Annotated in this window: 46 protein-coding genes; 23 read left to right on the forward strand and 23 right to left on the reverse strand. The window is 66.8% G+C overall.

The annotated features are described in order from the left end of the window. Positions 1 to 125 precede the first annotated feature (125 nt). A complete protein-coding gene (locus tag U5775_RS34395; protein ID WP_322062594.1) occupies positions 126 to 878 on the reverse strand; it encodes an IclR family transcriptional regulator in 753 nt (250 codons plus the stop codon). Between the two features lie 39 nt (positions 879 to 917). Then, positions 918 to 2,084, reverse strand: coding sequence for an acyl-CoA dehydrogenase family protein (locus U5775_RS34400; RefSeq protein ID WP_322062595.1), 1,167 nt, complete (start codon positions 2,082 to 2,084; stop codon positions 918 to 920). 410 nt (positions 2,085 to 2,494) lie between these two features. Here U5775_RS34400 and U5775_RS34405 point away from each other — a divergent pair, with 410 nt between their 5' ends. After that, on the forward strand, positions 2,495 to 3,784 hold the full coding sequence (locus U5775_RS34405; RefSeq protein WP_322062596.1) for an MFS transporter: 1,290 nt from the start codon (positions 2,495 to 2,497) through the stop codon (positions 3,782 to 3,784). Between the two features lie 27 nt (positions 3,785 to 3,811). On the opposite strand, the gene U5775_RS34410 is transcribed toward U5775_RS34405, so the two are convergent. Beyond that, on the reverse strand, positions 3,812 to 4,867 hold the full coding sequence (locus tag U5775_RS34410) for a 2-dehydropantoate 2-reductase (protein WP_322062597.1): 1,056 nt from the start codon (positions 4,865 to 4,867) through the stop codon (positions 3,812 to 3,814). Positions 4,868 to 4,870: 3 nt separating this feature from the next. Next, complete coding sequence (locus U5775_RS34415; protein WP_322062598.1) at positions 4,871 to 5,641, reverse strand: class II aldolase/adducin family protein; 771 nt, start codon at positions 5,639 to 5,641, stop codon at positions 4,871 to 4,873. Positions 5,642 to 5,838: 197 nt separating this feature from the next. On the opposite strand from U5775_RS34415, the gene U5775_RS34420 reads away from it, so the two are divergent. Further along, positions 5,839 to 6,282: a MarR family winged helix-turn-helix transcriptional regulator gene (locus tag U5775_RS34420; RefSeq protein WP_322062599.1), complete on the forward strand. Its 444-nt coding sequence runs from the start codon at positions 5,839 to 5,841 to the stop codon at positions 6,280 to 6,282. 56 nt (positions 6,283 to 6,338) lie between these two features. On the opposite strand, the gene hpaI is transcribed toward U5775_RS34420, so the two are convergent. The 7 genes from hpaI to U5775_RS34455 are packed head-to-tail and all read right to left on the reverse strand — an operon-like array spanning position 6,339 to position 12,375. After that, positions 6,339 to 7,115, reverse strand: coding sequence for a 4-hydroxy-2-oxoheptanedioate aldolase (gene hpaI / locus U5775_RS34425; RefSeq protein ID WP_322062600.1), 777 nt, complete (start codon positions 7,113 to 7,115; stop codon positions 6,339 to 6,341). A gap of 53 nt (positions 7,116 to 7,168) precedes the next feature. Next, positions 7,169 to 7,972, reverse strand: coding sequence for a 2-oxo-hept-4-ene-1,7-dioate hydratase (gene hpaH / locus U5775_RS34430; protein WP_322062601.1), 804 nt, complete (start codon positions 7,970 to 7,972; stop codon positions 7,169 to 7,171). Between the two features lie 30 nt (positions 7,973 to 8,002). Then, positions 8,003 to 8,404 carry a 5-carboxymethyl-2-hydroxymuconate Delta-isomerase gene (locus U5775_RS34435; protein WP_322062602.1) on the reverse strand — a complete coding sequence of 134 codons (402 nt, stop codon included), beginning with the start codon at positions 8,402 to 8,404 and terminating at the stop codon, positions 8,003 to 8,005. A gap of 18 nt (positions 8,405 to 8,422) precedes the next feature. Beyond that, on the reverse strand, positions 8,423 to 9,286 hold the full coding sequence (gene hpaD, locus U5775_RS34440) for a 3,4-dihydroxyphenylacetate 2,3-dioxygenase (RefSeq protein ID WP_322062603.1): 864 nt from the start codon (positions 9,284 to 9,286) through the stop codon (positions 8,423 to 8,425). A gap of 40 nt (positions 9,287 to 9,326) precedes the next feature. Beyond that, entirely contained in the window at positions 9,327 to 10,784 is a 1,458-nt protein-coding gene (gene hpaE, locus U5775_RS34445) for a 5-carboxymethyl-2-hydroxymuconate semialdehyde dehydrogenase (RefSeq protein WP_322062604.1), read from the reverse strand. Between the two features lie 11 nt (positions 10,785 to 10,795). Further along, positions 10,796 to 11,593, reverse strand: a complete 798-nt coding sequence (locus U5775_RS34450; RefSeq protein ID WP_322062605.1) for a fumarylacetoacetate hydrolase family protein — start codon at positions 11,591 to 11,593, stop codon at positions 10,796 to 10,798. After that, positions 11,590 to 12,375, reverse strand: a complete 786-nt coding sequence (locus U5775_RS34455) for a fumarylacetoacetate hydrolase family protein (protein ID WP_322062606.1) — start codon at positions 12,373 to 12,375, stop codon at positions 11,590 to 11,592. Before U5775_RS34455 ends, U5775_RS34450 begins: the two co-directional genes overlap by 4 nt. 216 nt (positions 12,376 to 12,591) lie before the next feature. On the opposite strand from U5775_RS34455, the gene hpaR reads away from it, so the two are divergent. Further along, positions 12,592 to 12,987, forward strand: coding sequence for a homoprotocatechuate degradation operon regulator HpaR (hpaR, locus tag U5775_RS34460; RefSeq protein ID WP_134754852.1), 396 nt, complete (start codon positions 12,592 to 12,594; stop codon positions 12,985 to 12,987). Positions 12,988 to 13,061: 74 nt separating this feature from the next. Here the strand turns inward: hpaR and U5775_RS34465 are convergent, their stop codons facing one another. Then, the gene (locus tag U5775_RS34465) at positions 13,062 to 13,373 is read right to left on the reverse strand and encodes a thioredoxin family protein (RefSeq protein WP_322062607.1); all 312 of its coding nucleotides are present in this window, start codon (positions 13,371 to 13,373) and stop codon (positions 13,062 to 13,064) included. A 63-nt stretch (positions 13,374 to 13,436) separates the two neighbouring features. Continuing rightward, the gene (locus U5775_RS34470; protein WP_322062608.1) at positions 13,437 to 14,243 is read right to left on the reverse strand and encodes a class I SAM-dependent methyltransferase; all 807 of its coding nucleotides are present in this window, start codon (positions 14,241 to 14,243) and stop codon (positions 13,437 to 13,439) included. A 623-nt stretch (positions 14,244 to 14,866) separates the two neighbouring features. Between U5775_RS34470 and U5775_RS34475 the strand changes: the two genes are divergently transcribed. Beyond that, positions 14,867 to 15,142 carry a hypothetical protein gene (locus U5775_RS34475; RefSeq protein WP_322062609.1) on the forward strand — a complete coding sequence of 92 codons (276 nt, stop codon included), beginning with the start codon at positions 14,867 to 14,869 and terminating at the stop codon, positions 15,140 to 15,142. A 96-nt stretch (positions 15,143 to 15,238) separates the two neighbouring features. Here U5775_RS34475 and U5775_RS34480 read toward each other — a convergent pair whose 3' ends face one another. The 6 genes from U5775_RS34480 to U5775_RS34505 all read right to left on the reverse strand — a co-directional run bounded on the left by U5775_RS34480 (position 15,239) and on the right by U5775_RS34505 (position 23,041). Continuing rightward, positions 15,239 to 16,498: a winged helix-turn-helix domain-containing protein gene (locus tag U5775_RS34480; RefSeq protein ID WP_322062634.1), complete on the reverse strand. Its 1,260-nt coding sequence runs from the start codon at positions 16,496 to 16,498 to the stop codon at positions 15,239 to 15,241. 13 nt (positions 16,499 to 16,511) lie between these two features. After that, entirely contained in the window at positions 16,512 to 18,284 is a 1,773-nt protein-coding gene (locus tag U5775_RS34485; protein ID WP_322062610.1) for an FAD-dependent oxidoreductase, read from the reverse strand. Positions 18,285 to 18,362: 78 nt separating this feature from the next. Continuing rightward, positions 18,363 to 19,352, reverse strand: a complete 990-nt coding sequence (locus U5775_RS34490; RefSeq protein WP_322062611.1) for a DedA family protein/thiosulfate sulfurtransferase GlpE — start codon at positions 19,350 to 19,352, stop codon at positions 18,363 to 18,365. A gap of 241 nt (positions 19,353 to 19,593) precedes the next feature. Next, the gene (locus tag U5775_RS34495) at positions 19,594 to 19,839 is read right to left on the reverse strand and encodes a hypothetical protein (RefSeq protein WP_028218303.1); all 246 of its coding nucleotides are present in this window, start codon (positions 19,837 to 19,839) and stop codon (positions 19,594 to 19,596) included. Between the two features lie 514 nt (positions 19,840 to 20,353). After that, positions 20,354 to 22,015, reverse strand: coding sequence for a methyl-accepting chemotaxis protein (locus U5775_RS34500; protein ID WP_322062612.1), 1,662 nt, complete (start codon positions 22,013 to 22,015; stop codon positions 20,354 to 20,356). Positions 22,016 to 22,114: 99 nt separating this feature from the next. Continuing rightward, a complete protein-coding gene (locus U5775_RS34505; RefSeq protein ID WP_322062613.1) occupies positions 22,115 to 23,041 on the reverse strand; it encodes a LysR family transcriptional regulator in 927 nt (308 codons plus the stop codon). Positions 23,042 to 23,201: 160 nt separating this feature from the next. On the opposite strand from U5775_RS34505, the gene U5775_RS34510 reads away from it, so the two are divergent. Continuing rightward, positions 23,202 to 24,134, forward strand: a complete 933-nt coding sequence (locus U5775_RS34510; RefSeq protein WP_322062614.1) for a DMT family transporter — start codon at positions 23,202 to 23,204, stop codon at positions 24,132 to 24,134. Between the two features lie 17 nt (positions 24,135 to 24,151). Here U5775_RS34510 and cobF read toward each other — a convergent pair whose 3' ends face one another. Next, a complete protein-coding gene (gene cobF, locus U5775_RS34515; protein WP_322062615.1) occupies positions 24,152 to 24,922 on the reverse strand; it encodes a precorrin-6A synthase (deacetylating) in 771 nt (256 codons plus the stop codon). Between the two features lie 217 nt (positions 24,923 to 25,139). Between cobF and U5775_RS34520 the strand changes: the two genes are divergently transcribed. Further along, the gene (locus tag U5775_RS34520) at positions 25,140 to 25,727 is read left to right on the forward strand and encodes a LysE family translocator (protein ID WP_322062616.1); all 588 of its coding nucleotides are present in this window, start codon (positions 25,140 to 25,142) and stop codon (positions 25,725 to 25,727) included. Positions 25,728 to 25,792: 65 nt separating this feature from the next. On the opposite strand, the gene U5775_RS34525 is transcribed toward U5775_RS34520, so the two are convergent. Beyond that, positions 25,793 to 26,620 (reverse strand): AraC family transcriptional regulator, encoded by an 828-nt coding sequence (locus U5775_RS34525; protein WP_322062617.1) that lies wholly within the window; start codon positions 26,618 to 26,620, stop codon positions 25,793 to 25,795. 140 nt (positions 26,621 to 26,760) lie between these two features. Between U5775_RS34525 and U5775_RS34530 the strand changes: the two genes are divergently transcribed. The 5 genes from U5775_RS34530 (at position 26,761) to U5775_RS34550 (ending at position 31,521) form a co-directional block, all read left to right on the forward strand. Beyond that, positions 26,761 to 27,276 carry an N-acetyltransferase gene (locus tag U5775_RS34530; RefSeq protein WP_322062618.1) on the forward strand — a complete coding sequence of 172 codons (516 nt, stop codon included), beginning with the start codon at positions 26,761 to 26,763 and terminating at the stop codon, positions 27,274 to 27,276. Positions 27,277 to 27,447: 171 nt separating this feature from the next. Beyond that, positions 27,448 to 29,808, forward strand: a complete 2,361-nt coding sequence (locus tag U5775_RS34535; protein ID WP_322062619.1) for an ATP-binding protein — start codon at positions 27,448 to 27,450, stop codon at positions 29,806 to 29,808. Between the two features lie 11 nt (positions 29,809 to 29,819). Beyond that, positions 29,820 to 30,566 (forward strand): methyl-accepting chemotaxis protein, encoded by a 747-nt coding sequence (locus U5775_RS34540; RefSeq protein ID WP_322062620.1) that lies wholly within the window; start codon positions 29,820 to 29,822, stop codon positions 30,564 to 30,566. Beyond that, the gene (locus U5775_RS34545; protein ID WP_322062621.1) at positions 30,563 to 31,093 is read left to right on the forward strand and encodes a hypothetical protein; all 531 of its coding nucleotides are present in this window, start codon (positions 30,563 to 30,565) and stop codon (positions 31,091 to 31,093) included. Before U5775_RS34540 ends, U5775_RS34545 begins: the two co-directional genes overlap by 4 nt. A gap of 62 nt (positions 31,094 to 31,155) precedes the next feature. Then, positions 31,156 to 31,521, forward strand: a complete 366-nt coding sequence (locus U5775_RS34550) for a response regulator (protein ID WP_322062622.1) — start codon at positions 31,156 to 31,158, stop codon at positions 31,519 to 31,521. A 43-nt stretch (positions 31,522 to 31,564) separates the two neighbouring features. Here U5775_RS34550 and U5775_RS34555 read toward each other — a convergent pair whose 3' ends face one another. Further along, the gene (locus tag U5775_RS34555; RefSeq protein ID WP_322062623.1) at positions 31,565 to 33,880 is read right to left on the reverse strand and encodes an FdhF/YdeP family oxidoreductase; all 2,316 of its coding nucleotides are present in this window, start codon (positions 33,878 to 33,880) and stop codon (positions 31,565 to 31,567) included. Between the two features lie 190 nt (positions 33,881 to 34,070). On the opposite strand from U5775_RS34555, the gene U5775_RS34560 reads away from it, so the two are divergent. The 6 genes from U5775_RS34560 (at position 34,071) to U5775_RS34585 (ending at position 41,385) form a co-directional block, all read left to right on the forward strand. Further along, on the forward strand, positions 34,071 to 35,555 hold the full coding sequence (locus U5775_RS34560; RefSeq protein WP_322062635.1) for a PLP-dependent aminotransferase family protein: 1,485 nt from the start codon (positions 34,071 to 34,073) through the stop codon (positions 35,553 to 35,555). Positions 35,556 to 35,566: 11 nt separating this feature from the next. Then, positions 35,567 to 35,857, forward strand: coding sequence for a helix-turn-helix domain-containing protein (locus U5775_RS34565; RefSeq protein ID WP_322062624.1), 291 nt, complete (start codon positions 35,567 to 35,569; stop codon positions 35,855 to 35,857). A gap of 92 nt (positions 35,858 to 35,949) precedes the next feature. Then, positions 35,950 to 36,858 (forward strand): LysR family transcriptional regulator, encoded by a 909-nt coding sequence (locus U5775_RS34570; protein ID WP_322062625.1) that lies wholly within the window; start codon positions 35,950 to 35,952, stop codon positions 36,856 to 36,858. Between the two features lie 241 nt (positions 36,859 to 37,099). Beyond that, positions 37,100 to 38,194: an HlyD family secretion protein gene (locus U5775_RS34575; protein ID WP_322062626.1), complete on the forward strand. Its 1,095-nt coding sequence runs from the start codon at positions 37,100 to 37,102 to the stop codon at positions 38,192 to 38,194. Positions 38,195 to 38,327: 133 nt separating this feature from the next. Then, on the forward strand, positions 38,328 to 39,860 hold the full coding sequence (locus tag U5775_RS34580) for a DHA2 family efflux MFS transporter permease subunit (protein ID WP_322062636.1): 1,533 nt from the start codon (positions 38,328 to 38,330) through the stop codon (positions 39,858 to 39,860). A gap of 16 nt (positions 39,861 to 39,876) precedes the next feature. Next, positions 39,877 to 41,385, forward strand: a complete 1,509-nt coding sequence (locus U5775_RS34585) for an efflux transporter outer membrane subunit (RefSeq protein WP_322062627.1) — start codon at positions 39,877 to 39,879, stop codon at positions 41,383 to 41,385. A 71-nt stretch (positions 41,386 to 41,456) separates the two neighbouring features. On the opposite strand, the gene U5775_RS34590 is transcribed toward U5775_RS34585, so the two are convergent. Beyond that, positions 41,457 to 42,383 carry an AraC family transcriptional regulator gene (locus U5775_RS34590; protein ID WP_322062637.1) on the reverse strand — a complete coding sequence of 309 codons (927 nt, stop codon included), beginning with the start codon at positions 42,381 to 42,383 and terminating at the stop codon, positions 41,457 to 41,459. 158 nt (positions 42,384 to 42,541) lie between these two features. On the opposite strand from U5775_RS34590, the gene U5775_RS34595 reads away from it, so the two are divergent. From U5775_RS34595 to U5775_RS34620, 6 genes are all read left to right on the forward strand, one after another. Continuing rightward, entirely contained in the window at positions 42,542 to 43,078 is a 537-nt protein-coding gene (locus U5775_RS34595) for a carboxymuconolactone decarboxylase family protein (protein WP_322062628.1), read from the forward strand. Positions 43,079 to 43,235: 157 nt separating this feature from the next. Beyond that, the gene (locus tag U5775_RS34600) at positions 43,236 to 43,670 is read left to right on the forward strand and encodes a MarR family winged helix-turn-helix transcriptional regulator (protein WP_322062629.1); all 435 of its coding nucleotides are present in this window, start codon (positions 43,236 to 43,238) and stop codon (positions 43,668 to 43,670) included. A gap of 205 nt (positions 43,671 to 43,875) precedes the next feature. After that, a complete protein-coding gene (locus U5775_RS34605; protein WP_322062630.1) occupies positions 43,876 to 45,234 on the forward strand; it encodes a TAXI family TRAP transporter solute-binding subunit in 1,359 nt (452 codons plus the stop codon). A gap of 256 nt (positions 45,235 to 45,490) precedes the next feature. Further along, a complete protein-coding gene (locus tag U5775_RS34610; protein WP_322062631.1) occupies positions 45,491 to 46,924 on the forward strand; it encodes a DUF3300 domain-containing protein in 1,434 nt (477 codons plus the stop codon). Between the two features lie 20 nt (positions 46,925 to 46,944). Continuing rightward, positions 46,945 to 47,916: a DUF2950 domain-containing protein gene (locus tag U5775_RS34615; protein WP_322062632.1), complete on the forward strand. Its 972-nt coding sequence runs from the start codon at positions 46,945 to 46,947 to the stop codon at positions 47,914 to 47,916. A gap of 294 nt (positions 47,917 to 48,210) precedes the next feature. After that, positions 48,211 to 48,798 carry a YSC84-related protein gene (locus U5775_RS34620; protein ID WP_322062633.1) on the forward strand — a complete coding sequence of 196 codons (588 nt, stop codon included), beginning with the start codon at positions 48,211 to 48,213 and terminating at the stop codon, positions 48,796 to 48,798. The last annotated feature ends 79 nt before the right edge of the window (positions 48,799 to 48,877 follow it).

The following is a 48,877-nucleotide window of genomic DNA, read 5'->3' on the forward strand; positions in this document are numbered from 1 at the left end:
AGCGGTACATGCGATCTGAATAGCCGCACCAATCTCAAACGGGAATTAAATGAACGAATCGGACGCTATTATCGGGTGCCAGATCATTTAATCCCGCTTCTGCAAAATCCGCTTTCCAGCCCCATTCAATTAGCACCACTTTCCCGCCAGGCCGCCAGAATCTCCGCCTTCGTTTCCAGCAGCGTTCGAACATGCGCATCGAGATGCTGGCGGATGCGTTCGGTCGGGCCGCCTATCGAGAGCCCGTAAAGATCCCCACCAAAGTCGAGCGCAACCGCCACCGCGGAAAGCTCGGGCGCACTCTCGCCCAGATTCGCGCACCAACCGCGCGCCTTTGCTTCGGCGGCTTGCTCCACGAGCGTTTCGAGGCACGTCGCGGTTGCATCGGTATAGCGCTCGAATACGAGCTTCGCGCCGAGCAAGGCCTGCGCCTCGGGCGCGAGCTCACCAAAAATCGCCTTGCCAATGGAGTTCGCGTGCAATGGCCGTTGCGCGCCGGGCTCGCTCGCATAGCGCACCGCCTTCTCCGACTCGACGACGTCGAGATACACCACCGCCGTGCCATGAATCTTGCCGAGTACGACGGTTTCGCCGCTCGTGTCGCGCAACTCGACGAGGCGCGGATGCATCATCTCCACGACGGGGTCCACGGCGTCGATGGCTTGCGCGAGCAGTTGCAGACGCCGCGTGGGATAGTAGCCGCCGCGCTTGCGCACCTCGTAGAGATAGCCACGGCTCACGAGCGTGCGCGTGAGCGCGAGGCAGCTCGATGCGGGCACGTCCAGCAGGCGCGCCATTTCGACGAGCGGCAGGGGCCGCTGCTCGGCGGCAAAGAGTTCGAACACGTCGAGCGTGCGGGCAACGAGTTTGACGTCCATGAATGCGCTTGGAAGAAGAAAGGCGCGGCGTCTGGCCGCTCAATACGACTTCGGCAGCCCGAGCACTTTTTCTGCGATGAAGCAGAGAATCAGCTGCGGGCTCACGGGCGCGAGCCTCGGAATCATCGACTCGCGCAAATAGCGCTCAACGTGATACTCCTTCGCGTAGCCCATGCCGCCGAGCGTGGCGATGGCGGTCTGGCACGACTGGAACGCGGCTTCGGCGGCCAGGTACTTCGCGGCGTTGGCTTCCGCGCCGCAGGGCTCGCCCGCGTCGTAGAGCGTGGCGGCCTTCATCACCATGAGGTTCGCGGCTTCGAGCGCCATCCACGCCTGTGCGAGCGGATGCTGGATCGCCTGGTTCTGTCCGATCGGCCGCCCGAACACCACGCGCTCCTTTGCATAGTTCGTTGCGCGCGCAAGCGCTGCGTGGCCGAGCCCGACCGCTTCCGCCGCGATCAGGATGCGCTCCGGGTTGAGCCCGTGCAGCAGGTAGTGAAAGCCCTTGCCTTCCTCGCCGATGCGGTCTTCCACCGGCACGCGCAGGTTGTCGATGAAGAGCATGTTCGAGTCGACGGCCTTGCGCCCCATCTTCTCGATCTCGCGCACTTCCACGCGCGTGCGGTCGAGGTCCGTGTAGAAGAGGCTCAGGCCGTCGGTGGGCCTCTCCACGCGATCGAGCGGCGTGGTGCGCGCGATGATCAGCATCTTGTTGGCGACCTGGGCCGTCGAGATCCAGATCTTGCGGCCCGAGAGCACGTAGTGGTCGTCATCGCGCACGGCCTGCGTTTTCAGGTGCGTGGTGTCGAGGCCGGCGTCGGGTTCCGTGACGGCGAAGCAGGCCTTGTCGCGGCCCGCGATGAGCGGCGGCAGGAAGCGCTGTTTCTGCGCTTCGGAGCCGAACACCTGCACGGGGTTCAAGCCGAAGATGTTCATATGCACCGCCGACGCGCCCGAAAGCCCCGCGCCCGAGCCGCTGATCGTGCGCATCATGAGCGCGGCTTCCATCATGCCGAGCCCTGCGCCGCCATAGTCGGGCGACATGGCGATGCCGAGCCAGCCGGCCTCGGCCAGCGTGCGGTGCAACTCGTGCGGGAAACCGCCTTCGCGGTCGCGTTCGAGCCAGTAGGCGTCGTCGAAGCGCGCACAAATTTTCTCGATGGCTGCGACGATGGCTTGCTGGTCTTCAGTCAGAGTGAATTGCATCGCGAGCGTCCTGATGAGGCAGTGCCAGGTCGAGGGGCACGGTGGCTGCTGCGGCTTGATACGGACTGCCAATAATGTGCCGTCGATATGAGGCAAGCGAAGACGCTGGCCAATTCAGCCCATTTTCGAACGGTAAATATTGCAACTAACAGCCAATTCCACCGATCCACCACCATGCGGGCGTGCCGCAGGGCGACCAAAAAATTCCCGTGCAAGAATTTATATTCACACAGAAGAATTTCTGAGTCAACAATCGAATTTTCAATCGACTGCAGACCGACCACGCGCGCGCAGTGCTCCCAAACGGCCCAACCCAGCCCGGGTTTTGATCAGTGGCGCGGGATACGTCGCCGATGCTACCGTTGCACGAAACTTCAACCAGGCCGCGCAGCGGCCACCGGAGACTGCCCATGAATAGCGTTGGCATGACCGCAGAGCGCAAGGGCAAGCTGAGCCGCAAGCAGCTGATTTTCGCGGCCACGATCGGCAATGCGCTCGAGTTTTTCGACTTCACCGTCTACAGCTTCTTCGCGCTCGCGATCGGCAAGCTGTTCTTTCCCACCATGTCGAGCTATGGACAACTGCTCGCCTCGGTGGCGACCTTCGGCGTGGGCTTCGTGATGCGTCCGCTCGGCGGCGTCGTGATCGGCGCCTACGCGGATCGCGCGGGCCGCAAGCCCGCCATGACGCTCACCATTTTCATGATGGCGCTCGGCTGCGCGCTGATCGGCCTTGCGCCCACCTACGCGCAGATCGGCGTGGCGGCGCCCGTGATCATCGTGTTCGCACGGCTGTTGCAGGGCTTTTCGGCGGGCGGGGAGGTGGGCGCTTCCACCACGCTCCTGATCGAGGCGGGCACGCCGGCCAATCGCGGGCTGCTCGGCAGTTGCCAGTTCGCGAGCCAGGGCCTCGGCGTGTCGTTCGGCGCGTTGACGGCAGGACTCCTGACGACTTTTCTCGATCCCGCGAGTCTGCTCTCGTGGGGCTGGCGCGTGCCGTTCCTGATGGGCGTGGCGATTGCGCCGATCGGCATGTGGATACGCCGCCGTCTCGAGGAACAGGCGAGCACCGATGCGCGCCCCGTGCGCATGCCCCTGCTCGCGGTGCTGCGCGACCACTGGCGCCGCGCGCTGGTGGGCACGCTGCTCACGATGGGGTCGACGGTGATTGCTTATGTCGTCACGTTTTACATGCCCACCTATGCGATCCACGAGCTCAAGGTGCCCGCGCCCACGGCGCTGCTGGCGGGCCTCGTGTCCGGCGTGGTGACGTTCGTGGTCGCGCCGCTGGCGGGGCTGCTCTCCGACCGCATCAGCCGGCGTGCGCTGGTGTTCTGGCCGCGCGTGGCCGTGATGCTGCTGATCTGGCCGGCGTTCCAGTGGCTATCGAGCGGCCCCGACGCCGCGCGCCTGCTGATTACCGTGGGCGGCCTCAGTGTGCTGCTCGCCCTGCAGGCCGCGCCCGCCATCACGATGCTGCCCGAGATGTTCCCGCGCGCCGTTCGGGCGACGGGCATGGCGATCGTCTACAGCGTGGGCGTGGCGATCTTCGGCGGCTTCGCGCAGGCGATCGCCACGTGGCTCATCCGGGTCACGGGCGACCTGCATGCGCCCGCCTGGTACGTGATCGTCTGCGCGGCGCTCTCGTGCCTCTCGCTGCCGTTCATCCGCGACCTGACCGGCAAGCCGCTGGAGGATTGAGGGCGCTTTGCGTCTTGCGCTCCGGGCTCAGCGCACGAGGTTCGACGCCCCGGCGCGCCGCGCCGCCTCCAGATTCGCGTCGAGCTGGCGCGCGAGTCCATAGAGCATGCCGAGCGACGGCGCGGTCACGCCCGAGCGTTGCGCGAGCTCGTAGGGCGCGCCCAGCAGCGCTTCTACTTCGAGGGTGCGGCCTGCTTCCACGTCCTGCAGCATCGAGGTCTTGAACGCACCGAGCTTGCGCGTGATCGCGTTGCGCTCCTCGATGGTCATCGCCAGGCCGATGCCGAGCGCTTCGCCTATCGTGCGTGCCTCCGCCATGATCGCGTTGACGAGGCTCGCGGTGAGCGGGTCGTCGAGGATTACGTCGGCGCTCGAACGCGTGAGCGCGCTGATGGGGTTCATCGTCATGTTGCCCCAGAGCTTGGCCCATATTTCATGCTGGATCTGCCCGGTGGCCTGGACGTCGAAGCCGGCCTGCGCGAGCAGCGCGCACGCCTCTTTGGCGCGCGCCGTCGTGCGCTGCGAGGCGGCGCCCACGATGAGCAGATTGCCTTTGCCCTTGCGGATCACGCCGGGCGCCGCAATCGACGACGAGAGATGCACGACGCAGCCCGACGCCTGCGCGGGCGGCAGCGCAGCCGTTACCGCGCCGCCGGGGTCGACGGATTCGAGGTGCCGGTCGTCCCCCGCGGCCTGCTTGCCGCCGAAGCCGGCGAGAAACCACCAGGGCACGCCGTTCATCGCCGAGACGATGTGCGTGTGCGGCCCGACGAGCGGCGCCAGCGAGGCCGCCGCCTGCACGAGCGCCTGGCCCTTGAGGCAGACGAACACGATGTCTTGCGCGCCGAGCTCGGCGGCGTTGTCGGTGGCGTTCACGCGCGCCGTGTAGCGCACGCCTTGTTCGGGGTCTTCGAGTATCGTGAGGCCGTCGCGGCGGATGGCTTCGAGATGCGCGCCGCGCGCGAGCACGCTGACGTTCAGGCCGAGATTCGCGCCGAGGTTCATGCGTGCGAGCCGCGCCGCAATGAGGCCGCCGATCGCGCCGGCGCCGACCACCGTGATACTGCGCTGCGAGGAATCCACTGCTTACTCCTTGTATGAAGGGTCGATGCGCTCCACGCGCCGGATCAGCGCGGCCAGCACGTTCTCGCCGGCGCCGTGCGCGGGAGAGAATTGCAGCGCGTCGCGCGTGGAGCGCGCGGTGATGGCCGCATCGATGGGAATGGCCTGGCCGCGCATGGAGTCGGTCACGCACTGGATCTCGCAGGCGCGATTGAGCGTCCAGAGCAGCACGAATGCGTGCGCGAGGCTCGTGCCGTGCGCGAGCAATCCATGATTGCGCAGGATGAGCAGGCGCCGGTCGCCCATCGACTTCAAGAGGCGCGGCTGTTCTTCGTCGTGCACGGTGATGCCTTCGAAGTCATGGTACGCCACCATGTCGTGCAGTTGCGCCGAATAGAAGTTCGTATACGCGAGGCCGCTTTCCATGCACGCGACCGCGAGGCCCGCCGTGGTGTGCGTATGCATCACGCAATGCGCGTCTTCCACGTGGGCGTGAATCGCGCTGTGGATCACGAAGCCTGCCGGGTTGATCGGATAGTCGCCGGGGCTCAGGATGTGGCCGTCCAGATCGACTTTCACGAGATTCGACGCCTTGATTTCGTCATACGCAAGGCCGAACGGATTGATCAGGAAATGCTTCTCGGGACCGGGCACGCGCAGCGTGATGTGATTGAAGATCAGTTCGGTCCAGCCCAGCATATGAAATACGCGGTAAGTGGCCGCGAGCTTCACGCGTGCGGCCCATTCCTGCGGCTCGCACCAGCTCGGGCGAGCGGCTTCGGGTGTTGCGCTCATGGGGGCGTCTCCGTTTCCAGGTCCGCGCTCACGCGGCGGGCGAGCTGTCCGGAATGACCTGATTTCAAGCCGATGCTACGCGCAAATAAATGCGTGTGCAAGCATCAAATTTTCCGGAAAAGCGCCTGAATTAAAGGATTCCATAAATGGTATGCTAGCGCCGTTGACGCCAGATGGCGAGCCGCGCGAGACGAAAGATGACGGGCAAGAACCAGATTGAAGAGCTGTTCACTTACCGGCTGCACGTGCTGAAGAAGCAGACGGACCGCGCCATGAACGAGGCGTTTTCGGCGGCGCTGGCGCTCACGCTCACGGAGGCGCGCATTCTGCTGAGCGTGGGGGCCTTCGGGCCGATTTCGGTGTCGGATCTCGGGCGCGTGTCGAATCTGGACCGCAGCCAGGCGAGCCGCGCGACCGACGTGCTGGAGCGCAAGGGGCTGCTCGAAAAGGCCTCGAATGCGGCGGACGCGCGCGGCGTGCTCGTCAAGCTCACTGCGCAGGGACGCAATACTTACCGGCGCGCCTCGGCGATTTCGAAGTCGGGCAACGAAGCGATTCTCTCGGTGCTGAGCGAGCAGGAGCGCGAAGCGTTGCAGAACGCGCTGGCGAAGCTCGTGGCGCAGGGCGGCGAGCTGGAGTAAGGAACGCCGCTGAGGGGGCCATACGGGCGCCGCGCACGGCGCCCGCGAAAGCGGGATCAGACGGCGGGCTGGCGGAACGCCGCGGCCAGTTCATTCGCGCCGCGCGCCAGCAGCGCAACGTCGCTGCCGACTGCAACGAAGGTCGCGCCCGCTTCCAGGTACTCCTGAGCGATTGCGCGATCGGCGGCCAGCACGCCTGCCGCCTTGCCGTGCGCGCGCACGGCGCGGATGCCCGCAACGATCGCCTCGCGCACCGCCGGGGCGCCTGGCTGCCCGAGCAGGCCCATCGAAGCGCTCAGGTCCGCGGGACCGAAGAACACCCCATCCACGCCTTCCACGGCGGCAATCTCGTCGAGTTGCGCGAGCGCGTTGGCCGTCTCCACCTGCACCAGCACGCAGAGCTCATCGGCGGCGCGATGCAGATAATCGGGGGCGCCGTTCCAGCGCGACGCCCGCGCGAGCGCGCTGCCCACGCCGCGAATGCCGAGCGGCGGATAGCGCGTGGCAGCCACGGCGGCGCGCGCGTCGTCGGCGTTTTCGATCATGGGCAAGAGCAGCGTCTGTGTGCCGATGTCGAGCAACTGCTTGATGATGGCCGCGTCGTTGCGCACCGGCCGCACGATCGGATGCGTGGGATACGGCGCCACGGCCTGCAGTTGCGCGAGCGTGCTGCGCAGGTCGTTGGGCGCGTGCTCGCCGTCGATCAGCAGCCAGTCGAAGCCCGTGCCCGCGAGCAGTTCGGTCACGTACGAGTCGGCGAGCGCGGCCCACAGGCCGATCTGCGGGCGGCCTTGCGCGAGCGCGCGCTTGAATGGGTTGTCGAGTATTTGCATGGGAATCCTGATTATTTTTCGGCGATGGCCATCTCTATGACCATCGCAGCGCTTCAGACGAAATTAAAGCCGATGCCGCCCAGCGGGCCGTAGTCGGCATGGAACGTGTCGCCCGCGCGCGCGGGAATGGGCGCCGTGAACGAGCCGCTCAGAATGACGTCGCCGGCTTCCAGGCGCTCGTCATGGCGCGCGATCTTGTTTGCGAGCCAGGCCACGCCCGTGGCCGGATGATTGAGCACGGCCGCGGCCAGGCCGCTTTCCTCGACGGCGCCGTTCTTGTAGAGCAGCGCGCCCACCCAGCGCAGGTCGACGTCGAGCGGCCTCACGGGGCGGCCACCGAGCACCACGCCCGCGTTCGCGGCGAAGTCCGAAATCGTGTCGAACACCTTGCGCGGCGCCTTCGTTTCGCGGTCGAACTGCTCGATGCGCGCGTCGATGATCTCGATCGCGGGCGTGACCCAGGCGGTCGCGTCCAGCACGTCGAACAGCGTGACGTTCGGACCTTGCAGCGGCTTTTGCAGCACGAACGCAAGCTCCACCTCCACGCGCGGCGCGATGAAGCGCTCGGTGCGAATGTCGCTGCCGGCCTCGATGAACATGCTGTCGAGCAGCGGCGCGTAATCGGGCTCGTCGATCTGCGAGGCGCGCTGCATCGCGCGCGACGTGAGGCCTATCTTGCGGCCCTTGATCGTGTGGCCCGCCGCGAGCTTGAGCTTGACCCACTCGCGCTGGATCGCATAGCCGTCGTCGATCGTCATCGAAGGATGGGCGCGCGAGAAGTGGCGCAATGGCGTGCGCGTGCGTTCGGCCTCGTCGAGCTGGGTGGCCAGCTCGCGAATCAGTTGCGGATCTAGCATGATGATTCCCGTTGTTTGCGATGCAAGCGCTCAGGTCTTGAGCCGGGCGTGCAGGTTGTTGTGCTTCCACGCGCCTTCCTCGCTGAACTCGACGATCTCGAGCGAGAGCGCGAGCCCATGCGCGGCGAACGCCTGCGCAAAGTGTTGCTTGATGGCTTCGAAGAGCGCGTCGCCGGTGGCGCGGCGCACTTCGGGCGCGCGACCCGCGCCGATCTTGAGGCAGCCGTGCAGGAAGGCGTTGTGCGGATCGCCATCGGCGACGAAGTATTGCTCGCAACGCAGCGCGCGCGTGCGGATGCCGCCGCGCGGATACACGCGTGCGCCGCTCGCGTCGCGTTGCGCGTCGAGCACCTGCGCGAGCGTCGCGCAGAGCTTGCCGATGCTCGCCTCGTCGGCGAGATTGGCGCTGTATTCGAGGGTGAGATGCGGCACGGAGCGCTCCTTCGAGATTTAGACGGGCAGCGGCGTGACGGGAAGGATCGCGTTGATCTGCCCGGTGCCGGAGCTGCCGAAATACGGCGTGACGACTTCGGCGCGGCCTTCGTAGCGGTCCCAGCCGAGCGCGCCCAGCAGCATGGCCGTGTCGTGCATGCCGCCCTCGCCCCAGCATTTTTCGGCGTAGAGCGGCAGCATTGCGCAAAAGGTCTTCCAGTCGCCGCGCTCCCAGAGCGAGACCACGTGGCGGTCCGTTTCTTCGAGGAACGGGTCCCAGACCTTGTGCATGAACTGCTCGGCCGTGCCGTTGTTCGCGAAGTGATGGCTGAGCGAGCCGCTCGCGAGAATCGCTACCGTACCGTCGTAACGCTCTTCGATGGCCTTGCGCACGGCGAGCCCGAAGCGCACGCTCGTCGCGAGGTCGTGCCACATGCACCAGCCCGCGACGGACACCGTCTTGAAGTGCTGGTCGGCGTTCATGTAGCGCATCGGCACGAGCGTGCCGTATTCGAGCTCGAGCGTGGTCTCGCTATGCGCGCGGCTCTTGACGCCCATCTCGTTCGCGACGTCGGCAATCAACTGGCCGAGCCCCGGATTGCCGGGGTACGCGTACTGCATGTTCTTGATGAAATGCGGCAGCTCGTTGCTCGTGTAATTGCCTTCGAAATGCGGTGCGCAGTTGATGTGATATTCGCTGTTCACGAGCCAGTGCACATCGAACACGACGATCGTGTCCACGCCCAGCTCGCGGCAGCGCCGGCCGATTTCGCGGTGACCGTCGATGGCGGCCTGGCGGCAGCCCTTGTGCGGTCCGTCGAGCTCGGAAAGGTACATCGACGGCACGTGTGTGATCTTGGCCGCCAGTGCGAGTTTGCCCATCGCGGTCTCCTTGGTCGTTATCGAATGCGGCGCGAGCGGCTCAGGCGCCCCAGCGCGGAATGTGATGCGAGCCCATCGAGACGCAGACGTTCTTCGGCTCGAGGAATACTTCGTAGCTCCAGGTACCGCCTTCGCGGCCCACACCCGAGGCCTTCGAGCCGCCGAACGGCTGGCGCAGATCGCGCACGTTCTGGCTGTTCACGAAGCACATGCCCGCCTCCACGGCGGCGGCCACGCGCAGCGCGCGTCCGGTGTTCTCGGTCCACACATAGCTCGACAGGCCATAGGCGATGTCGTTCGAGAGGCGGATGGCGTCGGCTTCGTCGTCGAACGGAATCAGGCAGGCGACCGGCCCGAAGATTTCTTCCTGGGCGATGTGCATGCGGTTATCGACATCGACGAATACCGTGGGCTGCACGAAATTGCCCTTTTTCAGGGCCTCCGGCAGCGTGGGCGCATCGAGTCCGCCGCACGCGAGCGTTGCGCCTTCCTTCGGCCCGAGTTCGATATAGCTGCGCACTTTGGCGAGATGGCCCTGGCTGATCATCGGGCCCACAACGGTTTTCTCGTCGAGCGGGTCGCCCACGGTGATGCGCTTTGCGCGCTCGACGAAGCGCTCGGCGAACTTCGCGTAGATCGAGCGCTGCACCAGAATGCGCGAGCCTGCCGTGCAGCGCTCGCCGTTGTTCGAGAAGATCATGAACACGGCGGCATCGAGCGCGCGCTCGAAATCGGCGTCTTCGAAGATCACGAACGGCGACTTGCCGCCCAGCTCCATCGAGAACTTCTTGAGGCCCGCGGTCTGCACGATGCGGTTGCCCGTGGCCGTCGATCCCGTGAAGGAAACCGCGCGCACGTCGGGATGCGCGACGAGCGGCTCACCCGTCTCCTTGCCGAAGCCGTGCACGACGTTCAGCACCCCTGATGGAATACCGGCTTCGAGCGCGAGCTGGCCGAGCATGGAGGCGGTGAGCGGCGAAAGCTCGCTCATCTTGAGCACCGCCGTATTGCCGAACGCGAGGCACGGCGCCACCTTCCAGGTGGCCGTCATGAACGGCACGTTCCAGGGCGAAATGAGCGCGCAGACGCCCACGGGGTGAAACAGCGTGTAGTTCAGATGCGTGCTGGTGGGGTAGGTGTGGCCGTCCACGGCCGTGCACATTTCGGCGAAGTAGGTGAAGTTGTCGGCGGCGCGCGGCACGAGCTGCTTGCCCGTTTGCGAAATGGTCTGTCCCGTGTCCTTCGTTTCGGTCTGCGCGATCTCGGGCACGTTCTTCGCAATCAGCTCGCCGAGCTTGCGCACGAGCTTCGCGCGCTCCGCGGCGGGCTTCGCGGCCCAGGCGGGGAACGCGTCCTTCGCGGCCCGCACGGCCAGGTCGATTTCCTCGGCGCCGCCGCGCGCGACTTCCGCGAGCACTTCCTGGTTCGCGGGGTTCACGGTTTCGAAGTAGTCGCGCCCCGTGTGGGCGCGGCCGTCGATCAGGTGTTCGATGCGCATGGCGTTCTCGCTTACGTCTGTGATGTCTGTTGCGTCTGGGGAGCGCGGCCGAACTCGGCGTCGGACGCGATGGTATTGACAAGGCGGCCGAGGCCGTCGATTTCGCAAATCACTTCGTCGCCGGCATTCACGTTGACGACGCCTTCGGGCGTGCCCGTGAGAATCACGTCGCCGGGCGCGAGCGTCATGAAGCCGCTCAAATACTCGATCAGCTCGGTGATGCCGGTGACGAGGTCGCGCGTGTTGCCGTGCTGCTTCAGTTCGCCGTTCACCCAGGTGCGCAGTTCAAGCGCGTTGACGTCGGCGATATCGGCGGCGTCGACGAACCACGGCCCGAGCACGGTGCCGCCGTCACGGTTCTTCACGCGCAGGTTCGGGCGATAGTAGTTCTCCAGATAATCGCGAATCGCGTAGTCGTTGGCGATGGTGTAGCCCGCGACATACTGCATGGCGTCTTCGCGCTTCACATTCTGCGCCGTGCGGCCGATCACGACCGCGAGCTCGCACTCGTAGTGCATGAACGTGACGTCGGCGGGACGGCGCGTGACGCCGCGATGCCCGATCACGCTGCCGGGTCCCTTGAGGAACACGAGCGGTTCTTCCTGCTTCGTGAATTGCAGCTCTTTGGCGTGCTCGGCGTAGTTCAGGCCGAGCGCGAAGATCGTGCCGGGCTCGAACGGCGCGAGCCAGACGACCTCATGTTCCTCGCGCACGCGGCCATCGGCGAGACGCACGCGGGCGTTTTCGAGCGGGCCTTCGGGTCTTGCTTCGTGGATGGCGCCTGAGTAGGCGACGCGTCCTCGCATCATGCTGGTGCTCCTTGCGTGGCGGCTTGCGCTGCCGTTTGCGGCGCGACGAATTCGATCGCGAGCGCGGGCCAGTCGGCAATGGAAATCGTTGCGCGCGCACCAGAATAGGCGATGGGTGCGCCATGCGGCACGCCGAGCGTGAGCACGTCGCCGGCTGAAAGCGTCATGAAGTCGGTCACGTCGGCGAGCAGTTGCGCGACGCCGCGCAAACAGGTGGACGTATTCGCGCTGAAGCCCGGCTGGCCCTCGATGTCAACGTGAATCGCGAGCCGGTCCGGATCGGCAACATGGCGGCGCGCCTGCACCGTGGGGCCGATCACGCAGAAGCCGTCGCGAGCGCGAAAGCGCACCGAGGGACGATAGACGCTCTCGTGCGGCACGCTGAGGTCGGCGATCAGCGTGTAACCCGCGATGTAATCGAACGCTTCATGCGCGTTCACGCGCGCAGCGGTGCGGCCGATCACGATGCCGAGCGACGCGCCCACCTGAACGCCTTCCGCGCCCGGCACGCTCACGCGCGCGCCATGACCGGCGAGCGTGTTGCGCGGCTTCAGATAGAGGATAGGCGCGCGCGGCGGCGCCTTGTAGGGCGCGGCGTTCACGGCTTCGCCGAGCGCTTCTAGCGCGGCGCGGTCGTTGAGCAGCGTCCCGTACACGGCGCCCGCCAGGGGGGCGCGGCAGCGGGCGCCGCCCGCCAGCAGCGCCCGCGCCGCGCCGGCGCTCACGTCGCGCGGCAGGGCCTCGCCTTCGAGATGCAGCAGATGATCGGCCAGTGAAAACATGTTGTGGTTCGCTTTCTCGAAAACACTAATATGTGAGTGATTCTGCGCTTGCTATGATCGAGCGTCAACCATCGACGAAGATTTCGCGGGTTTCCCCTGGTCGCCGACCGGGGGCCGCCGCGCAATCACGTAGTCACGTATTGAAGCGTATTGAACGAAGCCACCATGTCCGATTCTTCCCGCACGTCCACCCGCGTTGCGCACCGCAACCTGCCCATGCTGCTTTTGCGTGCGCGCGAAAAGATGATGGAGCGCTTCCGTCCGCTGATCACGGCGCATGGGCTCACGGAGCAGCAATGGCGCGTGATTCGCGCGCTCAACGAGAGCGGGCCGCTCGAGCCGCGCCAGATCTCCGATCTGTGCACGATTTCGAGCCCGAGCATGGCGGGCGTGCTCGCGCGCATGGAGGCGCTGGGCCTCGTGACGAAGGAGCGTTTCGCCGACGACCAGCGGCGCGTGCTCGTGACGCTCACGAAGAAGAGCCACCAGCTCGTGAAAGCGATTTCGAGGGATCTGGAAGCGCGCTACAAGGCGCTCGAAGCGGAGGTGGGGCCGGAAGTGGTGGAGCGCGTCTATCGCGCCATCGACGATTTGCTGGCCGGGCTCGAGTGAGCGCGCGGCGCTTCTGGCGCCATGGGGCAGCGCGCGCCCTGGTGGCGCCGTGGCCCTGAAAGCTGGATGACCGCTCAGCCGAGCGCGTCGAATGCCGCGTCGAGTTCGGCGGCGTTGCCGGGACGCACGACGCGCGCCACTTCCGAGCCGTCGCGCAGGAAGATGAGCGTGGGCCAGAGCTTCACGCGAAACGAGCGGCCGAGCGCGCGGCCCGGGCCGTCTTCCACCTTGATGCGACGCACGTCGAGGTGCTTCGCGAACGCATTGTTGATCAGGGGCTGTGCGCCCTGGCAATAGCCGCACCAGTCGGTGCCGAACTCCAGCACGGCGAGACCGCTCAGCGCATCGATTTCCTGGCGGGCCGGGGCTTTCGTGGCGTAGCTCATTACGTCTCCTTTCGAGGTCATCGTCATACGATACCGCAAGCGATGGCCGCGCGCTGGCGCCGCTTACGCGAGCGCGCGCGTGGCAATCGTGGCGGTCGACTCGATGCGCTCGACGAGCCAGCCATCCTCGCCGTGCGTGGCGACGATGGCGTCGATCCCGGCGAGCAGCGCGTCGAGCCGCTCGCCCAGGCGCTCGCGCGAGAGACTCGACATCGAAAGCGGCCGCGCCTTCAACTGCTCCGCGCTCACGCGGCGGTACTCGATCACCGAAATGCGCTCGATGGCGGCGAACGCCGAGCGCGCGAGCACATCGGCATGGCTCTCCCATTGCGGCGAGCGGCGCATTTCGCGTGCCGGATCGTTATCGGCATAACGGTCGAGCAGATCGCGGTATTGCGCGGCCCAGGGGTGCAGCGGGTCGTCCAGATGCGTCGTGTTGAAGAGCGCGAGGGCGCCGCGTTCGCTCAGGATCGCATCGAGCCGCGCGAGCGTATCGACGCGATCCATCCAGTGAAACGCCCGCCCGATCACGGCTAGGTCGAACCGGCCGAGCAGGGGCGAGAGGTCATACGAACTGCCTTGGCGATACTCGATGTTCGGCGCGATGCCCGCGCCCAGTTGCGCGGCGACTTCGAGCATGGCGGGCTCCGGGTCGATAGCCACGGCGCTGGCCACCCAGCTCGCGAACGCGAGCGAGAGCTGGCCGGGCCCGCAGCCGAGGTCGAGCAGGCGCTGCGTGCCGTTCAGGCCGGCATGCTGCGCGACGCGGCGAATGAGTGTGGGCGAGTACGCGGGGCGGCCGCTCAGGTAATGCGGCGCGGCGTGGTGAAAGCGCTCGGGGATGAAAGGCGTGACATGGTTCGTGGGCATGAGGGACGCTCGGGCTCGCGGGAGACTTGCACAGTCTGGAGAGGCGAGCGGATGGCGTCAAGGCGGATCGCGGCGCGCGTGCCACGCGCCTGCCATAAGGTGAGGCTTTTCGGGAGTGAGCGAGGCGCCGCGTGCGGGCGCACCGTTGGCGTGCCGCGCGCGCCGTGTGACGAATCGGTGTCCGGCGAGAAAGTGCCTTGAAACAAGGGGAAACGCGCAACGGATCGCCAGGTGCGCAAGCGCATTGCGTTGTGCTGGCCGGCGCTGCAACCGGCGCGCGAATGACTCTTTACAGCACAAAGGTGAGCGTTTGCGGGAGTGTGCCGGAGTGAGCTTGCACGCATGCGCAAGCGCACCGCCACGCAGCCGTCTTGCCGACGGCCCAATGAATCGATGCCTGTTTTCAGGGCTTTTCTCTGCGCCTGCCATGAGCCGCAGCAAGCGCGAGTGGCGCGCGTATCGGCAGGGAACGTGCAAAGGTGAGAAGATTCGGGAGCTGCCCGGAGCGTTGCCGGGCGGCGCGGCGTACCCGCCGGCGGCCGATGGACGGCTGCTTGCGATCGGTATATAACAGCAGTGCGGGATTTTTTTCACGACGTACCAGTAAGGGGAAACGGTTCATCATGACGAGCGACGACACGCAAAAGGATGACGCTCAAGCGCCAGGCGACGACGCGCGCAAGCACGATCTGGAGAATCTCAACGCGGCGTTCTCGCACGTGGACGAAGGCGTGAAGAGCGGCAGCATCGCCAAGGGCGCGGCCAAGGGGCTGGTCTTCAGCCTGATCGAAACGCTGGGTGCGCTGGTGGGCGACCCGGATCTGCCCGAGCATGCGCGCTCGGGCTATGAAGGTCTGCTCGAAGCGGCGCGCGAGTTGCGCGTGAAGCTGGAGCGCTGAGCACCCGCGAGGCAAGCAGAGACCGCGCGGGCGGCGTGCGCAACGGGCGCGCCGCCCGCGCTTCGTTTTCCGGTGTCGTGATTCACAAGCCGTGATTCATGGCTCGGCAAGCAGCGCGTCGGCCAGTCCGTGCGGCGCCTCGCCGATCCGCAGTTCCGGCGTGCCGTGCCAGTCGGCGCAACGTTGCAGCGCGCGCCGCAGATCGCTCACGAGACGGCCGCTCACGCGCACGCCCGGCTCCAGATGCAGCGACTTCAACTCGAATACCGCCTGCGCACGATGGGCTTTCGCATCGGCGCGTCCGATCAGCTTGCCGCGATTCAATATTGGCAGTACGAAGTAACCGTACCTGCGCTTGTGCGCGGGCAGGTAGCATTCGATCGCATAGTCGAAGCCGAATAGCGCCGTCGCGCGCTTGCGGTCCCACACGATCGGGTCGAACGGCGAGAGCAACGTGGTGGCGGTGGAGGCCAGCGCGCCGCTTGCGGCGTCGTCGATGAGCGGTGCGAAGTCGCGATGCACGAACGCGTCGTGCTTCCAGTCTTCCACGCGCACGGGCACGAGCTCGCCCGCGTCGGCGAGCGCATGCAGCGCCTCGGTGTACGGGCGGCGCGGCAGGCGGTAATAGTCGGCGGCCCAGTCGGCGCGGATCACGCCGAGCGCCTGGCAGGTGCGCAACAGCAGCGCGCGTTCGGCGTCCGCGCGCGCGGGCAGGTCGCGCGCGTCGCTCCAGCTGGGCAGCACGCGCTCGGCCACGTCATAGACGCGCTGAAAATTGCGGCGCTCGGCCACCATCAGCGCGCCGGTCGCGAACAGCACTTCGAGGTGGCGCTTCTCGGGCTTCCAGTCCCACCAGCCGCCGCCTTTCTCGCCTTTTTCGCGCGCGAAATCGGCAGAGCGCACGGGGCCGTTCGCGCGGATGCGCTCGAGCAGCGCGTCGATCTCGCGACGATGCTTCGCATGCCAGTCGGCGGCGTATTTCCAGCCCATGCCCGAAGGATCGAGCATGCGATGGCGCAACAGGCCATAGTCCTCGATCGGCACGAAGCAGGCCTCGTGCGACCAGTATTCGAACAGCCGGCCTTCGGCGAGATGGGCGTCGAGCCAGCGCGTGTCATAGGCGCCGATGCGGCTGAACAGCACGAAGTAAGGACTGCGAGCGACCACATGAATCGTGTCGATCTGCAGTTGCGCCATGCGCCGGATTGCGTCGAGCACGTCGTCGCGCGTGGCCTTGCGGCGCGGCGGCGCGAGCAGCCCTTGCGCCGCGAGATGCAGCGTGCGCGCCGCCGCGAGCGATAGCGTCACGCGCGTGGCCGATGGCGCGCCCGCTTCGGCGGGCGCGTCGAGCGCCATTCCGTCACTCAAGTCACGCATGCAGGCCCGCCATCGCGCCCATCGCGGCCGGCGTCACGGCCGCGCGCGGGACGGGCGTCGCGCCGAGCCACTGGTGGATCTGCGCGACCACGGCCGCGCCTTCGCCCACCGCCGCCGCGACGCGCTTGGTCGAGCCCGCGCGCGCATCGCCGATCGCGTAGACGCCGTCGATCGAGGTGGCGAGGCTGCATGCGGCGTCGTCCGCGCCGGTGAGCACGAAGCCGTGCATGTCGAGGGCCACGCCGCATTCGTGCAGCCAGTGGGTGTTGGGATCGGCGCCCGTGAAGAGGAACAGGTGGCGCGCGTCGAAGCGCTCGGCGCCCGACAACGGACATTGCGCCCGCAGGCGGATGGCCGCGAGCCCTGCCTCGTCTTCTTCGAGCGCGCCGATCTCGCACTGCGGATGCACCGTGACGTTCGGCAGCGACGAGATCCGGTCGATCAGATAGCGCGACATCGTCGATTCGAAGCCGGACTTGCGGATGAGCACGTCGATATGGCGCGCGTGCGAGGAGAGATAGACGATCGCCTGGCCCGCCGAGTTGCCGCCGCCCACCAGCACGACGTTCTCGTGCTTGCAGAGCTTCGCTTCCACGGGCGAGGCCCAGTAGTAGACGCCGCGTCCCGTATAGCGGTCGAGTCCGCCGATGCTGGGCCGCCGGTAGATCGCGCCGCTCGCGATTACGACGGTGCGCGCGCGCACGTTGCCGCTGCAGGTTTCGAGGCGGCGCGGTTCCTCGTTGCAATGGAGCTTGCGCACCATGACGGGAATGGCCACGTGCGCGCCGAACTTCTGCGCCTGCACGAACGCGCGGCCCGCGAGCGCCTGGCCCGAGATGCCGGTGGGAAAGCCCAGGTAGTTTTCGATGCGCGAGCTCGCGCCGGCCTGGCCGCCGGGGGCGCGCGCGTCGAGCACGATCACCGAAAGGCCTTCGGAGGCCGCGTACACGGCGGTCGCGAGGCCCGCCGGGCCCGCGCCCACCACGGCCACGTCGTAGACGCGCTCGCCGTCGAGCTCGGGCAAGAGGCCGAGGCAGGTGGCGAGCTCGGGCGAAGTGGGGTGGCGCAGCACCGAGCCGTCGGGGCAGATCACGAGCGGCAGGTCCTCGCAGCGCGCCGCGAAGCGTTCGATCACGCAGAGCATGCTGCTTTCGTCGCGCTCGTCGAGCACCGAATAGGGATGGCCATTGCGCGAGAGAAAGCCCTGCAGCGCGAGCAGCGAAGGGTCGTCGTGCTTGCCGACGAGAATCGGGCCGCCCGCACCTTTCTCGATCAGCGCGACGCGCCGCAGGATCAGCGCGCGCACGATGCGCTCGCCAAGCTCGGCTTCGGCGACGATGGCCGCGCGCAAGCGCTCGGGCGGGATCAGCAGCGCCTCGACCGGTTCGAGCGCGAGGCCGTCCACGAGTGACGGACCGCCCGAGAGCTGGCCCACTTCGGCGAGGAAGCTGCCCGGCCCATGCTCGTTGATCAGCCGCTCGCGGCCGAATCCGTCGCGCTGCAACACCTTCACGTGGCCGGAGAGCACCACGAACATGCCGGGGCCGGTCATGCCGGTCTGAAAAAGCAACTCGCCCGGCTCCCAGCGACGCCGTTCGCCGAAGCGCGAGAGCCGCTCGATCTCCTCGTCGGAGAGAATGGGGAACATCTGGTGGCGCCGCGAGGAGAGCGTCGAGAAGGGCGCCTCGGCCGGCTGCGGCTGCGTATCGGCAAGCGTGGAATGCGGGGCCTCGTAGCGAGGCGGCTCAGTGGCGAGAGAGCCCATCAGGCGTTTCTCCTCATGCGCGCGGCGGCGGGGGAGGCGACGCGCGCGTCAGCGCGGATCAGCGTGAATCCGCGCGGATCAAACGGGTTTCGGCGTGATGTTGACCGGCACCTCGGCTTGCGCCATCACCTGCAGCGGCTCGAGCGTGCGGCCCGCGTCGCGCCAGGCATCGATGCCGCCGAGCAGCGGCAGCACGTCGACATAACCGGCCTCGGCGAGCTTCTTCGCCATCCAGGCCGCGGAAATTTCATTGGGGCACGAGCAGTAGATCACGAGCTTCTGGTCGCGCGGGTACTTCTCGAGAATCTCGTTGAGCTGGCGCTCGTCGGCGAACAGCGAGCCCGGGATGATGTACGGATCGAGCTTGCGCTTTTCCGCGGAGCGGATGTCGAAAATCACGGGCGGCGGCTTGTTGGCCATCGCGCGGTAGAGATCGTCGACGGTGATGCGCGCGTTCGCGAGCTTCTTGATGAGCTGGCGGCGGCGCTGCCAGCGATACGTCGCGTAGAGCAGCAACAGCGCGAGGACCACGACCGCGGCGAGACGCCCGAGGCGGCTTGCGCCCGCGAGCATCATGTCGATCTGCGGCGCGAACAGCACGCCGATCAACAGACCCGTGCCCGACCAGAGCGCGGCGCCAATGCCGTCGAAGCCCACGAACTGGCGGTAGGGCGTGCCCATCGCGCCCGCCATCGGCACGGAGACGATCGAGAGGCCCGGCACGAACTTGGCGATGGCGAGCACGCGCACGCCCCAACGGCCGAAGAAGCGCTCGGTCTTTTTCACGCAGGTGTCGCGCGAGAGCGAGAGCTTGCAGAGCGTCTTGAGCGTATTGCCGCCGTAGAGCCGGCCGGCGAGGAACCAGACGCTGTCGCCGATCAGCGTGGCGACGATCGACAGGCCGAGCACCGGCGCGACCTGCTGGCCGATCGAGCCCGGATGCATGGCGGCCATGGCGCCGAACAGCACGAGCGCCGGCATCGCGGGCACGGGCAGGCCGAGCGATCCGGCCAGCACGTTCAGGAACACGAGCGCAGGCCCGTACTGCGCGATGAGGTCATGTAGCATCGGCTTACTTCCCTTGCCCGGCGCGCCGCAGACGGCGCGCGCTGAAAGATGAACGTATCGATTATGGACGCATTTCGAAGGCGTGCAAGCGAGGTCAAAAGCATACGCCCAATGCGGATTTATTGCGCTCGGGCGTGGGTGGGGCGGGGAGATGGCGGGCGGCGGAGGCGTGCGTATGCGAAGACGCCCTGGATAGCGTCTTCGCGAGAGGGCGGCCCATCAAGAAAGACGGCCGCGTGTATTACCGGCTGTGTGATTCCCCTGGAAGCTCGGCGCCCTGCGCGCGGATGGCCGCGATCAGTTCCGCGGGCGTGATTTCATAACGCACTTCGCGATGGATGCCCGGCTTGCGCTCGTCGACTTCGACCAGCAAGAGGCTTTTGCCGTCGGCCGCCGATTCGAGACGCAGCGAACGCGTTTCGCGTCCGGTCGCTTCGTCATGCTCGGTGAGCAGGGTCATGGTTCCGGAAGACCCGGTCGTGCGCATTGATGTCGTCCTCGTGTGTGGTCGAGCCATTGTACGGGGTCGGCTGCGCGGCGTCTTATCGCTGTGAGCGCGGACGCACACACCAGGCCGCCGCGAGCCCCGGCCAGTCAGTTTAACGCGAGTCCACGCTCGCACGAGTACCGGCTCGAGGATTTTTGCGCGCCCTGCAACGGTGCATGCGCCGTATGTCGCCGCGTCGCGCGTTGTCATGGGCATGACGCAAAGGGGCTTTAGCGCGGCATCGATTCCTGTGCGGCTCCCGTATTTCCTCACCGTACGAATACGCTGCGCACAAGAAAAAACGGCTCATCCGGTAGAGGCCGGGCGAGCCGTTGAAACGCCGTTGTTACTCGGATCAGACACCCAGGTCATGGGCGCTGACGGGTTCCATAGTGAGGCCTCGCCTGCGCACCGTCGAGATGGGATTTATGCCGATCTATCAGCTTAATCGAAGCCAGCAATGAAATTACGAAATGCTTTCGAATGGCGTATCGCATCCGCGCGTGAAAGCGCTTCAGGCTTCGAGCGCTTCCTCCTGCTCGTGCGTTTCAGTGTGCATCTGCACAGGTGCTCGCGCAGCATTGCGCTGTGCCGGCGCGCCGCGCGCGCTCGATTGCGTGCCCGCGACCGTGAACAGGCGCACGGCCTCGTCGAGCACGTCGGCTTGCTCGGCGAGCCGCTGCGCCGTGGCGGCCGCCTGCTCGACGAGCGCCGCGTTCTGCTGCGTGGCGCTGTCTAGATGCGCGACCGCCTGATTGACCTGGTGGATGCCTTCGGCCTGCTCGCCGCTCGCGTTGGCGACCTCGACGATGATGGCCGAGACGCGGCTCACGGCTTCGTCGATGGCGCGCATCTGTGCGCTCGTGCGGCCGACCAGTTCCGTGCCCTGGGCGATCTCGCTCACGCTCGCGTCCACGACCTGCTTGATCTCCTTCGCGGAGGCCGCGCAGCGCTGCGCGAGCATGCGCACCTCGCCGGCGACCACGGCGAACGAGCGGCCCGCCTCGCCCGCGCGCGCGGCCTCGACGGCCGCATTGAGGGCGAGGATGTTGGTCTGGAACGCGATGCCGTCGATCACGCCGGTGATGTCGGCGATGCGCCGCGAAGCGTCGGTGATGCCCGACATCGTGTGCTCCATGCGACCCGCGAGCGAGCCGCCCTCGGCGGCGGCCGACTGCGCCTCGCGCGCGAGGTCGAGGGCGCGCGCGCTGGCGTCGGCGTTGGCCTGCACGGTGGTGGTGAGCTGGTCCATGGTCGCGGCGGTCTCTTCGAGCGAGGCGGCCTGCAACTCGGTGCGGCGCGAGAGATCGAGATTGCCGCTCGAAATCTCATGGGCGGCCTCGAGCATGCCGTCGATCTGCGCGCGCACGTCGAACACGATGGCCGTGAGGTTGGCCTGCAACTGATTGAGCGCCTGGAGCACGTCGCCGAGATCGTCCTTCGACGCAATGGCGAGCGTGGCCGTGAGATCGCCCGCGGCCATGCGCGTGGACACCATCGACATCTGCTCGAGCGGGCCGCCGAGATGGCGCGTGGCGAGCCGCCAGGCCGCGAAGCTGAACACCGCCGCCGCGCCGAACGCGCACCAGAACGGCGTGGGCGGCAGCCCGCCCCAGGCGCCGAAGCCCGCGGCGGCGAGCGCGGTGGGCACGAGCGCATAGCCGATCGCGATGCGCGTGGCCACGGGCAGACGCATGAACGAGCGCGCCGCGCCGAAGAGGCCGGTCCGCACGACTTCGCCGCGACGCAGACGCGCGCCGCGCAGACGCCCTTCGCGCATCTGCGCATAGAGCGCCTCGGCCTCGCGGATTTCCTCGCGGCTCGGCTTCACGCGCACGCTCAGATAGCCCACCACGGTGCCCTGCTCCGAGACAGACGTCACGTTCGCGCGCACCCAGTAGTGATCGCCGTTCTTGCGGCGGTTCTTCACGAGCGCGGTCCAGGGGCGGCCGGCGCGAATGGTTTCCCAGAGGTCTGCGAAGGCTTCGGACGGCATGTCAGGATGGCGGATGACGTTGTGCGCCTTGCCGATCAATTCCGCCTTCGTGAAACCGGAAACGGCCACGAACGCGGGATTGCAATATTGAATGCGGCCCTTGAGATCGGTGGCCGAGACGAGCATCTGCGAAGCAGGGTAGTCGAACTCCTGCTGCGTGACGGGCTGATTGTTGCGCATGGGTTTCCTTGCAATGGGGTCGACACGACCCGACAACATGCAAGGATTAACGGCATTTCCCCTACGATCTTTAGGGGATTAGGGGGCAGCCGGCGCGCCTCACCCCTCCCGCCCCCCACCCAAATGCCGCGCAAGATAATCGATCAACGCCCGCACCTTGGGCGGCAAGAACCGGTTAGGCGGATAAAGCAGCCAAACCGGTCCCATATAGGCGCGCGCCTCGAAAACCCACTCCGGCAGCACCTGCACCAATGACCCCGCACGCAGCGCTTCGGCGGCCGTGAAGTCGGGCAGGCTCGCAATGCCCCAGCCCTCCAGCGCCGCTTCGAGCCTCGCGCCCGCGTGGTTCGCGATATAGCGGCCTTTCACCTCGACGGTCTGCGTTTGCGTGCCCTGGCGCAGACGCCAGCGATGATCGTCGGCGGTTTCGCCCAACCACAGGCAGTCGTGCTGCGCGAGTTCGCGCGGCGTCTGCGGCGTGCCGCGCGCCGCCAGATACGTGGGCGATGCGCACAGCAGCCAGCGCACCGCGCCAAGCTGGCGCGCGGCGAGCCCCGGCGGCGGCGTGCGCGTGGGGCGGATCACGAGATCGAGGCCGTCGCGCAGCGGATCGACTTCGTGGTCGGTGAACACGAGCTGGACGTCCACTTCCGCATAGGCGCGCAGGAACCCCGGAATCAGCGGATGAATCACGGTCTTCGCGTAGGCCGTGGGCGCGCTCACGCTCACGCGCCCTTGCGGCTTCGCGGAGAGCTGGCCCGCGGCGTCGATGGCGCCTGCCGCGGCGCCCAGCATGTCGCGGCAGTGGCGGTGGACCTCGGCGCCGGACTCGGTCACGCGCACCTGGCGCGTCGAGCGTTCCATGAGGCGCGCGCCCAGCGCCTCTTCCAGCCGCTTGATCTGCCGGCTCACTGTCGAAGGCGTGCTGCCGAGCTGGCGCGCGGCCACCGAGAAATTGCCGGCTTCCACCACGCGCGCGAAGGTCGCGAGGTCGGGCAGCAGGGCGAAGAGCGTAGTGGGATTCATAGGGAGAGCGACGGCCTCGGGACGCGATGGGCGATCTGTGCATTCGTGACATAAAAGCTGTGCGGCACTGCCCGATTATCGCGGCACGCGCAACGCCGGACAATACCCGCTCCAGACGTTCCAGTCGCTCCACCCGCTCACCGCCGACGAGGTCCGCCCCATGTCATCCCGATCCCACCCTCATCTGATGCATATCGCCGACTGGCTGCTGCTCGGCGTCGCCTTCGTCTGGGGCACGAGCTACGGCGTGGTCAAGCACGCGCTGGCGTTCTATCCCGTGCTCGGCTTGCTCGCGCTGCGCTTCGGCGTGACCTTCGTGCTGCTCTCGCCCGCGCTGCGGTCGCTGCGCATGGCTTCGCGCCGCGCGCTCGGCGGCGCGTTGATCGCCGGCGCGCTGCTGCTCGGCATCTTCCTGTGCGAGACGTTCGGCGTGATGCTCACGCGCGCGTCGAATGCGGCGTTTCTCATCAGCCTGTGCGTGGTGCTCACGCCGCTCGTGGAGTGGGCGATGCTGCGCAGGCGCCCCGAGCGCGCCGAATGGCTGGCCGTTGCGGTGTCGCTCGTGGGCGCGTGGCTGCTGGCGGGCGGCGCCTATGTGCCGAATGCGGGCGATGCGCTGATTCTGCTAGCGGCGCTGCTGCGCGCGATTTCCGTGTGCGTGACGAAGCGCGTGATGCGCGACGGCGCCCTCGCGCCGCTCGCGGTGACGGCGGTGCAAGCGGGCTGCGTGGCGTTCGGCAGTGCGTCGATTGCGCTGCTGTTCGCGCCACAGCAATGGCAGGCGTTGCCCGCGCTGGCGTCGCATCATGGGTTCTGGGCGAGCATGGCGTGGCTCGTGCTGGCCTGCACGCTGTTCGCCTTCTTCGTGCAGAACTACGCCGTGCGCCGCAGCAGCCCCACGCGCGTCGCGTTGCTGATGGGCAGCGAGCCCGCTTTCGGCGCGCTGTTCGCCTGCGCGTGGCTGGGCGAGCGGCTCAGCGTGGCCGCGTGGACGGGCGGCGCGCTCATCGTCGCGGCGTCGCTATTGGCGACCGTGCAGTGGAAGCGCCCGCGCGCCGCCGCCGTGGCCGAAGCCGAAGCCGCGAACGTCTGATCGGGCCGCGGACGCCTTCAGTCCTGCACGCCGCGCTTGCGCAGCAGATAGGTGTCCATGATCCAGCCGTTCGCCTCGCGCGCCTCGGCGCGCACGCGCACGATCTCGTCCTTCACGTCTTCGAGCCGTCCCGCCACGAGAATCTCGTCGGGCGTGCCCACATAGGCGCCCCAATAGATGTCGAGATCCTCGCCCGCAAGCCGCGTGTACGCATTCTGCGCGTCGAGCATCACCACGGCGCTGTCCGCATCGTCGGGGAAGCCGCGCTCCGCGAGCCGCCGTCCGGTCGTGATGCTCACGGGCTTGCCAATGAAGTTCAGCGGCACGCGATGCTTCGCCGCGAGCGCCTGCACGCTGCTGATGCCCGGAATGACCTCGAAGTCGAACGCGAGCCGTCCTTCGGCGAGTATCGCATCGAGAATGCGGATCGTGCTGTCGTAGAGCGACGGGTCGCCCCAGACGAGGAACGCGCCGCATTGCCCCTCGGCGAGCTCGTTCTCGATCAGGCCTTCGAACACGCGCTGCTTGTCGCGATTGAGCTCGTCCACGGCCGCCTTGTATTCGACGCCGTCGCGCCGCCGCTCGGGGCTCGTCGCTTCGACGATCCGATAATTCGGATCACTAATGAAACGCGCGCAAATCTCCTTGCGCAGCGCGACGAGCTTGTCTTTCGCGGGACCTTTGTCCATCACGAAGAACACATCGGCGGCATTGAGCGCCTCGATGGCCTGCACGGTCAGGTAATTCGGATCGCCGGCGCCAATGCCGATGATGAGGATCTTTTTCACGTCGAGAGTCCGGTGGATGAGTCGCCGGCGCGCTATTCCGCGCTATTCGATGGCGACTTCGATGAAAACAGCCTGATCGGCGAATCATAGCGTGACTTCGACGGGGCGCCCATCGCGCCCAGCGCGTATCGGCGAGGTCATTTTCTTCAATACAGGCTCGCGCGCGCCTCGTACGCTCAACGCTGGATCATCGCCGCCTGGCGTATCGAGGAGAACCGTGAGCACCGCACTTTCCATGGCCGCCTTCGCGCTGGCCACGTCGATCACCCCTGGACCCGTCAATATCGTCGCGCTGGGCGCGGGCGCGCGCTACGGACTACGCGCGAGCCTGCGCCACGTGACCGGCGCGACGGTCGGCTTCGCGTTGCTATTGCTGCTGATCGGGCTCGGTCTGCGCGAGCTGCTCGCGCAATGGCCGTCGCTCACGCGCGCGATCGAATGGGCGGGCGTGGCGTTTCTGCTGTACGTCGCGTACAAGCTCGCGATGGACGATGGGCGCATCGACACGCCGCGCGCCGCGCGTGGTCCGTCGCTGATGACCGGCGCGGCGATGCAATGGCTCAACCCCAAGGCGTGGCTCGCTTCGGTCGCGGGCATGGGCGCCTATGCGGCCTCGGGCGAGAACGGGATCGTGTGGCAGTTCGCGGCGATCTATTTCGTGGTCTGCTACGCGTCGATTGCGTGCTGGGCATGGGCGGGCGCGTCGCTGAGGCAGGCGCTGCGCGAACCGGCGCGCGTGCGCTTCGTGAACCGCACGATGGCGGTGCTGCTCGCGGCGAGCGCGCTATGGCTGCTGCGCGGGTAAATGGCGTACGACGAGCGCGGGTGCTTCAAATGCCATAGGCGCTTGACGTACTTTACGCGCGCGCCTTAGCCGCGATATTGCCCCGGCGTGGCCGCCACGAACTGGCGGAAGGCGCGCTGCAAGTGCGCCTGATCGGCGAAACCGGCTTCGGCGGCCACGTCGGCGATGGCATGGCCGCGCCGCAGTTGCGCGCGGCAGAATTCGATGCGCCGGTTCACCACATACGCGTGCGGTGTCATGCCGTATTGCTCGCGAAACGCGCGGATCAGATACGAAGGCGAGAGCTGCGCCGCCGCGCAGATCTCTTCGAGCTTGAGCGTGCGCGTGTAGTTGCCCTCGATGAATTCTGCGGCGCGCGCGAGGCGCTGGTTTTGCTCGCGGGGCGCACTCGCATGGGGCGCGGGGTTGAGCGCCTGCTGGAGCGCGGCGAAATACTGCGTGACGGCGCTTTCCTTGCGCGGCACGTCTTCGTGCGGATTCACGAGCACGTCGTAGAGCGCATTGAGGCCCGCGAAGAGGTCGGCGCGCCACGTGAGCGTTTGCCCGAACGGAACGAATCCCGCTTGCATGCCGAAGCCCTGCGCGTGCTGGAGCTGCGCGAGCCAGTCCGCGTCGAGATAGAACATCCGATAGGCCCACGCTTCGTCGTCGACGGGATTGCATGCGTGCACCACCTCCGGGTTGATGATGACGACGGCGCCCGCATGCACCTGTTCGAGCGTGTTGCCATTCGAATAGGTGCTGCGCCCGCCCGTGACCGCGCCGATCGAGAACGTGCGGTGCGCATGACGGCCATAGCGCAGCTTGCGGCCATCGGCGATGGCGCGAACTTCGATGAAGGGCAGGGCTTCGTCGCGCCAGAAAGTGGGCGTGGAGTCGGTCGGATGCGGCACGGTGGGCCTCGGTGGCGTGACAGCACGAAGAATCGAATGAGAATATTAGCGCAGACCGCTGGGGCCATTGTGCGAAATCGGCGGCCGCAATCGTGTTAACGTCAGGGTTCGATCCTCTTTCGTTCCGTCTGGCCAAGCTCATGAATGCCGTTCCGCTCACGATCCGCACGCTTACCGAAGACGACATCGACGCGTTTCACGCTCTGCGCCTGGAAGCCACCGTCGACACGCCTTATGGCATCGTGCCCACCTACGAGGAAGAAGCGCGCTGGACGCGCGAAGAAAATATCGCGCGCGTGCGCGAGACCGATCGGCAAGCCGTATTCGGCGCCTTCGACAGCGGCGTGCTCGTCGGCATCGTGGGCTGGCGGCGCGAGGCGCGCCAGAAGCTCGCACACAAGTCGCTCATCTGGGGCGTGTTCGTCAAGCCGGCGTACCGGCGCACGGGTATCGCGCGGCGCTTGATGGAGCGCGCCATCGAGCACGCGCGCGCGAGCGGCGTCGAGCAGGTGCAACTGACCGTGGGCGGCAAAAATCCGCGCGCGCAAACGTTGTACCGTTCGCTCGGCTTCACGATTTACGGCACGGAGTCGCGCGCGATATGCATCGACGGCGAATACTTCGACGAAGAGCATATGGTGTTGGTGCTCGATTGAACCGATCCACGCCACGCGCAAAAAATCTGTGCGGCAGCACACGAAACCTGTCCATTCATCATTTCGTCATACATAAGCGTCGATAATGCGCCTCGAATAAATTGGCCTTCCGTGCCATGAGTCGCGCAGCCATAGCGCGTCCGGCACGGCGAAGGCCCCGGGGATTTCGACATGACCATTCGTCACCGCATTACGCTACTCATCGTGCTGATGTTCGTCGCGTTGTCCGCCATTGGCGGCTACGCGGTCTATCAGACGCGCCGCAGCGCCACCGACGTTCACCAGGTCACGCAAGGCGTCGTGCCCAGTGCGCTCGCTTCCTCCGATCTCGTTTCGCTCGTGAAGGACGTGCAACTCGCGACGATGACGCTCGTCTACGCGCCCGACGTGACCACGGCCCAACTCGCGCAGGACGAGCTCAAGAAGAAGGAGGCCGCGTTGCGCGCCGCGCTCGACGTGCAGCGCCAGGCCGCCGCGAGCCATGCGCAGGACGGGCTCGTCGCGCAGGCGAAAGAAAGCATTGCGAACTATTTCAACGCGATCGAAGAGACGGCGAACATGAAGGCCGCGGGCAAGGACGCGCTCGCGCAGGCCTACCTGTTCGCGAACGTCGCGCAGTATCGCGACGAGCTCGAAGGCATCGTCACCACGATGCGCGTGGAGAAAAACCGCCAGAAGGACGAGGCCATCGAGGCGCTCAACGGCATGCTCGACACCACCACGAGCGCCATCGCCGGCGTGACGGGCGGCGCGGTGCTGCTGCTCACGCTGATCGGCGCGCTGCTCTATCGCCAGATCACGCGGCCGCTCTCGCGCATGCAGGAAATGATGAGCGAGATTGCGTCGAGCCAGGACTTCGCGCGCCGCGTGCCGGTGGGCCGCATGGACGAGGTCGGCCGCTCGATCGTCGCGTTCAACGGCATGATCGAGAAGATCCAGCACAGCTCCGCGCAACTCAAACGCAAGACCGCCGACATTCAGGCGATGCTGCAGAACATGCAGCAGGGCATTCTCACAGTCGTGGAAGGCGCGAGCGTGCACAACGAGTATTCGGCCTACCTCGAAGCGATTTTCGAAACGAATGAGATCGCGGGCCGCCCGCTCATGGACCTCGTGTTCTCGCACACGGAACTGGACGCCGACACGCTCGCGCAGATCGACGCGGCCATGCACGCGTGCCTCGGCGAAGACGATGTGAACTTTGCGTTCAACCAGCACCTGCTCGTGAACGAGATCACGCGCACGATGCCCGATGGCCGCAAGAAGGTGCTCGACCTGAGCTGGTCCGCGATCACCGACGAAAACGACGTGGTCGTGCGCCTCATGCTATGCGTGCGCGACGTGACCGAGCTGCGCGCGCTGGCGGCGGAAGCGGGCGAGCAGAAGCGCCGCTTGCAGATGATCGGCGAGATTCTCGCGGTGAGCGAAGAGAAGTTCCATCAGTTCGTGGAGAGTTCGAAGGGCTTCATTCACGAGAACGAGCACATCATTCGCCAGCACGACTGCGCGAACCGGGATGCCGTGGCCGCGCTGTTCCGCAACATGCATACGGTGAAGGGCAACGCGCGCACCTACAGCCTGCAGCACCTCACGGGCGTCGTGCACGAAGTGGAGCAGCGCTACGACGCGCTGCGCCGCGAGGCCACGGGCGAGGCTTGGGACCAACAGGCGCTGATCGCCGATTTGCAGCGCGTGCGCGAAGCTGTCGATCACTACGCGACGCTCAATGAAGTGAGTCTCGGGCGCGGTGCGCGTGCGCAGAACAGCGGTGGCGGGGCTGGTGGCATCGCGCGCGAGCCGATCGACGCGAGCCTGCGTCTGCTCGATGACGCCAACGAACACGACCTCGCCTCGTTGCGTGCGATGCGCACCGAACTGCGCCGCGTGCTGGGTGGCATCGGCACCGAGAGCGTGGAGCAGGCGCTGGAAGGCGTGCTCGATTCGCTACCTTCGCTGGCGCAGGAGCTCGGCAAGGTCGCGCCGCACGTGCGTATCGACGATGGCGGCTATCGCTTGCGCAGCGACGCTGCAGGCACCGTGAGCGACGTCTTCACGCATTTGCTGCGCAATTCGCTCGATCACGGCATCGAGATGCCGGCGCAGCGCCGCGCGCGGGGCCTCGACGAGGCCGGGTGCATCAGCATCGAACTGGCCGTGGCCGACGGCGCGCTGCGCATCGCGCTCGCCGACGATGGCCGCGGCCTCGCGCTCGCGCGCATTCGCACGATCGCGATCGAGCGCGGCTGGCTGGGCGCCGACGAGACGGTCAGCGACGAGACGGTGGCCGCGTTCATCTTTCACGCGGGCTTTTCCACGGCGCACAGCGTGACCGAGGTGTCGGGGCGCGGCGTGGGCATGGATGCGGTCCGCGCGTTTCTTGAACGCAAGGGCGGCCACATCGAACTGCGTTTTACCGACGACCGGCAACGCGCCGATTATCGGCACTTCGAAACAATCGTGTATTTGCCGCAGGCATGTGCCGTGGCGGGCGCGGAGCGCGCGGCGTTGCGCGAAGCAGCGCTGGCGCAATAGTGGGGGTAGCTGTGGTTTTACCGTATTTGATGGGTGCGGCGGCAGGCGTCGCGGTGACGGCGCTGGGCGCGGCGGGGCTCGCCTGGCGCGCGCGTGTGCACGGGCGCGACGCGCAACAGGCGCAACGTTTCGAGCAACAGGAAGCGCTCGCTCAGGCCGAGGCGCGCGTGTTCGCGGCGCAATCGCAAGCGGCGCACGAACATGCGGCGCTGGCCGCGCAGATCGACTCGCTGCACGCGGATCTCGCCCAGCGCAAGTGCGTGAACGAAGCGATGGAAGTGGCGCTTGGCGCCGAGCGCGCGCACAGCGCCGAAGCACGGCAGCGCGCCGAGCGCATCGCGGCGGAGTCCGCGCGCCTGAGGCAGCTATCGGCGACCTTCGAGCGCTGGCACGAGCAGATGATCTCGCTGATGGCGCAGAACCACGACATGCACCAGAAGAATCAGGAGCTCTCGTCGATCGTGAGCCACGTGCTGATCGTGTCGCTCAATGCGTCCATCGAGGCGGCGCGCGCGGGCGCGGCGGGCCGCGGCTTCTCGATCGTCGCGGGCGAGGTGCGTGCGCTCGCCACGCGCTCGCAGGAGCTTTCGAAGAGCTACCGCGACAGCCTGAACCGCAATGACCTCGTCACCGCGGCGACGTTCCAGGACATTCAGGCGGGCGGCAAGATGATCGCGGCCTCGCTCGCGAGCGTGGAGTCGCTCACGCGGCAACTGCACGCGCAACTCGAAGCGGCGCGCGCCGGGGTGCACGCATGATCGGCCCGCACGCACAGGACAGCTTCGAGCGGATCTTCTTCGCGGCGGCGCGCACGCGTCTCGTGACCGATCCGCAGCATGCGTGCGAGATTGCGCCCGCACCCGGCGATGGGGCGCAGGGCGAGCATGCGGTTCTGCTCACGATTTCGTCGATGCAATTCCGCCTGCTGATCCTGCTGAATGTAAAGGATGACGAAGTAACGCGTGCGTACTACGCGAGCGCGGGCGAAGGTGCGCTGGTGGACACGTTCATGGAGTTCGGCAACCTGTGCTGCGGGGCGCTGAACCAGCAACTGATCGAGCATTTCCCTGACCTGGGGATGTCCACGCCGTATGCGCTCGGCAGCCAATGTCTGCCGTATCTGCGCGAGCTGAAGCCCGATTACGTGAAGTCATATGCGCTCACGATCGACGGCACGGTGCGGCTGGGGGCGACGCTGTGCATTTGCACACATTCGCCGCTCGACTTCGTTGCCGTGCCGTTGACCGAGGTTCACGAAAGCGCGGGCGAGCTCGAATTGTTTTGATGAGATCGACGCGTCATGCGTCGACGTAATGCGCGCCGCTCCTGGCGCGGAGGGAAAAGCAAATGGCAAAGATTCTGGTGGTGGACGATTCGGGCACGGTGCGCGACGAAGTCGCGGGCTTTCTGCGCAAGAACGGGCTGGACGTGGACACGGCGGTGGACGGCAAGGACGGCCTCGCGAAGCTGCGCACGAATCCGGGCGTGAAGCTCGTGGTCAGCGACGTGAACATGCCGAACATGGATGGCCTCACGATGGTCGAGAAGATCCGCGGCGAACTCGGCAATGCCGCCGTCAACGTCGTGATGCTCACGACGGAAAGCAGCCCCGCGATGAAGGAGCGTGGCAAGGCGGCGGGCGTGCGCGGCTGGATCGTGAAGCCTTTCAAGGGCGATGCGGTGCTGGAGACGTTCCGCAAGCTGGCGGGCTGAAGCGCAAGCCATTGTGACCTGAGCGGCCGCGTGAGCGCAGCGTTCAAGCCGCGAGCGCTTGCGCTCTCGTGGGGCTCAACAGCACCGGTATCGACTTCGAGGTGGGGGTGCCCGCGCCATCGGCAACCGACGAAAGCGGCACGAGCGGATTCGTCTCCGGATAGTAGGCGCCGAGGCATCCGCGCGGAATGTCGTACTCCACGAGCAGAAAGTCAACGACCTGGCGTTCCACGCCGTCGTCCCAGACGCTCGTGATGTCCACGCGCTGGCCCGGCTCGAAGCCGAGCATCGTCAGGTCCTCGCGGTTCGCGAACAGCACGCGGCGCTGGCCATAGACGCCGCGATAGCGGTCGTCGAGACCATAGATCGTGGTGTTGTACTGATCGTGCGAGCGCGTGGTCATCAGCGTCATCAATTGCTGGCCGTGCGCGGCGCGCGCGCGATGGATCGGCGTATCGAGCGCGATGGCATGCACCACGAACTGCGCCTTGCCGCTTTCCGTCTTCCAGATGCGATCGCGCGAGGCCACGCCCAGATGGAAGCCGCCCGGCTGCTTCAGACGCTCGTTGTAGTTCTCGAAGCCGTCGAAGACCTGTTCGATGCCGTCGCGAATCAACGCGTAATCGGCGGCAAGCCCGAGCCAGTCCACCTTCGCGCTGCCGAGCGTGGCGTGCGCCATGCGCGCGACGATGGCGATCTCCGAAAGCAGGTTCTGCGAAGCGGGCCGGTTCATGCCGTACGAGATGTGCACCATGCTCATCGAGTCTTCCACGCTCACGCCTTGCGGCACGCCGTTCTGCAAGTCGATCTCGGTGCGCCCGAGCGTGGGCAGAATGAGCGCGTCTTCGCCGTGCACGAGATGGCTGCGGTTGAGCTTGGTGGTCACGTGCACCGTGAGCGCGCACGAGCGCATCGCGTCCCACGTGCGCGGCGTGTCGGGCGTGGCGATCGAGAAGTTGCCGCCGAGGCCGATGAACACCTTCACGTGGCCTTCGAGCATCGCGTGGATCGTCTCGACTACGTCGTAGCCGTGCTCGCGCGGCGGCTCGAAATCGTAGGCGTTGCCAAGGCGGTCGAGGAACGCCTGGGTCGGTTTTTCCTCGATGCCGACCGTACGGTCGCCCTGCACGTTCGAATGGCCGCGCACGGGGCACAGGCCCGCGCCGCGCCGGCCGATGTTCCCGCGCATCATCATGAGGTTCGAGAGCAGTTGCACGGTCGCGAGCGAATTCTTGTGCTGCGTGATGCCCATGCCCCAGGTCGCGATGACGGCCTTGCCCTTCGTGTAGATGTCCGCGAGCTTGAGCACTTCTTCGAGCGGCACACCGGCCTCGGCGACGATGGTGTCCCACGACTCGGCGCGCAGGTCGGCCGCGAACGATTCGAAGCCTACCGTATGTTCGGCGATGAAATCCACGTCGAGCACGCGTTCGGCGCCGCTGGCGCGCGCGGCGTCGTCGAGTTCGATTGTGCGCTTGGCCACGCCCTTGATGAGCGCGAAGTCGCCGCCCACGCGCGGGCGGATGAACACCGAGCTGATCTGGACGCCTGAAGGCGAGAGCATGTCGAGCGTGTGCTGCGGGCTCGCGAAGCGCTCCAGCCCGCGCTCCTTTAACGGATTGATCGACACGATGGTCGCGCCGCGCTTCGCGCAATCGCGCAGCTCGCCCAGCATGCGCGGGTGATTGGTGGCGGGATTCTGGCCGAAGATCAGCAGCGTGTCGGCGTGCTCGAAGTCGTCGAGCGTGACCGTGCCCTTGCCGATGCCCACCGTGCCCGGCAAGCCGCGGCTCGTGGCCTCGTGGCACATGTTCGAGCAGTCGGGGAAGTTGTTCGTGCCGTACATGCGCACGAACAGCTGATAGAGGAACGCGGCTTCGTTGCTTGCGCGGCCCGAGGTGTAGAAGGCCGCGCGGTTCGGGTCGTCGAGCGCGTTGAGGTGCTTCGCGACGAGCCTGAACGCATCGTCCCAGGCGATCGGCACATAGCGGTCCTGCTGCGCGTCATACACGAGCGGATCGGTCAGGCGGCCGTGCTGCTCCAGTTCGTAGTCCGATTGCGCCATCAGCTCGGTCACGGTGTGCTCCGCGAAGAACTGCGGCGTCACGCGCTTGCTGGTGGCCTCGGCGGCCACGGCCTTCACGCCGTTCTCGCAGAACTCGAAGGTGGAGGCGTGCTCGCGGTCGGGCCATGCACAGCCGGGGCAGTCGAAGCCGTCGGGCTGGTTCTGCTTGAGCAGCGTCCGGTAGTTGCCGCCCGTCACCTTCTCCTTGATGAGGTTGATGGCGACTTGCTTGAGCGCCCCCCAGCCGGCGGCGGGATGGTGATAGGGCTCGATGCGGGGCTGCGGCTTTTTCATGATGCGTTCAGATCAGGTCAGGCAAGGACGGTGCGGGTGCAGCGCCCGATGTGAGAAGGCTACTGTGTTCCTGTACGCCCGGTGATCACAGAAAAACGGAAAGGCAAGGGGTACAGTTGCGGCGATTTGTCATAGACTCACGGAATCGCCCGCTCCGTCTTGCCTGACGCCCGTGACCGCCCCGACCGCCGTGCCCCGCTACGAACAGCTCGCCGACGACATCGAGGCCGCCGTGCGGCGCGGCGTGTTCGCGCCGGGCGAGCGCATTCCCTCGGTGCGGCGCGCGAGCGCCCAGCACGGCGTGAGCGCGAAGACCGTGGTGCACGCCTATGCGCTGCTCGAGAGCCGCGGCGTGATCGAGTCGCGGCCGCAGTCGGGGTTCTTCGTGAAGGCGCGTCCGGCCGGGCGCGATGGGCCGAATGCCTACGCGGCGCGCGCGGAGCAGGCGGCCCAGGGCGCGAAGCCGCGCCGCGCGGGCACGGCGAAGGCGCCCATCGAGCCCGCGCCCAACGCCGCGCCCGCGCCAGTGGACGTGAGCCGCCTCGTGCTGTCCACCTTGCGCAGCATCGTCGCGCAGGACGCGGTGCCGCTCGGCTCGCCGTATCCGGATCCGGCGCTCTTTCCGTGGCGGCGCATCAACCAGTACGCGAACGCGATCGCGCGGCGCCATGCGAGCTGGAATCTCATCGACGACCTGCCGCCCGGCAACCCGGAGCTGATTCGCCAGATCGCGCGCCGCTATGCCGAGAACGGCGCCGACGTCGATCCCGACGAGATCGTCATCACCGTGGGCGCGACCGAGGCCATCAACCTGAGCCTGCAGGCGGTGGCGAAGCCGGGCGACACCGTGGTCGTCGAGTCGCCCACCTACTACGCGATGCTGCACGCGATCGAGCGCCTCGGCATGCGCGCGATCGAAGTGAGCACGCATCCCGATACCGGGATCGACCTCGATGCGCTCGAACGCGTGCTCGCGCGCAAGAAAGTGGCCGCCTGCATGGTGATGCCGAATTTCCAGAATCCGCTGGGCTTTCGCATGCCCGATGCGCACATGAAGCGGCTCGTGGCGCTGGCCGAGGCGCACGACCTGCCCGTGATCGAAAACGACGTCTATCAGGAGCTCTACTTCGGGCCGACGCGGCCATCGTCGCTCAAGCAGTTCGACACGCGCGGGCTCGTGCTCCATTGCGCGTCCTTTTCAAAAAGTCTTTCGGCCTCCTACCGGATTGGCTGGGCGCTGCCGGGACGCTATCGCGCGCAGGTCGAGAAGCTCAAGTTCCTCAATACGCTCACGACGCCCTCGGTGCCGCAGGTCGCGCTCGCCGACTATCTGCGCCACGACGGCTACGACCGCCACCTGCGCCGGCTGCGCCGCTTCTATCGCCAGCAGGCGCGGCTCATGCGTGCGATGATCGAACGGTTCTTTCCCGCGGGCACGCGCACGTCCGACCCGCAGGGCGGCTATGTGCTGTGGGTCGAGCTGCCGCCGCGCGTGGATTCCATGCGGCTTTACCGGGCCGCGCTCGCGCAGGGCATCACGATCGGGCCGGGCTACATGTTTTCGATGCGCAACGACTTTCACCATTACATTCGACTGAACTATAGCTATCCGTGGACCGCGCAGACCGAGTCGGCATTGAAGACGCTCGGCGAGCTGGCCGCGAGGATGGCATGAGGAGACGCACGATGAGCGATGCAAGCAATGACGCAAGCGGCGACGAAATCGACCCCGTGCTGGTGGCCATACTCGAACAGCTCTGGCGCGCGCAATGCGAAACGCCGGGACGCGCGTGGTCGCTCGCGAAGCTCTCGAAGCAGTCGGGCGCGCCGATGAGCGGCCTGCGCCGCCATCTCACGGCGCTCGTCGACGGCGGCCTCGTAGTGACGACGCTCGCCGAGGACGGCACCGGCCGCGCGAGCCTTTCCGAGGACGGCCGCGCGTTCTGCGCCGAAGTCTTCGGCGAACCTGCGCCATGACGCCGCCGGGCGCTGCACGTTTGCGTGAGTACCTTTAAGCTAGTGCACCGAATCCGAATCTCTTTCCATTCGCCCTCGCTGGCGCCATCGCCATGGACTATATCGACACCCTGCGGATCTTCCGTTCCGTGGTCGAGGCCCGCAGCTTCACGCGCGCCGCGGACATGCACGGGCTCGCCACGCCCGTCGTCTCGCGCGCGATCGCGCGACTCGAAAAGCGCCTCGGCAGCCGGCTCTTTCATCGCACCACGCGCGCGGTCTCGCTCACCGAGGCCGCCGAGCGCTTCTACGACGGCTGCTGCCGCGTGCTCGACGACCTGGACGCGCTGGAAGCGGTCGCGACCGAGCAGACGCGCGAGGCCAGCGGCGTGCTGCGGCTCGTTGCGCACACAACGGCCGCGGTGAACCGGCTCGTCCCGCTCATGGCCAGCTTCAAGCGCGCGCATCCCAAGGTGACGCTCGACGTGATGCTGACCGAGCGCCCCGTCGATCTGGTCGCCGACGGCTACGACCTGGGGCTTGTGCTGCCGTTCATGCTCAACAACGAGGGCACGGTGACCAGGCTGCTCGACCGCGTTTCAGTCGCGCTCGTCACGACGCCCGCTTACCTTGCGGCCAACTCGACGCCGCGGCATCCCACGGAGCTCGAAGCGCACACGTTCGTGCCGATGCCGCCTTCGCTGCGCAAGCCTACACTCACGTTTCGCGCGGGCGGGGAGGACGTGACCGTGCGCCTGAAGTACGACATCGCTTCGAACAATCCCGACTTCAACCGGGCGATGGTGCTGGAGGGGTTCGGCATCGGCATCCTGCCGCGCCCGCTCGTGCAGCGCGAACTGGCGACGGGGCAGCTCGTCGCGCTGCTCGACGAATTTCCGATCGTCGACGCGCAGATCGAAATCCGTCTCGCCTATGCGTCGCGCACGCTGCTGCCCGCGAAAGTGCGCGCCTTCATCGATCACGCGACGGAGTTCTTCAGCGACGCCGCACAGACGGTCTAGAAAGCCGATTGAAGGGATGGCGGCGCATACGGGGCGATTGTTGTCGGCGCGGCCATAAAGTGATGCCGCGCGCGACGGTTGTTCCGGAGCGCTGTATCGTCTAGTCTGTGCATATGCACAGGTTGTGTGGCATGGATTCCTGCGCGTCCTGCGCACTGCTTGAAGGTCTCCTCACGAACCGCCTTTTATCCCATGGCGGCATTTTTTTATCTTTGAAAGTGCATATGCACAGGTGATCGCCATGTCGAGTCCTTCCACTCCTGCCCCGGTTGCGGCGCGGCGCGAGCGCGCGGGTCTGCCCTGGATGCCGCTCGCGCTGGGCGCGGTGGCGCTCGTGCTCGCGGCGGCGGGGAGCTACTGGTTTTTCGTGCTGCGCTTCATACAGAGCACCGACGACGCCTACGTGGGCGGCAACGTCACGGTGATGGCGCCGCGCGTGAGCGGCTTTGTGGCCGAGATCCTCGTGCAGGACAACCAGCGCGTACGGGCGGGTCAGGTGCTTATGCGGCTCGACGCGCGCGACTACGACGCGAAGCTCGCCCAGGCCGACGCCGAGCTCGCGAGCGCGCGCGCCGCGGTGACGGAGCTTCAGGCGCAGCGCACGCTGCAGGCGGCGGTGATCGGCCAGCACCAGGCCGAGGTGCGGGCCTCGGACGCCGAGCTCACGCGCAGCGCACAGGATCAGACGCGCTACCGCGCGCTAGTGAAAGACGACGCGGTGTCGAATCAACTGGTCGAGCGCGCCGATGCCGACTACGCGAAGGCGCAGGCCTCGGTGGCGCAGAGCGGCGCCTCGGTGGTGGCCGCGCAGCGCCAGCTCGACGTACTCGCCGCGCAGATCGCGGATGCCGAGGCGCGCGTGGCGACGGCCGCGGCGAACCGGCGCCTTGCCGCGCTCAACGTGGAATACACGACGATCCGCTCGCCGGTGGATGGCTACATCGGCAACCGCACGGCGCGCGTGGGCATGCTAGCGAACGTGGGGGCGCCGCTGCTCACGGTGGTGCCGGCCGCCGACCTCTGGGTGGACGCGAACTTCAAGGAAGACCAGTTGAAGAAGATGCACGCGGGAGACCGCGCCGACGTCACGCTCGACGCCGCGAGCGGAACGCTGCACGGCACGGTGGAGAGCCTCGCGCCCGCCACGGGCGCGACCTTCAGCGTGCTGCCGCCAGAGAACGCCACGGGCAACTTCACGAAGATCGTGCAGCGCGTGCCGGTGCGCATTCGCGTGAAGGTGCCGCAAGGCATGGAGGGCGTGCTGCGGCCCGGCCTTTCCGCCACCGTGACGGTGCATCTGCGCGATGGCGGGGACACGGCCGCTGGCGCGCATTGAACGAGGACGGCAGGTCATGAGCGACACGAGTTCCGTCGTAGAGGTACGTCCCGAGCGGAAGTCCACGCGACCCGCCGGGCAGACGCATGAGGTCCACGCCGCGCCGCCCAGGTTCGCGCCTCACGAGCAGCCCATGGCGCAGCGCGCCTTCGCCTTCGCGCTGATGTGCATCGGCTTTTTCATGGCCACGCTCGACATCCAGATCGTCGCTTCCTCGCTGCGCGACATCGGCGGCGGCCTTTCCGCGAGCCAGGACGAGCTGTCCTGGGTGCAGACCGCCTACCTGATCGCCGAAATCATGGTGATTCCGATGTCCGGCTGGCTCTCGAAAGTGTTCTCCACGCGCTGGCTGTTCGTCGCCTCGGCGGTGGGCTTCACGCTCACGAGCATGCTCTGCGGCCTCGCATGGGATATCGATTCGATGATTGCCTTTCGCGCGCTGCAAGGCGCGCTGGGTGCGGCCATGATCCCCACCGTGTTCACCACGGCCTTCGTGCTTTTTCCGGGCAAGCAGCGGCTCGTGGCGTCCACGACCATCGGCGCGCTCGCCTCGCTCGCGCCCACGCTCGGCCCCGTGATCGGCGGCTGGATCACCGATCAATGGTCGTGGCATTGGCTCTTCTATCTGAACCTCGCGCCGGGCATCGCCGTGGCCGCGCTCGTGCCCAGGTACGTGCATATCGACGAACCCGATCTCGCGCTCATCAGGCGCGGAGACTATGCCGGCATCGCGCTGATGTGCGGCTTTCTCGGCTGCCTCGAATACGTGCTCGAAGAAGGGCCGCGCAAGAACTGGTTCGGCGACGACGCCATCGTGGCCTGCGCGTGGATTTCGGCGATCTGCGGCTTTCTCTTCGTCGTGCATGCGCTCACCGCCAGGGAGCCCGTCGTCGACCTGCGCGCGCTCGCGGTGCGCAACTTCGGCATCGGCAGCGTGCTCTCGTTCGTCACGGGCATCGGCATTTTCGTGGCCGTGTTCCTCACGCCGCTCTTTCTTGCCGAAGTGCGCGGCTTCAGCTCGCTGCAGATCGGGCTCTCGCTGCTCTCGGTGGGCGTATTCCAGATGCTCGCGCTCGGCGTCTATGCGTTCGCCACGCGCTTCTTCAGCTTGCGCGTGTTGATGCTGTTCGGCCTCGTGTGCTTCGGCCTCGGCTGCTATCTGTACGTGCCGCTCACGCACGACTGGGGCTGGCAGCAATTCCTGCTGCCTCAGGCGCTGCGCGGCGTGGGCCAGCAGTTTGCGATTCCCCCCATCGTCACGATGTCGCTCGGCTCGCTGCCGCCCTCGCGGCTCAAGTCGGCAAGCGGCCTCTTCAACCTGATGCGCAACCTGGGCGGCGCGATTGGCATTGCGGTGAGCGCGACGATGCTCAACGACCGGCTCAATTTCCACTATCTGCGCCTGAACGAGCGCGTCGTGCAAGGCGCTCCGCAAGTCGAGACCTTGCTCGCGGGAAGCACGAGCCATTGGTCCGCCGTCGCGGGCAATACGCTCGACGCGGCGCAAGCGGGCCTCGCGCAACTGCATGCGCTGGTGCTGCGCGAGGCGCTGGTGATGACGTTCTCCGATACGTTCTTCGTGCTTTCGCTGTGCTTCGTGGTCGCCATTGCCTGCGTGGCGTTCTCGCGGCCCATTCACGGCGCGCCGCCACCCGATGCTCATTGAGTCGCTAAGGTTTCCTATGCAATCGCAAGACGCTCCTTTCCTGAAGCGAACGCGCCTCGTGCGCGCCGCGGGCCTCGGCCTCGCCGTACTTGCTGCCGCCGTGCTTGCCGCCTGCGCCGTGCAGCCTGCGCAGCACGCCGATCTGCCTGCCGCGGTGCAGGCGACGGCGCCCGCCACGTGGCGCATCGAGGCGCCGCAGGACGCCATCGACGCACGCGCGTGGTGGGCGCGCTTCGACGACCCGACGCTCGACGCGCTGCTTTCGAGCGTGCTGAGCGGCAATCTCGACTTGCAGGCCGCCGCCGAGCGCGTGAAGCAGGCGCAATCGATCACGACGCAGAAGCACGCCGCGCTGCTGCCGCAACTGGACTTCACGGCGCAAGGCGCGTACGCGCGGCAGAACACGCCGCCGCCGCTTGGCTACGTGAAAGAGGCGAGCGCGGGCGTGGCGCTGAGCTGGGCGCCCGACGTGTTCGGCGGCGAACGGCTCGAACTGCTCGCGGCGCAGGCGAATCTGGTGGGCCAGCAACATGCGCTGGATGCCGTGCGGCTCGCGCTGGCGGCGGACACCGCATCGGCTTATGTGGATCTGCGCTGGGCTCAATCCGAACTGAAACTTATTCAGGATAACGTATCGATACGGCAGCGCACGCTGCAATTGACGCAAGACCGCTTGAAGTATGGCCTTTCGACCCAGCTCGACGTCACGCGCGCGCAAACGCAACTGAGCGAATTGCAGGCGCGCATGCCACGAGCGCAGGCGAGCATCGATCGTCAACTGAACCTGATTGCGGTGTACTCGGGGCGCACGCCCGAGTCGGTCGCGCAGCTCGCGCTGGCGGCCCCCGCGCCCATTCCTGCGGCGCCGCCCGACGTGCCGCAATGGCTGCCTTCGGAGGCCTTGCTGCGCCGGCCCGACGTGCAGGCCGCTTACGCCACGGTGCAGCAGCGCGCGGCGGAAGTGGGCGTGGCGCGCGCGGAGCGCTATCCGAAGTTCTCGCTCGATCTCACGGACGGCGTGCTCGCATCGTCGTATCTCGGCCTGCCCACGCTCACCGACAACCTCTTCAGCGCGGCGCTCGGCGCGACGAGCCCGATCTTCAACGCGGGCCGCATCACCGCCGATATCGAGCAGAGCGAGAGCCGTATGCGCGAGTCGCAACTGAACTTGCAGCAGACGATGCTGGAGGCGCTGCGCGAAGTGGAAGACAGCCGCAGCGATCTCGTGAGCACGGCCAGCGAAACGCAGCAGTTGCGCGACGCCGTGGCGTCCTCGGAGCAGGCGCTCAAGCTCGCGAACCAGCTCTACAAGGGGGGCGCGGCCGACTTTCTCGACGTGCTGAGCGCGCAGCAGACCTGGCTGGCCGACGCCGACCTGCTCAACGACGCGCAGCGCGAGCGCGCGCTCGCGGCGGTGGCGCTCTACCGGTCGCTGGGCGGCGGCTGGAGCCAGAGCGGCGACGTGGTTGCGGCCCGCGCCCCAACGTCCGCGATGCCCGCCGCGCGCGTGGCGCAAGGGGGGTGAACATGCGCGCCGCCATGCGTAGTCTTTTCACGACATCGGCGCAAGGCGCACAACGCGCACCATCGTGCCGCTCAACCGCCCGAGCGTGCGGCAGCACGCCATTGCGCGGGCGTCATCCCCACATGCCGCTTGAAGCTGCGCTGAAATGCGGCATCGGATTGATAGCCCACGAATTCGCCGATCTCGGCCACCGGCTGGCCACCCTGCGCGAGCAGGCGGCCCGCGAGCGTCATGCGGATATCGGTGAGCACGTCGGTAGCGCTGTGCCCGATCGCATCGTCGAAGTGGCGCGCGAACGTCGCGCGCGACATATGGCACAGCGCGGCCAGCTCCGGCAGCGTCCACGGCTTGCCGGGCTCATCGAACATGGCGTCGATGGCGGGCTGCAGGCGCGGCTGCTGCGCGAGCGCGAGCAAGCCGCGCGGCGGCGTATCGGCATGGCTCGCGTAGCGCAGCGTGAGCGCGAAGAGCGCGCCCGAAAGATGGTTGACGAGCGACTCGCTGCCGGGCTGGGCGTCCTGTGCCTCGTCGCGCAGCAGCGCGATCAGGCGCATGAGGCGCTCAGGCGGATCGCCGCCGGCGCTCGCGCTATGCACCACGAGCCGCGCGGGCAGATTCTCGCGCAGCAGGCGCTGCGGCACGGCGGGCAGCAGGAAGCGGCCGCAGAGCACGTCCGCGGCGTGGCTTTCGGCGAGGTTCGTTTCAACCGCATGACCGTGCTCGAAGCGCCGTTCGACGGCGGCCGGCGGCGCGCCGCTGCCATCGTGCAGCCGATGGGGCGAGCCCGAGGGAAACAGCACGATGTCGCCCGCGTGAAGGGCTGTGGGCGCGCCGTGCGCATCCTCGACGATGGCCGTGCCGCTCAGCAGCACGTGATAGCGGATCTCGCGCGCATCGGCGGCCGGTTGATCGATGCGCCACGGCGCACCGAAATGGCAGCGCACGTCGAGGCAGCCCGCGACGGGCATGAGCGTCAGGAGGCGGCTGAGGATATCCATGTGCGGCGGCTGGGCGAGCAGCGTGAGACGAACGGGCATGAAGTCGCGCCATTCTGGCATTAAAAGCGCCGGACTGCGCGGCTAGACTGGCTCCATGCCATCGACGATGGCGATGCAACCCAGTCAGTCCAGTTCAGTTCATCTACGAGGAGTCGATCATGTCCCGTCTTTCCGCTATTCGCCCCGAAGCCGCCACGGGCGCCGCCGCCGAAATCTTCGCGAAGATCCGCAAGGCCGTCGGCAAGGTGCCGAACGCTTACGCCACCATCGGCACGCATAGCCCCGAAGCGCTCGGCGCGATGCTGGCCGTCGATGCCGTGCTGGCTGGCGGCTCGCTCGCGAAGCCCGATATCGAAACCATTAAGCTCGCGGTGAGCGAAGTGGCGGGTTGCGACTACTGTGTGGCTGCACACACGCTGGCGGGCAAGTTTGCGGGCCTCGCGCCCGAAGTGATGAAGCAGATTCGCGCGGGCGACGCCACCGGCGACGCGAAGCGCGATGCGCTGGTGCATTTCGTGCGCGTGCTGGTGCGCACGCATGGCACCGTGGCCGAAGCCGAGGTCAATGCGATTCGCGAGGCGGGCTACACGGAGCGGCAGATCGTGGAGATCGCGCTTGCGATTGCGTCGATCACGTTCACGAATCTCGTGAACCGCGTGAACGATACGACGCTCGATTTTCCGGCCGTTGCTTAAGCGTTGCGAGCGCGCGTTGCATCTCGCGACGCGTCGTCGTGACGCTTTGCATCGGCGGCAGCCAGGGTATCGCGCTCGGGCTCGAGAAAGTATGATGGCCGTGCGCGTAGAGGTCGAGCACGGCGCATGATGAACGAAGCGAAAGAGGTGAGCGCAGATGGCAAAGCGAGTGACACGTGAGGAATGCAACTGTTTTGCGCTGCGGCAGGCGGCGCGCTTCGTCACGCAGCTTTATGAGCGCCATCTCGCGCAGGCGGGCGTGACGGCCGCGCAATTCACGATACTTTCGCGTCTTTCCGGCCATCCCGACGCCACGGCGGCCGAGCTCTCCGACGACCTCGTGATGGACCGCACGACGCTTGTGCGCGCGCTCAAGCCGCTGCAGCGCGACGGCCTCGTGCTCGCGTCCGCGTCCGGGCATGACACGCGCACGCTCGTCTACTGTCTTTCGACAAGCGGCGTGCGCCGCTACGAGAAGGCGCATGCATTGTGGCTCGATGCGCAGACCGAATTCGAGCAATACATGAAGCGCGATCGCGCGAAGGCGCTGCGCGCCGAACTCTTCGCACTGACCCACGCAGCGGCGCAGTGAAGGCGCGATGACTCGCGCATCGGGCGTCTGAGCAGGCGCTTACGTTGCTTTCAGAGTGGTGCATGGCAGGGCCGCCGGTGCAAGACAAGCCACCGTCGCGCCGCAACTGCGCATATGCACACTCTGGCAAACACCAGCGTTCCGATCCGTCGCGAAAATGGCATGATGGGGTTTCTCGAGTTCGACGCATTGCCGCCGGGTTCTCATGAAACGACATCGACCGCCTTTGCCGCATTTCATGCGCGACCCATCGCATCCCGCGTGGCGCGACCTCGCGCTCACGACGCTGCCGATCGCGCTGTTCTGCATCGTGGTGGTCGCGGTCTTCGTGTGGCTCGTCGATCCGGCGCCGCCGCGCACCATCACCATCAGCGCGGGGCCGCGCGACAGCTCGTTCATGCAGATGGCCGAGGCCTACCGCGCGATCCTCGCGCGCAATGGCGTGAAGCTCAAGATCGAGGAGTCGGACGGCTCGGTCCAGAACCTGCAGCGCCTGCTCGATCCCAAGGCCAAGGTCGATCTCGCCTTCGTGCAGGGCGGCGTGGCCGACGGACTCGACACGAACTCGCTCGTCTCGCTCGGCAGCGTCGCCTATCTGCCCATTGTCGTGTTCTATCGCGGCTCGGGGCTCACGCAGCTTTCCGATCTCGACGGCCGGCGCATTGCCATCGGCCGCGTGGGCAGCGGCACGCGCGAGCTCTCGCTCAAGCTGCTCGACGCGAACGGCATGGACCCCGGCGGCGACTCCACCTTCCTGCCGCTCGACGGCATGGAGGCCGCCACGGCGCTGGTCTCGAACCGCGTGGACGTGGCCATGCTGAGCGGCGACTCCACCACGCGCGAGCTCATGCAGCGCCTGCTCGGCATTCCCGGCATTTCGGTGATGAGCTTCGACGAGCAGGCCGCCTATACGCGGCTCTTTCCGTATCTCGAGAGCATCGACCTGCCGCCCGGCGTGCTCGACCTGCGCCGCCGCGTGCCGCCGCAAACCGTGCATCTGATCGGGCCGACCGTGGAGATCGTCGCGCGCAACACGCTGCATCCCGCGATCTCCGATCTCATCATCGAAGCAGCGGGCGAGGTGAACGGCATGCCCGGGCTGCTGCAGCGCGCGGGCGAATTCCCGAGCCCCGTCGCGCATGATTTCCGCATCAGCGAAGACGCCACGCGCTATTACAAGTCGGGCAAGAGCTTTCTCTACCGCACGCTGCCGTTCTGGCTCGCGAGCGTGACCGACCGTCTGCTCGTGCTGCTGCTGCCGCTCGCGGTGCTGGTGTTTCCGGCGCTGCGGGCGATTCCCGCGCTGTATCGCTGGCGCGTGCGCTCGCGCATCTATCGCTATTACGGCGCGCTGATCGCCATCGAGCGCGATGCGCTCAAGCATTCGAACGAGGAGGAGCGCCGCGCGCTCGTTGCCGAACTCGATGAGATCGAGCGCTCGCTCAATACGCTGCGCATGCCGCTCGCGTATGCCGATGCCTTCTATGTGCTGCGCGAGCACGTGGGCTTTGTGCGTATGCACTTGTCGCCGGGCCGCAAGCAGCCTGAAGGCGCAGCACATTGAATGAAAAGCGGAATTTCATGCAGTGCGGATTGTTTCGCAGTCCGGTTCGTTCAGGGAAATTGGCGCACTTTTATAAACGGGCAAACTTTAATGAAAACGCGGTTGACACTCTGAGTCATACCCCTTTATTTTGCCGCTAGTACGTTGCACGACGTTGCATCACATCGCGGTGCCGTATTCGAATGTCAGTCCGCACCGCAGGCAGGCGCCCTTTTCCGGGGGCCGAAAGACCCATCGCAACGAGGAGGAACGATTCGTGAAATCGTCCGGTGTACGCCAGCGCGCTGCCTGGCTCATGTGCGCCGCGCTCGCGGCCGCACCGCTGTTCATCGGCCCGACCGGGCCTGCCGCCGCCATCGCGCAGAACGCGGCACATCTGTCCAACCAGCAACTCGATTCGCTCACCGCGCCTATCGCGCTCTATCCCGACGCGCTGCTCGCGCAGGTGCTCATGGCCGCCACGTTCCCGCAGGACGTGCAGGCCGCCGCCGCCTGGTCGAAGGCCAATCCGAACGTAAAAGGCGACGACGCCGTGAAGGCCGTCGCCTCGCAGCCGTGGGACCCGAGCGTGCAGTCGCTCGTGGCCTTCCCGCAGGTGCTCGCCACCATGGACTCCAAGCCCGACTGGGTCGCGCAGATCGGCAATGCTTTCCTCGCGCAGCCCAACGACGTGATGGATTCCGTGCAGCGCCTGCGCGTGCAGGCACAGAAGGCGGGCAACCTCAAGTCCAACGAGCAGCAGAAGGTGGTGGTGCAGCCGGCCACCAGCACCTCGACTACGCAAACGATCGTGATCGAGCCGGCCAATCCGCAAGTGGTGTATGTGCCCACTTATAACCCGACCATGGTGTACGGCGCGTGGCCGTATCCCGCCTATCCGCCCGTGTACATGCCGCCGCCTCCGGGCTATGCGATCGCTGCGGGCTTCGTGAGCGGGCTCGCGTTCGGCGCGGGCGTCGCGGTGGCGAACTCGTTGTGGGGCGGCTTCAACTGGGGCAATCACGACGTCAACATCAACGTGAACCGCTACAACAACATCAACGTCAACAACCGCATCAACTCGGCCAACGGCACGGCGAACTGGAATCGCAACGCCAATGTCGAGCGCCGCAATAATTTCAACAACCAGAACCTCAACGGCCAGCGTCTGAACAACGGGAACCTGAACGGTCAGCGCAACCAGTACCGCGGTTACGACCAGTCGCGTCAGCAGGCCATGCAGACCCTGCAGAACCGTACCGGCCAGAACATGAGCGGCAACGCGAGCCAGCGCCTCCAGGATATCCAGCACGGCGGCAACGCCGCCGGCAATCGTGCGAACGGTAACCGCGCGAACGGCAATCTCTCGGGCGCCACGCAGAACGCCAACCGCGGCAACGAGCTCAACAATCGTACGCAGAACGGCAACCGTGGCAACGAACTCAACAATCGCACGCAGAACGCCAATCGATCGAACGATCTCGGCAACCGCGCGCAGAGCGCGAATCGCGACAACGCGCTGCGCGGCGCCGGCGACGGCAATTCGGCGCGCGCCGACATGCAGCGCGGTCAGCAAAGCCGTAGCGCCTTCCAGAACCAGGGCGGCTTCAATGGCGGTGGCGGTGGCGGGCGTTCGTTCGGCGGAGGCGGTGGCGGCGGTGGCCGGCTCGGCGGTGGTGGTGGCGGCGAACGCCACTTCGGTCGTCGTTGAATCTCTATAGGAGTCTTGCGATGATCCGCAAACACGCACGCCGTCTGTCGCAACGCGCACCGCGCAGCACGCGACCCGCCGGGCTCGCCCGGCTCACCGCAGCGGTGGCGTTCGCGCTGTTCGCCGCGCCCGCGCTGCTGTCCGTGCCCGGCGCGGGCGTGGCTTCGGCGCAGGCCGTCTACGCCACGCCCGAAGCGGCGGCCGACGCCTTCACCAATGCGCTTGCCACCAACGACCACGACGCGATGAAGCACGTGCTCGGCAACGATTTCCAGCACTTCATCCCCACCAGGGACATCGGCCAGGAAGACATTTACGACTTCCTCGGCGCGTGGGCGAAGGGCCATCAGATCGTCGCCGACGCCACGCCCGTGGCGGGCAAGGCGAGCGCCCACCTGGCCGTGGGCGACAGCGGCTGGACGCTGCCGGTCCCGATCGTGCAAAACGCCAGCGGCTGGCGCTTCGATCCGCGTGAGGGGGCAACCGAATTGCTCACGCGGCGCATTGGCCGCAACGAGCGCGCGGCCATGCTCAGCTCGCTCGCCTATGTCGACGCGCAGAACGACTACCGCAAGCTCACGCAGCATTACGCGCAGCGCATCGTGAGCACGCCGGGCACGCATGACGGTCTGTACTGGCCGGTGGCGCCCGGCGAGGCCGAGAGCCCGCTGGGCCCGCTCGCCGAAACCATGCCGAACAACGCGAAAGTCACGCCGCAGGAGGGCTATCACGGCTACCACTTCCGCATCCTCACGGCGCAGGGCGCGCATGCGGACGGCGGCGCGCGCAGCTACATGGAAGGCGGCCAGCTGGCCAATGGCTTCGCGCTCGTGGCGTGGCCGGCGCAGTATGGCAAGACGGGGGTGATGAGCTTCATCGTCAATCAGGATGGCAAGCTTTATCAGAAGAATCTCGGGCCCAACGGCGCGCGCACGGCGGCCGCGCTCAAGAGCTTCAATCCTGATTCGTCGTGGCAGCCCGCCACGCCTTGAGCAGCGTGGGCAGGTGAGCGTCTCACCGGTCGGGGCGGGCAGATGTGGCCCGCCCCGACCGCGTTCAACGGGGCGCTATTGCAATATTTGAGCCGCGGCTAGCCGTAAATCGGGTGCCATCGCGCTCGCAATTACATTGCGGCGCGGCGCGCGCGGATGGGTCTCCGCGGTAATCGAAGCCACCGCGCCCTTGTTACGCAGGCGGGCGATTGCCTACGGCGCCATGCTGCGCCGCTCCGGGCACACGGCTTGCTGCTTCTCTCCACGCCCCCTCATTTGTGTGGAGACAACAACATGCAACGACGCAACTTCATGCTTTCGGCAGCCGCCGCGCTCGCCTCCGGCGGTTTGGCGCTCGCGGGCTGCACCACCACGCCGGGCAATTCCTCCAACGCCGCAACCGATATGTCGAAGCGCCGCTCGATCGACGCGAGCGTCGACAATAGCCTCGCGAAGCTCTATTCCACCGTGCAAGGCTCGCATGAACTCGTCGCGAAGTCGCGCGGCGTGCTCGTGTTCCCGTCGGTGCTGCAGGCCGGCTTCATCGTCGGCGCCCAGTACGGCGAGGGCGCGCTGCGCGTGGGCGGCGCCACCACGGGCTACTACAGCACGGTCTCGGGCTCGTTCGGCCTGCAGGCGGGCGCCCAGTCGAAGGCCATCATCTTCTGCTTCATGACCGACGACGCGCTCAACAAATTCCGCAGCACGGACGGCTGGGCCGCGGGCGCCGACGCCTCGGTCGCGCTCGTCACGGTGGGCGCGAACGGCGCCGTCGACACCAACACGGCCACGCATCCGGTCGAAGTGTTCGTCATGACCAATGCGGGCCTGATGGCCGACGTCTCGCTCGCGGGCACCAAGGTCACGCGCCTGCATATCTAAGGCGCCAGGCGCCGGTCGGCTCACCCGCCGGCCGGCCATGTGAAAAAGGCAAGGCGCCAGGCCTTGCCTGTTTTTTCTG

It is taken from the genome of Paraburkholderia sp. J63, assembly GCF_905220245.1.
In the GTDB taxonomy this organism is placed as follows: Bacteria; Pseudomonadota; Gammaproteobacteria; order Burkholderiales; family Burkholderiaceae; genus Paraburkholderia.

Coding starts and splice junctions, on each gene's coding strand:
- U5775_RS34470 (WP_322062608.1), bottom strand. CDS start 14,243: ATGCCCACGAACCATGTCACGCCTTTCATCCCCGAGCGCTTTCACCAC.
- U5775_RS34550 (WP_322062622.1), top strand. CDS start 31,156: ATGGCAAAGATTCTGGTGGTGGACGATTCGGGCACGGTGCGCGACGAA.
- U5775_RS34415 (WP_322062598.1), bottom strand. CDS start 5,641: ATGAGCGCAACACCCGAAGCCGCTCGCCCGAGCTGGTGCGAGCCGCAG.
- U5775_RS34565 (WP_322062624.1), top strand. CDS start 35,567: ATGAGCGATGCAAGCAATGACGCAAGCGGCGACGAAATCGACCCCGTG.
- U5775_RS34585 (WP_322062627.1), top strand. CDS start 39,877: ATGCAATCGCAAGACGCTCCTTTCCTGAAGCGAACGCGCCTCGTGCGC.
- U5775_RS34590 (WP_322062637.1), bottom strand. CDS start 42,383: ATGGATATCCTCAGCCGCCTCCTGACGCTCATGCCCGTCGCGGGCTGC.
- U5775_RS34570 (WP_322062625.1), top strand. CDS start 35,950: ATGGACTATATCGACACCCTGCGGATCTTCCGTTCCGTGGTCGAGGCC.
- U5775_RS34490 (WP_322062611.1), bottom strand. CDS start 19,352: ATGCTACATGACCTCATCGCGCAGTACGGGCCTGCGCTCGTGTTCCTG.
- U5775_RS34615 (WP_322062632.1), top strand. CDS start 46,945: ATGATCCGCAAACACGCACGCCGTCTGTCGCAACGCGCACCGCGCAGC.
- U5775_RS34580 (WP_322062636.1), top strand. CDS start 38,328: ATGGCGCAGCGCGCCTTCGCCTTCGCGCTGATGTGCATCGGCTTTTTC.
- U5775_RS34455 (WP_322062606.1), bottom strand. CDS start 12,375: ATGTTTTCACTGGCCGATCATCTGCTGCATCTCGAAGGCGAGGCCCTG.
- U5775_RS34535 (WP_322062619.1), top strand. CDS start 27,448: ATGACCATTCGTCACCGCATTACGCTACTCATCGTGCTGATGTTCGTC.
- U5775_RS34620 (WP_322062633.1), top strand. CDS start 48,211: ATGCAACGACGCAACTTCATGCTTTCGGCAGCCGCCGCGCTCGCCTCC.
- U5775_RS34500 (WP_322062612.1), bottom strand. CDS start 22,015: ATGCGCAACAATCAGCCCGTCACGCAGCAGGAGTTCGACTACCCTGCT.
- U5775_RS34595 (WP_322062628.1), top strand. CDS start 42,542: ATGTCCCGTCTTTCCGCTATTCGCCCCGAAGCCGCCACGGGCGCCGCC.
- U5775_RS34600 (WP_322062629.1), top strand. CDS start 43,236: ATGGCAAAGCGAGTGACACGTGAGGAATGCAACTGTTTTGCGCTGCGG.
- U5775_RS34555 (WP_322062623.1), bottom strand. CDS start 33,880: ATGAAAAAGCCGCAGCCCCGCATCGAGCCCTATCACCATCCCGCCGCC.
- U5775_RS34395 (WP_322062594.1), bottom strand. CDS start 878: ATGGACGTCAAACTCGTTGCCCGCACGCTCGACGTGTTCGAACTCTTT.
- U5775_RS34605 (WP_322062630.1), top strand. CDS start 43,876: ATGAAACGACATCGACCGCCTTTGCCGCATTTCATGCGCGACCCATCG.
- U5775_RS34480 (WP_322062634.1), bottom strand. CDS start 16,498: ATGGCGCTCGACGCGCCCGCCGAAGCGGGCGCGCCATCGGCCACGCGC.
- U5775_RS34545 (WP_322062621.1), top strand. CDS start 30,563: ATGATCGGCCCGCACGCACAGGACAGCTTCGAGCGGATCTTCTTCGCG.
- U5775_RS34495 (WP_028218303.1), bottom strand. CDS start 19,839: ATGCGCACGACCGGGTCTTCCGGAACCATGACCCTGCTCACCGAGCAT.
- U5775_RS34530 (WP_322062618.1), top strand. CDS start 26,761: ATGAATGCCGTTCCGCTCACGATCCGCACGCTTACCGAAGACGACATC.
- U5775_RS34485 (WP_322062610.1), bottom strand. CDS start 18,284: ATGGGCTCTCTCGCCACTGAGCCGCCTCGCTACGAGGCCCCGCATTCC.
- U5775_RS34405 (WP_322062596.1), top strand. CDS start 2,495: ATGAATAGCGTTGGCATGACCGCAGAGCGCAAGGGCAAGCTGAGCCGC.
- U5775_RS34510 (WP_322062614.1), top strand. CDS start 23,202: ATGTCATCCCGATCCCACCCTCATCTGATGCATATCGCCGACTGGCTG.
- hpaR (WP_134754852.1), top strand. CDS start 12,592: ATGCTGCTTTTGCGTGCGCGCGAAAAGATGATGGAGCGCTTCCGTCCG.
- U5775_RS34420 (WP_322062599.1), top strand. CDS start 5,839: ATGACGGGCAAGAACCAGATTGAAGAGCTGTTCACTTACCGGCTGCAC.
- U5775_RS34400 (WP_322062595.1), bottom strand. CDS start 2,084: ATGCAATTCACTCTGACTGAAGACCAGCAAGCCATCGTCGCAGCCATC.
- hpaI (WP_322062600.1), bottom strand. CDS start 7,115: ATGCAAATACTCGACAACCCATTCAAGCGCGCGCTCGCGCAAGGCCGC.
- U5775_RS34505 (WP_322062613.1), bottom strand. CDS start 23,041: ATGAATCCCACTACGCTCTTCGCCCTGCTGCCCGACCTCGCGACCTTC.
- U5775_RS34475 (WP_322062609.1), top strand. CDS start 14,867: ATGACGAGCGACGACACGCAAAAGGATGACGCTCAAGCGCCAGGCGAC.
- hpaE (WP_322062604.1), bottom strand. CDS start 10,784: ATGCGCATCGAACACCTGATCGACGGCCGCGCCCACACGGGGCGCGAC.
- hpaH (WP_322062601.1), bottom strand. CDS start 7,972: ATGCTAGATCCGCAACTGATTCGCGAGCTGGCCACCCAGCTCGACGAG.
- U5775_RS34465 (WP_322062607.1), bottom strand. CDS start 13,373: ATGAGCTACGCCACGAAAGCCCCGGCCCGCCAGGAAATCGATGCGCTG.
- U5775_RS34450 (WP_322062605.1), bottom strand. CDS start 11,593: ATGATGCGAGGACGCGTCGCCTACTCAGGCGCCATCCACGAAGCAAGA.
- hpaD (WP_322062603.1), bottom strand. CDS start 9,286: ATGGGCAAACTCGCACTGGCGGCCAAGATCACACACGTGCCGTCGATG.
- U5775_RS34575 (WP_322062626.1), top strand. CDS start 37,100: ATGTCGAGTCCTTCCACTCCTGCCCCGGTTGCGGCGCGGCGCGAGCGC.